The organism is Moorena sp. SIO4A5, from assembly GCF_010672005.1.
Taxonomy (GTDB): domain Bacteria; phylum Cyanobacteriota; class Cyanobacteriia; order Cyanobacteriales; family Coleofasciculaceae; genus Moorena.
Genome location: NZ_JAAHHZ010000044.1, coordinates 1 through 52,745, shown reverse-complemented (window position 1 = coordinate 52,745; position 52,745 = coordinate 1). Strand labels below are relative to the sequence as shown.

Annotated in this window: 47 protein-coding genes and 2 pseudogenes; 19 read left to right on the top strand and 30 right to left on the bottom strand. The window is 43.7% G+C overall.

Annotated features, from left to right (window positions below; translation table 11 throughout):
• Positions 1-295 precede the first annotated feature (295 nt).
• The 7 genes from hpsE to F6K57_RS15760 all read right to left on the bottom strand — a co-directional run bounded on the left by hpsE (position 296) and on the right by F6K57_RS15760 (position 8,863).
• Positions 296-1,240, bottom strand: a complete 945-nt coding sequence (gene hpsE, locus F6K57_RS15785; RefSeq protein WP_293069145.1) for a hormogonium polysaccharide biosynthesis glycosyltransferase HpsE — start codon at positions 1,238-1,240, stop codon at positions 296-298.
• Positions 1,241-1,583: 343 nt separating this feature from the next.
• On the bottom strand, positions 1,584-2,222 hold the full coding sequence (locus F6K57_RS42005; protein ID WP_364303058.1) for a calcium-binding protein: 639 nt from the start codon (positions 2,220-2,222) through the stop codon (positions 1,584-1,586).
• A gap of 147 nt (positions 2,223-2,369) precedes the next feature.
• Positions 2,370-4,895, bottom strand: a complete 2,526-nt coding sequence (locus tag F6K57_RS15780) for an esterase-like activity of phytase family protein (RefSeq protein ID WP_364303055.1) — start codon at positions 4,893-4,895, stop codon at positions 2,370-2,372.
• 1,238 nt (positions 4,896-6,133) lie between these two features.
• A complete protein-coding gene (locus tag F6K57_RS15775; RefSeq protein ID WP_293044904.1) occupies positions 6,134-6,259 on the bottom strand; it encodes a hypothetical protein in 126 nt (41 codons plus the stop codon).
• Between the two features lie 231 nt (positions 6,260-6,490).
• Positions 6,491-7,225 carry a calcium-binding protein gene (locus F6K57_RS15770; protein ID WP_293026455.1) on the bottom strand — a complete coding sequence of 245 codons (735 nt, stop codon included), beginning with the start codon at positions 7,223-7,225 and terminating at the stop codon, positions 6,491-6,493.
• Complete coding sequence (locus F6K57_RS15765; RefSeq protein WP_293044909.1) at positions 7,197-8,261, bottom strand: glycerophosphodiester phosphodiesterase family protein; 1,065 nt, start codon at positions 8,259-8,261, stop codon at positions 7,197-7,199. Before F6K57_RS15765 ends, F6K57_RS15770 begins: the two co-directional genes overlap by 29 nt.
• A 455-nt stretch (positions 8,262-8,716) precedes the next feature.
• Positions 8,717-8,863, bottom strand: coding sequence for a hypothetical protein (locus F6K57_RS15760; RefSeq protein ID WP_293044911.1), 147 nt, complete (start codon positions 8,861-8,863; stop codon positions 8,717-8,719).
• Between the two features lie 256 nt (positions 8,864-9,119).
• Between F6K57_RS15760 and F6K57_RS15755 the strand changes: the two genes are divergently transcribed.
• Together F6K57_RS15755 and F6K57_RS15750 are read left to right on the top strand one after the other, a co-directional pair.
• The gene (locus tag F6K57_RS15755; protein ID WP_044492023.1) at positions 9,120-9,542 is read left to right on the top strand and encodes a helix-turn-helix domain-containing protein; all 423 of its coding nucleotides are present in this window, start codon (positions 9,120-9,122) and stop codon (positions 9,540-9,542) included.
• A gap of 361 nt (positions 9,543-9,903) precedes the next feature.
• On the top strand, positions 9,904-10,266 hold the full coding sequence (locus tag F6K57_RS15750) for a hypothetical protein (protein ID WP_293069142.1): 363 nt from the start codon (positions 9,904-9,906) through the stop codon (positions 10,264-10,266).
• A gap of 24 nt (positions 10,267-10,290) precedes the next feature.
• Here F6K57_RS15750 and F6K57_RS15745 read toward each other — a convergent pair whose 3' ends face one another.
• From F6K57_RS15745 to F6K57_RS15730, 4 genes are all read right to left on the bottom strand, one after another.
• Positions 10,291-12,513 carry a CHAT domain-containing protein gene (locus tag F6K57_RS15745; protein WP_293069140.1) on the bottom strand — a complete coding sequence of 741 codons (2,223 nt, stop codon included), beginning with the start codon at positions 12,511-12,513 and terminating at the stop codon, positions 10,291-10,293.
• 261 nt (positions 12,514-12,774) lie between these two features.
• Positions 12,775-13,707, bottom strand: a complete 933-nt coding sequence (locus tag F6K57_RS15740) for a hypothetical protein (protein WP_293069138.1) — start codon at positions 13,705-13,707, stop codon at positions 12,775-12,777.
• Positions 13,708-14,291: 584 nt separating this feature from the next.
• Positions 14,292-14,444: a hypothetical protein gene (locus F6K57_RS15735; protein WP_293069136.1), complete on the bottom strand. Its 153-nt coding sequence runs from the start codon at positions 14,442-14,444 to the stop codon at positions 14,292-14,294.
• Positions 14,445-14,684: 240 nt separating this feature from the next.
• Positions 14,685-14,891, bottom strand: coding sequence for a hypothetical protein (locus F6K57_RS15730; protein WP_293069134.1), 207 nt, complete (start codon positions 14,889-14,891; stop codon positions 14,685-14,687).
• On the opposite strand from F6K57_RS15730, the gene F6K57_RS15725 reads away from it, so the two are divergent.
• Entirely contained in the window at positions 14,890-15,312 is a 423-nt protein-coding gene (locus F6K57_RS15725; RefSeq protein ID WP_293030190.1) for a helix-turn-helix domain-containing protein, read from the top strand. The genes F6K57_RS15730 and F6K57_RS15725 overlap by 2 nt on opposite strands.
• Positions 15,313-15,844: 532 nt before the next feature.
• Here F6K57_RS15725 and ftsY read toward each other — a convergent pair.
• The 5 genes from ftsY to F6K57_RS15700 all read right to left on the bottom strand — a co-directional run bounded on the left by ftsY (position 15,845) and on the right by F6K57_RS15700 (position 22,516).
• Positions 15,845-17,737, bottom strand: coding sequence for a signal recognition particle-docking protein FtsY (gene ftsY / locus F6K57_RS15720; RefSeq protein ID WP_293069132.1), 1,893 nt, complete (start codon positions 17,735-17,737; stop codon positions 15,845-15,847).
• A gap of 348 nt (positions 17,738-18,085) precedes the next feature.
• The gene (gene nusB / locus F6K57_RS15715; protein WP_293028650.1) at positions 18,086-18,715 is read right to left on the bottom strand and encodes a transcription antitermination factor NusB; all 630 of its coding nucleotides are present in this window, start codon (positions 18,713-18,715) and stop codon (positions 18,086-18,088) included.
• A gap of 40 nt (positions 18,716-18,755) precedes the next feature.
• Positions 18,756-19,484, bottom strand: a complete 729-nt coding sequence (locus tag F6K57_RS15710; RefSeq protein ID WP_293046021.1) for a DUF502 domain-containing protein — start codon at positions 19,482-19,484, stop codon at positions 18,756-18,758.
• A 1,261-nt stretch (positions 19,485-20,745) separates the two neighbouring features.
• On the bottom strand, positions 20,746-21,645 hold the full coding sequence (locus F6K57_RS15705) for a glycosyltransferase family 2 protein (RefSeq protein WP_293028671.1): 900 nt from the start codon (positions 21,643-21,645) through the stop codon (positions 20,746-20,748).
• Between the two features lie 52 nt (positions 21,646-21,697).
• Positions 21,698-22,516 carry an HpsJ family protein gene (locus F6K57_RS15700; protein ID WP_293069130.1) on the bottom strand — a complete coding sequence of 273 codons (819 nt, stop codon included), beginning with the start codon at positions 22,514-22,516 and terminating at the stop codon, positions 21,698-21,700.
• A 412-nt stretch (positions 22,517-22,928) separates the two neighbouring features.
• Here F6K57_RS15700 and pgl point away from each other — a divergent pair, with 412 nt between their 5' ends.
• The 5 genes from pgl to F6K57_RS15675 all read left to right on the top strand — a co-directional run bounded on the left by pgl (position 22,929) and on the right by F6K57_RS15675 (position 28,897).
• Positions 22,929-23,651, top strand: a complete 723-nt coding sequence (pgl, locus tag F6K57_RS15695) for a 6-phosphogluconolactonase (protein ID WP_293069128.1) — start codon at positions 22,929-22,931, stop codon at positions 23,649-23,651.
• Between the two features lie 1,085 nt (positions 23,652-24,736).
• A complete protein-coding gene (locus tag F6K57_RS15690; protein WP_293028663.1) occupies positions 24,737-25,624 on the top strand; it encodes an FHA domain-containing protein in 888 nt (295 codons plus the stop codon).
• Between the two features lie 821 nt (positions 25,625-26,445).
• Positions 26,446-26,907 (top strand): FHA domain-containing protein, encoded by a 462-nt coding sequence (locus F6K57_RS15685; protein ID WP_293048291.1) that lies wholly within the window; start codon positions 26,446-26,448, stop codon positions 26,905-26,907.
• 1,101 nt (positions 26,908-28,008) lie between these two features.
• Positions 28,009-28,560: a sterol desaturase gene (locus F6K57_RS15680; RefSeq protein WP_293069125.1), complete on the top strand. Its 552-nt coding sequence runs from the start codon at positions 28,009-28,011 to the stop codon at positions 28,558-28,560.
• A gap of 142 nt (positions 28,561-28,702) precedes the next feature.
• A complete protein-coding gene (locus F6K57_RS15675; RefSeq protein WP_293069123.1) occupies positions 28,703-28,897 on the top strand; it encodes a hypothetical protein in 195 nt (64 codons plus the stop codon).
• 55 nt (positions 28,898-28,952) lie between these two features.
• Here F6K57_RS15675 and F6K57_RS15670 read toward each other — a convergent pair.
• Positions 28,953-29,045, bottom strand: a pseudogene (locus F6K57_RS15670) (RNA-guided endonuclease TnpB family protein); the annotation flags it as partial.
• A 328-nt stretch (positions 29,046-29,373) separates the two neighbouring features.
• Between F6K57_RS15670 and F6K57_RS15665 the strand changes: the two are divergent.
• The 3 genes from F6K57_RS15665 (at position 29,374) to F6K57_RS15655 (ending at position 32,376) form a co-directional block, all read left to right on the top strand.
• On the top strand, positions 29,374-29,826 hold the full coding sequence (locus tag F6K57_RS15665; protein WP_293069121.1) for a Crp/Fnr family transcriptional regulator: 453 nt from the start codon (positions 29,374-29,376) through the stop codon (positions 29,824-29,826).
• Between the two features lie 284 nt (positions 29,827-30,110).
• Positions 30,111-31,805, top strand: coding sequence for a cyclic nucleotide-binding domain-containing protein (locus F6K57_RS15660; RefSeq protein ID WP_293069119.1), 1,695 nt, complete (start codon positions 30,111-30,113; stop codon positions 31,803-31,805).
• A 235-nt stretch (positions 31,806-32,040) separates the two neighbouring features.
• A complete protein-coding gene (locus tag F6K57_RS15655) occupies positions 32,041-32,376 on the top strand; it encodes a hypothetical protein (protein ID WP_071104310.1) in 336 nt (111 codons plus the stop codon).
• A 227-nt stretch (positions 32,377-32,603) separates the two neighbouring features.
• On the opposite strand, the gene rpsN is transcribed toward F6K57_RS15655, so the two are convergent.
• The 6 genes and pseudogenes from rpsN to F6K57_RS15630 all read right to left on the bottom strand — a co-directional run bounded on the left by rpsN (position 32,604) and on the right by F6K57_RS15630 (position 37,429).
• Positions 32,604-32,906: a 30S ribosomal protein S14 gene (gene rpsN, locus F6K57_RS15650; protein WP_008178551.1), complete on the bottom strand. Its 303-nt coding sequence runs from the start codon at positions 32,904-32,906 to the stop codon at positions 32,604-32,606.
• A 95-nt stretch (positions 32,907-33,001) separates the two neighbouring features.
• Positions 33,002-33,694 carry an endonuclease III gene (gene nth, locus F6K57_RS15645; RefSeq protein WP_075899393.1) on the bottom strand — a complete coding sequence of 231 codons (693 nt, stop codon included), beginning with the start codon at positions 33,692-33,694 and terminating at the stop codon, positions 33,002-33,004.
• Positions 33,678-33,737: pseudogene (locus F6K57_RS42000) on the bottom strand (hypothetical protein); the annotation flags it as partial. The gene nth and the pseudogene F6K57_RS42000, both read right to left, overlap by 17 nt.
• A gap of 416 nt (positions 33,738-34,153) precedes the next feature.
• Positions 34,154-35,245 (bottom strand): RIP metalloprotease RseP, encoded by a 1,092-nt coding sequence (rseP, locus tag F6K57_RS15640; RefSeq protein ID WP_293056038.1) that lies wholly within the window; start codon positions 35,243-35,245, stop codon positions 34,154-34,156.
• An 86-nt stretch (positions 35,246-35,331) separates the two neighbouring features.
• A complete protein-coding gene (gene serS, locus F6K57_RS15635) occupies positions 35,332-36,615 on the bottom strand; it encodes a serine--tRNA ligase (protein WP_293069116.1) in 1,284 nt (427 codons plus the stop codon).
• 244 nt (positions 36,616-36,859) lie between these two features.
• Positions 36,860-37,429: a DUF3611 family protein gene (locus F6K57_RS15630; protein WP_293069113.1), complete on the bottom strand. Its 570-nt coding sequence runs from the start codon at positions 37,427-37,429 to the stop codon at positions 36,860-36,862.
• An 878-nt stretch (positions 37,430-38,307) separates the two neighbouring features.
• On the opposite strand from F6K57_RS15630, the gene F6K57_RS15625 reads away from it, so the two are divergent.
• A complete protein-coding gene (locus F6K57_RS15625; RefSeq protein ID WP_293022147.1) occupies positions 38,308-38,709 on the top strand; it encodes a helix-turn-helix transcriptional regulator in 402 nt (133 codons plus the stop codon).
• Between the two features lie 237 nt (positions 38,710-38,946).
• Positions 38,947-39,495 carry a cofactor assembly of complex C subunit B gene (locus F6K57_RS15620; protein WP_293022150.1) on the top strand — a complete coding sequence of 183 codons (549 nt, stop codon included), beginning with the start codon at positions 38,947-38,949 and terminating at the stop codon, positions 39,493-39,495.
• A gap of 135 nt (positions 39,496-39,630) precedes the next feature.
• Here the strand turns inward: F6K57_RS15620 and F6K57_RS15615 are convergent, their stop codons facing one another.
• The 3 genes from F6K57_RS15615 to F6K57_RS15605 form a co-directional block, all read right to left on the bottom strand.
• A complete protein-coding gene (locus F6K57_RS15615; RefSeq protein ID WP_008178570.1) occupies positions 39,631-39,948 on the bottom strand; it encodes a DUF3155 domain-containing protein in 318 nt (105 codons plus the stop codon).
• A gap of 489 nt (positions 39,949-40,437) precedes the next feature.
• Positions 40,438-41,196 (bottom strand): transposase, encoded by a 759-nt coding sequence (locus F6K57_RS15610; protein ID WP_293056381.1) that lies wholly within the window; start codon positions 41,194-41,196, stop codon positions 40,438-40,440.
• 23 nt (positions 41,197-41,219) lie between these two features.
• Positions 41,220-41,711 (bottom strand): transposase, encoded by a 492-nt coding sequence (locus tag F6K57_RS15605; protein WP_293069108.1) that lies wholly within the window; start codon positions 41,709-41,711, stop codon positions 41,220-41,222.
• Positions 41,712-41,910: 199 nt separating this feature from the next.
• Here F6K57_RS15605 and F6K57_RS15600 point away from each other — a divergent pair, with 199 nt between their 5' ends.
• Entirely contained in the window at positions 41,911-43,332 is a 1,422-nt protein-coding gene (locus F6K57_RS15600; RefSeq protein WP_293069105.1) for a GAF domain-containing sensor histidine kinase, read from the top strand.
• Positions 43,333-43,424: 92 nt separating this feature from the next.
• Here the strand turns inward: F6K57_RS15600 and F6K57_RS15595 are convergent, their stop codons facing one another.
• A complete protein-coding gene (locus F6K57_RS15595; RefSeq protein WP_293022161.1) occupies positions 43,425-44,675 on the bottom strand; it encodes an S-layer homology domain-containing protein in 1,251 nt (416 codons plus the stop codon).
• A gap of 370 nt (positions 44,676-45,045) precedes the next feature.
• Complete coding sequence (locus F6K57_RS15590) at positions 45,046-45,474, bottom strand: TerB family tellurite resistance protein (protein WP_293022163.1); 429 nt, start codon at positions 45,472-45,474, stop codon at positions 45,046-45,048.
• A 59-nt stretch (positions 45,475-45,533) separates the two neighbouring features.
• Between F6K57_RS15590 and F6K57_RS15585 the strand changes: the two genes are divergently transcribed.
• Positions 45,534-45,767, top strand: coding sequence for a hypothetical protein (locus F6K57_RS15585; protein ID WP_293069100.1), 234 nt, complete (start codon positions 45,534-45,536; stop codon positions 45,765-45,767).
• 32 nt (positions 45,768-45,799) lie between these two features.
• On the top strand, positions 45,800-46,384 hold the full coding sequence (gene aat, locus F6K57_RS15580) for a leucyl/phenylalanyl-tRNA--protein transferase (protein ID WP_293069097.1): 585 nt from the start codon (positions 45,800-45,802) through the stop codon (positions 46,382-46,384).
• 12 nt (positions 46,385-46,396) lie between these two features.
• On the opposite strand, the gene F6K57_RS15575 is transcribed toward aat, so the two are convergent.
• Positions 46,397-46,972, bottom strand: a complete 576-nt coding sequence (locus F6K57_RS15575) for a hypothetical protein (RefSeq protein WP_293069094.1) — start codon at positions 46,970-46,972, stop codon at positions 46,397-46,399.
• Positions 46,973-47,102: 130 nt separating this feature from the next.
• Between F6K57_RS15575 and F6K57_RS15570 the strand changes: the two genes are divergently transcribed.
• Complete coding sequence (locus tag F6K57_RS15570; protein WP_293069091.1) at positions 47,103-50,090, top strand: efflux RND transporter permease subunit; 2,988 nt, start codon at positions 47,103-47,105, stop codon at positions 50,088-50,090.
• A 94-nt stretch (positions 50,091-50,184) separates the two neighbouring features.
• A complete protein-coding gene (hpnA, locus tag F6K57_RS15565) occupies positions 50,185-51,156 on the top strand; it encodes a hopanoid-associated sugar epimerase (protein ID WP_293069088.1) in 972 nt (323 codons plus the stop codon).
• Between the two features lie 46 nt (positions 51,157-51,202).
• Here the strand turns inward: hpnA and F6K57_RS15560 are convergent, their stop codons facing one another.
• Positions 51,203-51,352, bottom strand: a complete 150-nt coding sequence (locus F6K57_RS15560; RefSeq protein ID WP_293069085.1) for a hypothetical protein — start codon at positions 51,350-51,352, stop codon at positions 51,203-51,205.
• A gap of 138 nt (positions 51,353-51,490) precedes the next feature.
• On the opposite strand from F6K57_RS15560, the gene hpnH reads away from it, so the two are divergent.
• Entirely contained in the window at positions 51,491-52,510 is a 1,020-nt protein-coding gene (gene hpnH, locus F6K57_RS15555) for an adenosyl-hopene transferase HpnH (protein WP_293069082.1), read from the top strand.
• The last annotated feature ends 235 nt before the right edge of the window (positions 52,511-52,745 follow it).

The following is a 52,745-nucleotide window of genomic DNA, read 5'->3' as shown; positions in this document are numbered from 1 at the left end:
AGGGAGTAGGGAGTAGGGAGTAGGGAGTAGGGAGTAGGGAGTAGGGAGTAGGGAGTAGGGAGTAGGGAGTAGGGAGTAGGGAGTAGGGAGTAGGGAGTAGGGAGTAGGGAGTAGGGAGTAGGGAGTAAAAAAATGTTTGTAATTATACCCAATTATCGAAAACTACTTCTTCGCTCTCGCCACACTACCCACACTACCCCCTCTCCCCACACTCTGTTTCCTGTTTCCTGTTCCCTATTCCCTATTCCCTATTCCCTATTCATACATGCCAGCATTTTGCCTTATGATTCATTAATTACTGATTCCCAAAAATCCAATGATAAAATGGACTAAACAAGCTATTCACAAAAAGTTCCAGTTCGCAAGCTGCTACTAAATCTGTCTTGAGGTGTTGGCGATATCTAATCAGGTGAAGGATAGTCTTGCCCAAATCATTGATTAGGTAAACTAGAATCATGATAGGCTTTTGCCAATGTTGAAAGCGCAACATGCGAGTGGGATACCGACTTAACCCAACACCTCGAAATAATTTCAATAAATAGTCTTTTTCCAAACGCCATTTTGGGATTTGATGCTCAATACACATTTGAGGGTTATGCCAAATTTCCCAACCCGCTTTTTGAATATACGATAAGGTTTCTATATCTTCTCCTTTAGCAGATAGGGATGTCGCACATACCCCCTTGAGCCAAGGCTGTTCAGGAACATTATTTAACCAGGCTCGCTTACGAATCACTAACCCCGCACCGACAGGAAATAACCCTTGACGAGGCTGATAACAAAATGGCTCTTGACCTCGTTCTATGATAGCTATAAAACAAGCAATTCGCTGAAAGTTTTCCGGTGGTGTAACTTCATAGTTTCCATAAATTTGACTACCATAAGCACCAGCTTTTGGATGGGAATGACCAAAATTATAGGCAGCACTAACCCAATCAGGAGTAGGGATATTATCATCATCTAAAAAACCGACATAGTCACCTTTAGACTCTTGGATAGCACGGCGTCGAGCAAATGCTATCCCCTGTTTTGGTTCAAAGTAATATCGAATAGGATAAGCTCCTGGATAGGATTGATATTCCTCAACAATTTTGCTGGTATTATCAGTACTATTATTATCAATAATCAGAATTTCCCAAGCAAAATGGTCGGTTTTAATTTGATACAGTAATCGCTTTAAAACCTTAGGTAGACGAGTTTCGCCGTTATAGGTACAGATAGCAACTGTGAAATCAATCATGGGTAGTCAACCATTAGAGTCCCTTTTGAATTAAGAATGTAGAATTAAGAATTAAGAATTAAGAATTCTACATTCTGCCTTCTACATTCTGCCTTCTGACAGACAACCTACCCTACACCAAACGCCAAGGGCGAACAACATTTTTGAATTAAGAATGTAGAAGGCAGAATTAAGAATTAAGAATTCTACATTCTGCCTTCTGACAGACAACCTACCCTACACCAAACGCCAAGGGCGAACAACCGTCAACCGTTAACCTTCAACCGTTAACCTTCAACCGTTAACCTTCAACCTTACACCTTCAACCTTACACCTTCAACCTTACACCTTCAACGGCTCTGCCTTAACCAACAAAAATAAAAGTCGTAGCAGCATTATCGATCAGGGTTTCAGCCTGCACCTGATTCAGGATTGCCAAGGTTTCATCACCGAAGCTAATCACAGCGTTGTTGCCTTCCTGAGTAACAGATAACTGACCAAAGGTTAACCCGTCTACTAAACCGATCAAGTCTTCACCGACTTGGAAATCCCCAATCTTATCAGTTCCTTCACCAGCGGCCAAGATGAAGGTATCACTACCATCACTAGAGCCATTATCACCAAATAGGGTATCATTGCCAAGACCGCCTCGCAGTAGGTCATCCCCAGCATCACCCCAGATTTGGTCATCACCTTTCTGACCAAACAGGGAATCATTACCGGCTTTTCCACCAATGCGATCGCTTCCAGCACCCCCGTAAATTACATCATCCCCTCCAAGGGTATTGTTAGAGGAACGGCTGTTGAAGTCACCTCGTAATATATCATCTCCATTACCCCCAAAGATAGTATCATTACCTAAGCCACCAGCAACTAGATCATTTCCAGCTCCAGCAATGATTGTCTCATCAGCTTCGGTGCCAACTAGTTCGTCATCTGATGGAGTTCCCGGACCGGGGTTGACTGAAAAGACAGTAATGGTTTTACTGTCTTCTTGAGCCACTACCAGCAGGGGTTCACCATTGGGGCTGTCTTCTACAGGAATAAATGTTAGCCCCTCAGGCTCACGGTCTACTGGATCATCTGGATTGCCACCATTATCATTGGGCAGATATTGGACAAATTCAGGAGCCGTGGGATTAGTGACATCCTAGACAATCACGCCGCCTATTCGTTCGAGACCGATAAACGTGTAAGTGCGATCATTAATGACCCCGGTGACAATTCCTTCCGGTTCTGGTCCTTGATTGTCACTGCGGTCGTCAAAAGTATCAGGAGTGCCGCTAGAATTAAATAGTTCAGGAACTTGCTGAGCTGTAATTCGTTCAAAGTCATCACCACTATCAAACACTAGGTTGCCAAACTCATCCCAAATTGAGAAGGAGCGCCCACCGTAGGAGAATAGCTGGTCAAAATCACCATCATTATCCAAATCCCCATCAATGGTAGATATTCTCAAACGACCCAGTTGAGACTCTGGTTGTAGGGTTTCAGCATCGGGAAAGGCCTCTGGGTCGAGGGTCAAGTTTGCAATCCGTTCCTCTTCATCCCTGATATCCCCTTCATTGGCAGTGACGTAGTAGGTTTGACCGTTTGCCTCAAAGGATGCGATCGCATCTGGTTGGTATAGACCGAAAACGGGCCAATTTTGGATGTTGATGCCATCATCCTCATTACTGGCATCCAGGGCATTGTTCTCACCTAGGTCGATCAGACCTAAGACCACAGGAGTTGGATTGGGGTTCAGAGGAACCGAGCCATCCACCGGAATCTGCTGATCGAGTACTCCAAAGTCATTGTCATTGAGTACAGCCAGTTTGCCATCATCCAGTAGCGCTAGACCTTCTGGTTTATCACCAGCGAGATACCCAATCGAAGGTAGGTTTGTCACCTTAATTTTATTGACCGCCTGAATCCCAAGAGCATCTAGGTCATCTGCACTCAACTGCTCCAGAGTAGAGCCAGTGGGTAGTGTGGGGGCATCCGGAGCAAGCAAATTAGTGGCTGCTGTCAGGTCTATTTGGAAGATAAACTTCTTCGCTGTATCACCAACTGCGGAATCTCGCTCAATGACAAATAATTTTCCATCCTCAGCGTATACCGCATCACCAATCTTATCTACTCGTCCTCCACTACGTAAAGCAGGGTCTTCGAGCAAGTAAACATACTCGGCAACGGCATTACCTGTGGTAGTATCAATTCCGAGAATGCGAATCACATCAGAGCTATCAGAGGTAGCACGGTCTGGATTCTGTAAAGGAGTTTGAATAAAGGCGTAGAGGATATTATCGTCTGGATCCAGAGCTACGGCCTCAAAGCCACGGTTACGGCGGCGATTGGCGTACTCCTCAGGTAAGGACTCAGTGCCAAAGGTTCCCACTGCTGCACCAGCCAAGGCAGCTGTTCCTTGGGGAACAAAGCGGTCAATCAGAACACCATGGGCATCAAAGTGGTAGATAGCTGGACGGTACTCATCCACCATCCAGAAGGTGCCATCAGCAGCGATTACTACCCCTTCCAGGTCAGCACCAAACTCATCTAAGGGCAGCAAATTGCCAGATAAGTCTACTGGTTCTTCATCCACCCCGGCAATATTGGGTAGTCCTGTGATTGGTGTGGTGCTATCTTGACGGGTCAAGAAAATGGTTTCGGTAATGGTGATCTCGCCAGAGCTGGGATTTAACTCAAAGCGGATCACCCGAGCTTGGTAATCCGGTAAGGCAAAGGGTCGTTCCTTACTCCCATCTCCATCCACATCAGTGGGTTTGCCATGGGGTCCCCGGTCAGGAACCGTGACAAACTTCAAGTTGCCAGTTGCTGCATCCGTCCCTTCGTAGAATAAGCCAGACAGTCCGCCCAGTTTAATCTCTTGACCCCCTTCGGTAGTACCAAGTACAGGCAAGTCATTGAACTCAAATAGCTCTAGGGTGGGCTGACCTTGGCTGTGGTCTTTGACACCCAGAGGCACGATATCCACCACTGTAGCGGACTCCAGGTCTACCACCCCAAAGGCATTGTTTTCCTGGAGGTTGACAAAGGCTGTAGTACCATCGCTTGAGACAGCAATGAACTCTGGTTCCACATCCTGAGCAACAGTCTTGTCTGGGAAAATACGTACACCCTTTGCCCGGAATTCCGCTTCACGACCATTGAAGGCACTGAAGTCTGCTGTGGCGACATTGTCTTGGGTTAGAGTTGCTATCCCACCGGACACATCAATAATACTGATCGATCCTTCAGGATCAATGCCATCATCCGCTACTCCTTCATTAGCAACCAGTATTTTGGTGCCATCAGGGGTAAAGGTGAGCATATCGGGTAGGGGCCCCGCTTGCACTACCTTCAGGGCATTGGGGTCAGCCGGATTGTTCTTATAAGCAGCAATATCTATAATTGCTACCTTACCTGGATCAGTAGAGGTGCTAGCTTCTAACGCTAGCGCCAGTAAACCATTGCTATAGGCTACGCTATTTGCTCCGTCAATGTCAGGTATCAAAGAAGCAAGATCAATGGGTGGTATTACCTCAGTTGGATTGGTGGGATCACTGAGGTCTAGCACTTGCACCTCAGTTCCACCAGATACTACAAATAACTCTTGAGATATGGGGTCGTAGGCGGTAATTTCAGCCCCCATCTCACTAGAAAAGCTGCCAATTTTATTTAATATATCTGCCACAAATTTATCCTAGATAGTAGATGGCGAGTACCCAGTTCAGCTATTAGCTATCAACTTCTTTAAAGTTTTATAGCAATAATCATGTACTCATTCCCCTGTTCCGAAGAAACCGCTTCGCGAACAGCAAAATGCTAAAAGTTTCGTTTATACTAAATAATTAAGCGAATAACAATTAGCTTATTTTTTTGGTATGGGTTGCTCAATTAAATAGTTAGGTTAGTAGTGTTAGCGCTAACTTTTTATTTTGTTAACTGTCCTTAAGGTTAACCGTTGATATTCAACAGTTAAACGTCAGCATAATACGTTAATTTTATACCTACTTTTCCTACCTACTTAGTGAGGGTTTGCGCCTGAACTCTACAGCTAGTGTTAATAATTAACCTTTAACCTTGAGATAGTGTAGCGATGGCTGAATAACGCAAATACTGATAGCAGCAAGATAACAGCAAGATAACAGCAAGCAATCTGTGCTTTCTTGAACGTTATTGAATAAGCTATTTGCTCAATCTGATCTGCATTCGCTAACGGAACATCCCATTGATTCTGAACTAATTCAAAAAGAACAGCCAATGGAATTACCCACTCATACTAGGCTTATTACTAGCATGATCATAGTCATAACCTTGACTCCATTTGGGTATGAGCATTTAACTTGATAATCGAGCCACATCAAGATGGACTTTATTTATCTAGTTACCCATAACCTTTGTCTGGAGTTCAAAGGAGTCTACCTAAGCCGATATTCGATTTATTATCAAGTAGATTTTACCCTTTCCCTAATGTCATTACAATCACTAGTTCAGGAACATAGACTTAAGGTTTTATTGAATTTTATTGTCTTGGATTTGATACTCTCCGATTAGCAAACTAAATCCAAATCCTTTGTCTTTGATCTAAGCAACTGGGCTATAGATGCCCGCTGGCTAAGCACCGTCTTCGGAGATGACCAAAGTAATCTTGGTAGCTTTAACCTCCAAGTCGATCCTATCGGTCAGACTAATTGAGCCATAGGTTACTTGACTCAAGAGCTTTTTGGTTTTAAGTAAAACTATACTATAAAAGAGTCTACTCTAGTAACCTTTACATAATCTTACATAATTTGCTATTTTTGTGACGTCAGCTTTACTTAAAATTTACATTAATAGCTACAGGTTTGGGTTTGGATCCAAAATCGGGTGGGTGTAGGGTCTTACCCTCTTGGCCAAAGCTCTTCACACTCCCGACTCCAATTCCTAATACTAAGCTGTCACACATTTAAATTGTGATGTGAATCGGGAATCGGGAATCGGGAATCGGGAATCGGGAATCGGGAATCGGGAATCGGGAACAGGTAACTTCGGCTCAGGGAACAGGTAAACAATCATCTGTACCTCATTACTATGAGAACCGCTATAAGCAAAATTAGCTAAAAACTAACTAAAACTCATTAGTTATGATCCCAATTTACCTATTCCAGGTTACCTATTATTAAGTAGTTTGATAAAGAAACAGCGAATCTGGGAAGTGAGGGAGTTATGATGTCTCGATTATTACCCTTAATACAAATCTCCCCATCTCCCGACTCCCTATTCCCCTACTTCCTAATTTGAGAATTGCTATAAGATCACCAAATCCCTTTCAGCAAGGGTTGTTACTCCTAACACTACTGCTAGGGTTTCATCTCCAACATTGATTAGAGAATTATTACTATCGGAGGTGATAGACACATCACCAAAGCTTAAACCATTGCCTAAACCAATTAAGTCAGTGCCCAGCTCGAAGTCTGTAATCGTGTCAGTACCTTCCCCAATCTCTAGGACAAAGGTATCACTGCCACTACCATTAGAAAAGTTATCTCCAGTCAGAGTATCATTACCGAGACCACCACTTAATAGGTCATCCCCAGCATCACCCCAGAGTTGATCATCTCCGAAGCCACCATAGAGGGAGTCATTACCAGATTTCCCGCCAATGCGATCGCTTCCTGAACCACCATAGATAATATCATCACCACCAGCGTTACCACCTGGGGCCTTGCTATTGCTATCTCCCCGTAGGATATCATCGCCATTGCCACCAAATATGATATCATTACCCAATCCCCCAGCAATGGTATCATTTCCATCAAAGCCATTGATCAGATCAGCATCAATAGTTCCAATCAACTCGTCAGCCCCTTGAGTACCGTTAATCTCGGAGGTAGTTTCTACTATTGCTGTCGGAGATTGAATATTATCGAGGTCTAGCCCAAATGCTAGGAATTGGGTAATCTGGCTGTCATTGAAATTGTTATCGCTAGCAACAATTAGGGATTGTCTGCCATCAGGTAAGGTTGGACAAGCCTTGGTCATCGAAGAATGTAGGATGCTTGGTTTCACGATAGATACCGATTTTTTTACCAGTTTCCGCTTCTACCTGCTGGAGTAGTTCGATAACCTCTTTGAAAGTGGGAATTTCAAACTGACCATCAAACTCATCACTACGAAAGTCACGAGACTGAACAGCACGCAGTTGCTTGATTTCTGCTAAGGTGAAATCTTCAGCAAAGTAACCAGTAATTTCTTCACCATCCAGAAGTTTGGTGGACTTGCGGTCTTCACCAAATACTTCAGCTACGTTAGTGGTATCATCTAGCAACGGTTCGTGACGAGCAATCAAGACACCGTCTTTAGTGATTACTAGGTCAGGCTCAATGAAATCAGCCCCTTGTTCAATGGCAAGAGCGTAAGCTTCTAAGGTATGCTCTGGACGATCACCACTAGCACCCCGGTGTCCAATCACTAGGGGAGGATCACCATCAAGGGTATTGAACTTTAAATCTGGGTTTTGAGGCGATCGCACAAATTCCCCTGTGGTATTGCCGGGGATATTGGGAGTGGAAATAGGGGCTTCGAGCAGTTTACCAGTGCTATCGAAGTGAAGTATAAACGGACCGAATTCCTCACCAATCCAGATATCGCCTTTAGCATCAATCACAAAAGACTCGATATCAAAATTAGCCCCGGTCAGAAAGCGATCGCTACTGTCTTCGTTGACAATCTTGAAAGGAATCTTGCCATCAGGGTCAGACAGTTGAACAAAGCCTTCAATCTCAACACTACCATCTCCATCCTCTGCACCCTTGAAATCAGGGTTAACTTGATAGAGTCTGAGCAAATAATCAGCACTATTCTGTTGGGCTCCAAAACCGTTATCTGATAGGAACCAAAAAGAGCCACCCCCACTAGGAGCAAACTGAACACCACTAAAGCCTTGAACAGGTTGTCCATCAAACGGACCCGTGCGACCATTGGCAGAAATCGGTTCACCCCTGCCATTGTCTGCACCAGACTGGGGTCCTTCTGCAAAGGTATCAGCTGGTAAAGATGCAAATCCTTTTAATTTCATAAAATCCTGGAATCAACGAGACTAAAACTCTCGAATTTAGGGTTTTTATATCTAGAGAAGAAGCACAGAAACTAGCTAAATTGTGTCAGCATTTCAGCTTTCAGCTATCACCTAGTACGTAATTGTTGCCAACATTAAATCGCCTTGGCCTAGGTTTACGTGATGATTGAAACTGGCTGACCTCCCTTAGTAATGGTTTCATTTCCAGGTTAAATTTTGATTGTAATTATATAAACATAATTATAAGGTTTGGTTAAAGCTTGTTTTTGAAGTCGCTGTCAATTTTTAGTGTAATTTTATCTGAGTAGGGTATAAAGATTTTGTAAAGTTAACCTAGATGTAATTTTAACTTAATTTTTTTAGTTTTTTATTAACCTTGAGGCTAGAGATTTTTTATATAATCCCTGACTAAGTAAGGTGTCGGCCAAGAATTTTGTTATCAAGGATTTTAACAATTAGTTTTTAGCAAAGGGAGTAGGAAATAGGGAACAGCGGATCTGGAAATAATTATTTTTGATTTTTTTTAAGTAAGTATTCAGCCGTTGGCCACGCAACTTGGTATTAGCATTAAATTGTGAAAATGCAATAGTTTTTGATAACACTTTTATCTCACTCCTCTCACTAATCCCACTAATCCCAGTTGCCCCTACTGCTTGAGATTGTGAAAATGCAATAGTTTTTTAGCACTCCCACACCTCCCACACTACCCACACTTACAACACTACCCACATTTACCACACTTACCACACCTACCACAAGCCCTGAAATAGCGACAGTGCAATAGTTTTTCCAAATCTTTGCATTTTTGGGAAAATAGTGTTAATATAATAATATCGTTAAAGCAATGGTTTACTCCCCATGATGATTTCCACCGCACAAGCCGCTGAATTACTGGGTGTTTCTGCCACTCGCGTCCGTTACCTTCTGGGCAAAGGCAGAGTTAAAGGCGCTTATAAGGTGGGTAGAACTTGGGTGATTCCGTTGTTTGATGGTATGCCGGTGGTCACTCCTGGCACTCGCGGACCAAAACGGAACTGGTCAAAGCGTACAGAGTACACTAAGGCTGTGATTCATGTTAACCAGAAAGTCATTCGCCAAAATCTCAAGACCGGGGAGCGTAATCCTGTGATTACGGTGAAGCGAGGCTCTAAAAATGTTTACGGTCATACGGTAGAGGTCAATGGCCCTTGTCGGGTGATGTATCGCCCAGATGATCCCCTCAAGTGTGGAGCACGGGTGTGGATTGAGACGATTTCTGATTTTGAAGTAATATCGGCTTGATGGGATGGGATGTGAATGCGATCGCTTTTAGCGGAAGCTTCGCTTCATCGCATAGCGTGACCTACTGTCAATCCCTTAGCGTGACCTATGGTCAATCCCATCAAACCAGTCAATGTGGCTTAAGTCCCCTTTTGCCTTTTGCCTTTTGCCTTTTGCCTTTTGCCTTTTACCTTTTTCTTCAAACAAAGAATTAACTTAGCAGAAAAATTGAGTAGTGTAAAACACTGTTTTGTGCGAGTTTACCGCCATTTCATTAATTTTTGGAGATATTTCTGGCTTTCTTAGTAAAATATCCTGATTCCATTGAAGAGTAGCGAAGATTTGATCAGCCAACTATTACTCTGCGACTCTGCTCTTGGCCATGAAAAACAAAATTATCAAATCTCTTGTTATTTTTGTTATTGGAGTAAGCATTGTTTTCTTGCTCGGTATATTCACAAAAGCTTTTGCTCAGTCTCATCACATCTTAATGTGTCATTGGATCACTTCAAAATGTTATGCACCCCTACATTACAAGAGAAAATTCCAAAATAAGAATCAGACTCCAATTGTAGGTTACCTTCAATCAGGTATTAAGGTAAATTCTATAGAAGAATTCAGTAATAATAATGTCGATTTTGTCAAAATAAAACTGGATTATAATAATGAATTTTGGATTCTTAAAGAATTATTATACGACTGCAAAAATGAACCAGATGGAAAAATTTGTACAATCGTAAATTAGAATAAAAAAAAATCAAGTTTTTATCTACCAAAAGAAATGCTTAAATAGCTGACATCGCCTTTGAAAATCAGGGTTATTAACTACATTTTCAGGATTCTTACCTTTGTAAAAATCGTTTATATATATATCCTTACAATCCAAGTATTCTTTCGCTAAATAAGCCACACCGATCAAGACCGAAGCCAAAACAGTAATAACTATAACAGGTTTTGATAGAAGTTTCTTAAGTAAGGTAAGTATTATCAAACTATCTGCTTGTGAACTTGCCTGTATCCCCTCTTCGGTAACTAAAGGCTTACCTAAATGGCGATCATCCCTTGGTGCATTAGCAATGTGGATTTTAGAACCTTCCTGATCAGTATAGATTTTAGGATTCATGGCAGGAAGGGTTTCTCGAATCTTATTTTTGATGTACTTATGTAACTCATCCAGAGAAATCACTCTATCCCGATTCAAATCAGCTTTTCCCGTTTCAATGCCTTCTACCAAATACTGAGTGTAAATTGAGAGCTGTTTGTCCAATTGACTAAAGGAATAGTCAGTTGAAGAAGCGAGAATAGCACGCCCTTCCCCTCCTAATTGATTTTGAAGATCGACAGAGCCATCATCTTTAACTAGTAGACCCTTACGGAAAGCTGCACTAAAGCAACAGTCGAGGATAACCACTTGTCGCTTGGAGCGGCTACCTTTCATAATGTCATGGATAGCCTTAGCGGAAACTGCGGTTGTCCTAACTAGTTCTCCCTGTGGATTCTTACGAGTAATACGATTTGCTAAGTACAGTTGATTGCTGCTATCTTTAACACCGTGACCTGAAAAGAACAGTAACACCAAATCATCTTTTGTAGAACTGGTGAATAACTCTTCAATAGCCTCCGCCATTTCCTGTCGATCAGGATTGCTGAGAGCTTTGACATCAACAAAATTACCCAGTTGTGGGGAACCCAGTATTCGTTTGATTTCCTCTAAATCTTTGGTTGCGCCAGGTAGTGGCTCTAACCCCTCTCCATATTCACTGACTCCAATCAACAGCGCTCGTTTTACCCCTTGTGATTGGCGAGCATCCTTTACATGGAGCTGTTTATGGCTTGGCTTGTCTCGCACAACTGGCTGATTCAGAAGTTGCAATACTGACTCATTTCGAGATTGAACTACTGGAGCATCTTGCACTTGCATGAAAATCACAGGTGTGGCAAAATCTCGTTTCCCATACCCTGTTGAGTCATGGAGACTAATTTCTCGTCGTCCTTCCTGTACTGCTATATCCGCTGACTTGCCTTGAGCTAATTGTTTATAAAAGTGGCAGGCAAATCGGCTAGCTGTGCTATTAGACACTGGATACTGCATGGCCACGACTACAGGAATAATTTGCTGTACAACCTTGGAAGCTAGCCCTACAGATGGTTTCGATGTAGACTCCATTGCTCCCTGACATGCCTGCAACACAATAATTCCAGGTCGATGGCGATTCAATAGCTCACTAAAGTCATTGGCGCTAATCCAGCGTGCCTGATCGAATTCATCAACCAAGGCAATTTCGCCATTTTCATTATGAAAACGACCATGACCGATGAAATGAAAAATGTGAGGCTTTTCAATTAGAATATCATTAATAGCTTTGCGGCTAGCTGGATTCACTACTGGTAACAATTCCACCTGCTCTGGTTGTTCCTGGGCTAGTGTTTCTATCGCCGCCTGCACTTCTTCGTAGGCAACCGGATTTAAATCTGTGGGTGCAGAGACAACTAAGGCAATCCGCATTTTTTCATTTGCGCCTAACTGAATCGGTGATGCTGGAATCGGCTGTGAGGGCAGGCGCGAGAAGACCAAGCCAGGTGCAGTAGCCAACCACATTGTTCCTAACTTCTTCCTTTGAGGCAAACACATAAATTCCCAGGGGAACGCTGCCACTTCAGGGATATTTTGCTCGTCAATATCTAGCTCTACCCGTAGCAGTTGCTGTTTAGTGCCAACAACTTCGTTATAAAATCTTATAAAGTCATAACAAAGGACATCATCAAACAAGGTATCAAACAACGCTTCTCCCAGAAACCTCGACTGGTTAGCATCATTGATTCCATTTTTACGAACTTCTTCGATTAACTCCCTGACTTCTGGGGTGATCTTATCCTGATAGCGAAATACTCCAGGGATTATATTATCGGGCTTTCCAGGTTCTTCCTTTTCAACCCGCACTCTACGAGGATTTATCAGGTAGATGCGATAGGTGTATTTGGCTCTAGTCATAACTGTCCGATCAGATAAAGCTGATTAATTGCTAAGCATTCAGCGGTCAGTGGTCAGCCATCAGTAGTCAGCCGTCAGTGGTCAGCCGTCAGGTTATTTTATTCAAAAGTTGAGTAGAGTGGCACAGGCTTCTAGCCTGTGACCTAACCCATAAGCTGATAGTTGATAGCTGACCACTGATAACTGATAACTGATAACTGATAGCTGATAGCTGATAACTGAATGCTTACCATAGATTTACAATAAAAAGATGCACCCGATTTAAGTAGCTAAATCCTGTGTAAGATTAGCTTTCGGTAGCTTCAATATCCATTCCTTGACATCACTACGACTGAATTTAATTGCCGCCTGATTCTTATTTCGTATTAAGGTTTGGAATCTATCTGCCAGATCACTGAAAACATCACGGATATCAGCAGTTAACCAGTTCATATTTGGTTCAACCCAAACCATACCTCGCAAATTAATAGACTTTATTTCCTTGGGCACTTTAAAGACAATAGCAAATTGGACTGTCGGTATTTTTTGGATTTCCGGCTCTTCAATGCGCCAGTAACACCTTGAGTTACCTTCACCTTGGGAAATCATTTCAAAGTGACCAGCTTCGTAAGCATACTCAGGAATGACAATGAATGCCTTCAGTTCGTTCTTCTTTGCTACATTAGCTTTGAGCTCCCCAGGAAGAGTGGTAAGTTCGGCTACTTCAGTCCCATCAATCCCGATACTCCAATCAAGATTGCTATTGATAGCTAAATTCATGCCCACCCCAAAGTTCATTACAGGTCGCCATTGGCTTTTGGGGAAAATAGACTGAACGATCGGCTCTTTTTCTCCTTTGGGACTGAAGTCAAGCTCACAGCATAATCGCCAAAATCTAACCCCTGGTTTAGGACGTAAATCGACAGTAACAGTCATGTAATAGAAATCAAATGCATCACGCATTTGCTGCCGATAAATGTTGGTCAATCCCTCTTCAGTTTCTTCAAATAGGTCTTCGGTAAGTAATATCAACTTATCCCTAGGATTGCCAAAGCTAACTTTACTTTCCAGCAAGCTTTTAACAGCGGTTGCACCTATACCAAGCTTTGTACTTTCATGCAGGGGACTTTCCCATTTGTTTACTTGCTCAAACAGGTCAGCCAATAAAGTCTCAGCTTCTTGGGGATTGGGTAGCGGAATGTTTTCATCGATCATTGACTTCAGCTCTATTTAGATTGACAAAGTTACTACACTTGGCAGCGACGTATAGCACGAGCCACAATCACATAATTATTGATCAGGTTACTGGCAAGCTGCATCTACAGCTTCCATGGATAAGAGGGAAGTTAGAGAAGTTGACAACCCGCCTTTTCAATTAAATCCGTAATTTTCCCAGACTTATAAATTATAAAAATTAGTATTATATTACTATCTAGTATTATCAGCTATCAGGGTTGTAATTGAGGTAACAACAACTTGTCTAGCCAAGCCATAACAACTAGCTATATTTTTATGATTATGTACTTTGAGCATAGTTTATTTGATAATAGTATACCACAATCCTGAACAAGAGGAACCAAGATAAAGACAATTTTCGTCTAATCTTTTATTCTTTCATTAGATAAAATAACCCCTTTCCAAATAGGTCATGAACGCTAAGGCTGATTTCTGATCACATCAAAAAATCCTGGAGCCCTTTCCTACTATTCTCTTTTAGCTGTTTTCTGTTCCCTGTTAGAGCAATCCTCTGTTTACATCTCATTTGAAAACCCTAATTTCCCCGAAACAATCGATAAATTTTAAGAGTTATGAATTGACAAAAAAGCCAAAGTGTGCATAAAGCGGTTTTCTATTCGGTTAGGTACAAAGTCCTGGGTTTTTAGGGAGCAGGGAGCAGGGAGCAGGGAGCAGGGAGCAGTGAAGAGGCAAGAGTTAGTATTTCGACAATGCAATAGTTTTTGATAACCCTCTTAACTTAAGACCCCCACAATACCTATACACTCCATATATCCCACCAGATGATATAGCAGAAGTCAGAAGTCAGAAGTCAGAAGTCAGAAGTCAGAAGTCAAACTCTTGCGCTTACTTAGGTTTGAGACTTTTGTCATGTCCGCGCCTGCCCTGGCGACTGCTATAAATTGCGACAATGCAATAGTTTTTACCACCTTTTTATAGTATTAATATTATTTACCCTATAAACTCCATACATCCCACCAGATGAGAAATTGCGACAATGCAATAGTTGTTAACCACCCTTTTATAATTTTTAACTTACTACACCCACTAGCCCCATTTTTTCCTTTAAATTGCGATGATGCAATAGTTTTGCCATGCCCTTGCCTTTTCAAAACAAGTGTGTTAATATAATAATATCGTAAAAGCAATGGTTTACTCCCCATGATGATTTCCACTGCACAAGCCGCTGAATTACTCGGTGTTTCTGCCACTCGCGTCCGTTACCTTCTGGGCAAAGGCAGAGTTAAAGGCGCTTATAAGGTGGGCAGAACTTGGGTGATTCCGTTGTTTGATGGTATGCCGGTGGTCACCCCTGGCACTCGCGGACCAAAACGGAACTGGTCAAAGCGTACAAATTACACTAAGGCTGTGATCCACGTTAATCAGAAAGTCATTCGCCAAAATCTCAAGACCGGGGAGCGTAATCCTGTGATTACCGTCAAGCGAGGCTCTAAAAATGTTTATGGTCATACGGTAGAGGTCAATGGCCCCTGTCGGGTGATGTATCGTCCGGACAATCCACTAGATTGTGGAGCAAGGGTGTGGATTGAGACGATTTCTGATTTTGAAGTGATTTCAGCTTGATGGGGAATTTGCCTTGGCGTAGCTTGGCCTACCGCCAATTCCATTAAAATCGAATCAACTACAAGCTGCCTTATCATTGATGAGCGAAACTTTAGCGATCGCGTTTTTTAGATGACCGAGACAGTAGCGATCGCGTTTTTTAGATGAGCGAGACTTTAGCGATCGCGTTTTTTAGATGACCGAGATTTTAGCGATCGCGTTTTTTAGATGAGCGAGACAGTAGCGATCGCGTTTTTTAGATGACCGAGACTTTAGCGATCGCGTTTTTTAGATGACCGAGATTTTAGCGATCGCGTTTTTTAGATGACCGAGATTTTAGCGATCGCGTTTTTTAGCAATTGTATTTTTTTGGTTCCACAAGAAGTATGGACAACTTAGTCATTACATTACTAAACTGTTGTCCATTTATATTGGATATTATTCAGTGAGAAGCAAAACGAAGCAAAACCGTCAAACCCTATCCCTCTGCTCCCTGTTCCCTACTCCCTACTCCCTACTCCCTACTCCCTACTCCCTTGCTGTCATAACCAGCTTAGCCACTTAGCAAAGCTTCCACAAATTCATAACTAGAGAAAGGCCGCAAATCTTCAATCCCTTCCCCTGCACCAATAAACCGAATCGGTAAGCCTAGTTCCCGCACTACTGCTAAAGCGACACCACCTTTAGCACTTCCATCCAATTTTGTCAATACCACCCCACTCAGTTTTGCTGCCTCTGAGAAGACTTGTGCTTGACGTAAACCATTTTGACCCAAAGTAGCATCCAGCACTAGCAAGGATTCAACTTTGGCATCTGGGGCTTTTTTAGCGACAATTCGCCGAATTTTCGCCAATTCCTCCATTAGATTTTTCTTATTTTGTAATCGTCCTGCTGTATCCACCAACAGTAATTCGGTATTTCTAGATTGGGCAGCACTAATGCCATCAAACACAACAGCAGCTGGATCAGTATTCTTACCAGGATTAGCAATCACTTCAGTACCACTGCGCTCTCCCCAAATCTTAACTTGTTCGACTGCAGCAGCTCGAAAGGTATCTGCTGCTGCAATTAAACAACGGTAGCCTGACTTCTGACCTAAGTTAGCCAGTTTACCAATAGTAGTAGTTTTACCAGCACCATTGACTCCAGTCATCAGCCAGATATTCAAGGTATCGTTTTCTGGAGCAAAGATCCGGCTGTAATTGTTACTGTAAGGTTGCTCTAGCAAATCTCTGATGATTTGTTTGAGATATGCGATCGCTTTTTCTGCTGGTAGAGACTCCTCCCGCAACCTAGCTTGTAGAGTATCAATAATATAGTCAGTGGCCTCAACTCCTACATCTGCTTGTAACAGCAGTGCCTCAATCTCCATTACCGCGTCTTGATTCAACGGGCCTTGACCCACAATCGCCTTTATTTGGTTAATCAAGCCACGACGAGTTTTGCCCAATCCCTGACGCAGTTGCTTGAGCCAGCTAATTTCCTCGATCGAGATATCCTCAGGACTTCTTCCTTGAGATGCCAACACTTCTGCTGACCACAAGAACCCATCATCAAAGTCCAGACCAAGCACATTTTGATCTATCTCTGCTTCCCCTCCATCCTCGATCACAGTTGCCACTTCGGGTTCCGGTTCAGGGGTCTCAATAGCTGTTTCCTTAAGACGTTCCAGTCGTGCTAGTCGGTTAGTGCTTGCTCGACGGGCCCAACTCGGACCAGAAGCGGGCGTTTCTTCCTCTGTTGTCTCAGCTGATGGAGCTATATCAGTTGTCAAGGCATCTGACTCAGGGATTGGTTTATTCTCAACCAAGGTCATACCTATAGATGAGTCATGATTAGACTTAACTGAATCCACTGAATCCGATGGTGTTGATACTGCCTCCTCTACTATCTGATCAGAGAATTGCTCGGTTACTGGTTCCACCGTTTCAGAAGTATCTACCGAAGCTTCACTAACCGTAGACTCTTCTAATTCAGATTCTGCTTGTGATTGTGCTTGTGATTGTGCTTGTAATTGTGCTTTTGATTCTTCTTCAACAGTTATCTGAGCTATCTCAGCCGCAACTGTCGTGTCAGTTTCCTCAGACCCTTCCGATGTTTCAGCCGCTGGAGATTCAATCTCTTGTGATTCTTGAGGTTTTGCCGCCGTAGCCGTTGCTGCTGGCTGAGCCGTTGTATCATCTACTGGCTTACTTTCAGTAGTGTCTGTCTCTGGAGATTGATCTACTTGTTGCTTTTGAACATTTTTGTAGGCAGCTTTTGCCCAACTCAGGTAATCCTCAGCTGCTGCTGAGGATGACTCTTGGACAGATTTAGAATCAGCTTGGTCTATTGGTTGTTGCTCTGTTGCCTTTTGTTCCGATTCTACTTGAGATGTATCAGAGTCCTTTTTCTCAGCAGACCCTGCGCTAGCATCAGACTTTCGGTGGAACCAATTAAAGACCATTACCCTTACTTGACTATGGCGTCAATTAACTATATATATTCAATATTTGATTTAGGTTTTGAGTGCTTAGCCCTAGGCTAATCCCCAAGCGTTTGTCTTAATTTTATCGATATTTGAGTTAATATTATTAATTTTCTAATATAGTCTTGCCTATTAGCCGAATTTTATTCTATTCCCGATACTCCTCATCTCTACGGTAGTGCTACACAAGTAGTGATTTTAGCTCCCGTTACCTTGACCAGACCCTAGCCAAATCACTACATCTTTACCACTACCCTCTCTACTCCCTACTCCCTACTCCCTACTACCTACTCCCTACTCCCTACTCCCTACTCCCTACTCCCTCCGCTATTGTGTTAGAGCTTGAGTTTTAATCAACTCATTGGCACGACGCAAAACACCATTAATAAAACGGTGTCCCTCTTCATCACTGTAGCGTTTAGCCAGTTCCACTGCTTCATTAATTGCGACTCGGTCTGGGATACCTAAAAACGAAATTTCCGCCACAGCCATGCGCAGAATATCCCGGTCAATACGAGGTAAGCGCTTCAGTTGCCAATCTTTAAGGGCTTGGTTCAACATCTGATCAATCTCAAGCTGTCTACGACTGACAGCTTTGAGAATTTCTAGGGTATAGCTACGGACTTCAACCGTATTAGACAACTGGACAATTTCGGGAATCTCTACCGCACTTCCCAAGTGATTGATCGCTTTCTCAGTTAACTCAATTGCATCCGTTACCATTGCTCTAGCACTACGTACATCAGTAGCGCGAGTTTCACTTTCGAGAATGCGATCGCTACCCCGTTTCAATTCAGCCGCCGCCGTTTCTAAAGCCTCTTGAATTTCTCCAGTCAGGGTACGAATAGCCGCCAGCACCAGATTATTCAGTTGTTGTGTATCCAACCGCTCTGGTGAGTTGGGCATCTGAGAGATGCTCAAAAGAGCCAGTTCACGGGCAATTCTGCGAGGTTGCATTTTTTGTCCTTAGCTAATTTTGTCCTTTTACCCAAAAAGATTAGGTTTCTTCTGTTGGCAAAACCTGCTGTATCATCTCAGGCAATGGTTCTTCCAATGGTTGCTTTTCAGGAGGCTGCTGTAGGTTAATTGGGATTCCCGGGTTATCTGGGCTAACAATTCCACCTGAGAGCAATACTTTAAAGGCATCTTCGATGGACATCGAAAGATTAATGACGTCCTGTTCAGGAACCATAGCATACCAGCCACTGGTGGGATTAGGAGTAGTAGGTATGAAAACGCTCAACATCGGGCGATTCATGTGGGATTGGAGTTGTGCACTGACAACACCTGTGACGAAAGCGATCGCCCAGACTCCTTGGCGAGGATACTCTACCAAAATCACCCGACTAAACTTAGTTTTAGAATCCTGTAAAAGGGTTTCCAAAATCTGTTTAAGGGTTTTGTATACTGAGCCAGCTAAGGGAATCGCCTGCAATATTTTCTCACCCAAATCTAGCAACCACCGTCCAACAATGTTGCGTGCCATTAAGCCAATCAGCATAATAAATAGTAGTGGTACTGTCAGTCCCACTGCTAAATTTAGCAGATTTACTAAGATGGGGTGGAGATTATCAAAAGGGTTAATTTGTTTGGGAATTCTAGTTAAAAAATTTATCACCCAGTTGGCGATTGTAATCGTCAACCAGATTGTGGTAGCCAGGGGAATTACCACTAGAATCCCCGCAATTAGGTCATTTTTTAGATCCTGCTTCAAGCCCTCGAACACAGAGCACAGATTCTCCTTTTTATAACTGAATAAAATTTTTGACTAGCCACCTCAATTCCCTACTACTCTTCCAACTTTTTATGTAAGCATTCAGCCTAATGCCGTCAGCGTATTTTATTCATCAGCCGTCAGCGTATTTTATTCAAAAGCTGTTCGGTGTAGAGTGCGCTATGGGCATAAACTGTTCCGGTAGCGTTGCTACAGGCCTTTTGGCTGATACGCGACACGCTAATAGCTGATACGCGACACGCTGATAGCTGATAGCTTACCTTGTTATAGCCACTTTTTTTGGAGTGGGTGAAAAAATGCCAAGGTGGATATAGCCGTTATAGACTAGTATACCTCAGTTCGTTCTAATCAATTTACTCGCCTATGAGAATGAGACAGGATATAGAATTCAGTTTTCATCATAATAATTCAGCTATGTTAGTGGGACTATACAGAACGATTATTAGATTCTTTCGAGGATTTCAAGGGAAAAATTCCTTGACAATCAATTAATCTGACTCGAATATCCTGACTTTAGACTCCTCAATGGTCGGATAGTTGGTTATATTGCGCATAGGCGCACGCTACAGACACTAATTTTAAAGTAGGTGGAGTAGGAGTAAAGCGAGGTTGCTTTCACCCATGGTAAGCTATATCATAGGGAAAACCTAAGCTGCACCCATTAACTGTTCTCAATAGTTAACCCTAGGCATGGCGACCCATGGCTAACATTCTCCCTCCTGATCTTTTTTGGTTTTGGAGAATAAATACTTTAAAGGTAAGTTTTAACAGTGGAATTACACCTGTTTTCCCTTGCCGTTCTAGAGTTTGGAGCTGGCTTTAGCTACTCCAAATCTTGTTTCTAGATACTGCCACAAAACGGTAGCCCGTTTGCATCAATCTAGAAGACCACTTCCAAAGTCTGGCGCTAGTTAATGCTTGACAAGATGAAGAAGATGATGACATTAGGGCGTTATACCCATGACTAGATTTTAACCAGCACTAGCTATAGGGTTATTACTGGCATGAACTAACATCAGACCAGCTTTTTCCCTTTGACCAGACTAATCGGTATTATTGTTTACATATTACCAGAGATAGATTAACAAAGATAGAGAATCGGAATTGACACTCCTCGGTGATTAGACGCGGGGATTGCTGCTACCCAGTTTTACTATGAAATGTTAGATTTATCAGTTAGTTAGCAAATTCAGTTAGTTAGCCAATGGTATAGTAATCTCTTTGATTCTACCCTAATCTGACATCAAGACTACTAGGATGAGGATGAAGTGACCTGGGTAGCATCAGAGTCTTTTGAGCCTTGGGAAGTTGAGGGCATGACACGGCTACAGGGAGGGTGCATGGGATGCTTGAGTTCCCAAAGTTTGACCAATATCAGATACTCATAAAATGCTTGTAAGGTACACCAGGTAAACCCGGCTTGACCATCCAGGAAGCCTCCCAGTAGGAAATACATGTATATAAAACGCCATACAGGTCGCCAGGGCAAGCGTAAGGACAAGTTTTTGAGGGCACGGCGTCTTTCTACTTCCGAACGCCCAAAAAATAGGTCTGCCCACTCAACAGTTCCTTGCTCCAACTGGCGCAAGGTTTCGATAGCTTCGTCGGTAGAGTAGCGATTGTGTTTATCAATCCAACGGGTAAATCCCTTACTGTTGGTGTAGTGAGGATATGTTTCTTTGATGAAACCAGTCGGTCCATCACATACTTCCCGTTCCGTATGACCATAATCATCAAACCAAACCTTTTCCTTACGAAACAGCCGTAGTTGGTAACGGGGATACTGAGTAGAGTAGCGAATCCACCGATTCATGAACATGACCCGCTCTGCAACGTAATAAGCCACATGCTCCTGTCGTTGTATTGCTCCCTGGCATTCGGCAAATAACTCAGGGGTCATGCGTTCATCAGCTTCTAGGATATAGACCCATTCGTACTTGGTGGGGACTTCCTTGAGCATCCAGGTGCGCTGACGTCCGTGACTTTCAAAGGCGTGCTGCACAACTCGCACCGGATACTGACTAGCAATTTCTACAGTGCGATCGCTACTGATTGAATCTACGATAATCACATCGTCCGAGAGATTGGCTGACTCGATACAAGCAGCAATATCTAGTTCTTCGTTGTAGGTCAGGATATAGATCGAGAACATGTCAAGGGGATCATCATCAAAAATCTGGTCAGGGTTAAAAGTCTCTACCCTACTAAGCTTGGCCACGACGGGTTACTGGTGTACTTCCCAACCCTCGCAATCCGGTCCAGCCAATGGCAATATAGCCAATTGCTAGGAGTAAGCTACTCAGACCAGTTTTAATGCCCAGTTTTAAAGCTTCAGTGGTGGCTCGTTTCTCTAGTTGAAGTTTCTGACTACGGATTTGGTTAATATTCTGCTCTACTTCTTGATTGAGCACATCAGGGTTTTCCTTAATTGCCTGCAATTGTTGTCTAACTCTGTTAGCTTGAGCTTTGGCTTGCTCAAGCTGTTGTGCTGGAATCCTACCACTTTTAATGGCTGCGTCTAAATCGGCGAGTTTCTTTTCTACCTGGGCTATACCCTGAGGACTTTTGAGAAGTTCAGTGACTTGCTGAGTGCGGTTTTCCAGTTGAACTTCGGCGGTCTTGGCTCTTTGGTTAATTTGTTCTAGAGCCTGGGAACTTTGCAAACGAAGGTTATTGAGATGTAGGGGTACCATTAGCAGAAAGACCAACCCTAGAAAACTAGACAGACACAGCACCCAAAATCTGATATCTTGAACCGAAGATTTTGGCTCTGTGGTAGCGGTAGCAGCACTTTGAGCAATCCAATATCCAGCAAATAAAAACCCAATACCGACCATAGGGATAATGCCTCGGTCAACAACTTGGGTAGCAAAGTTCAACTGCCACTCTGGCTTTAACAGGCTAGCTCCCTGTGGGGGAATTGCCAAAATTATGTAATCCAAAAGAGAGGAAACGATCATTATCAGCCCGACAACCTTAAGAGTCAGAGCAGTAAACGAGGAATAAACAGAATTAGTATTCATGGGCTATGAAGCGCGATTAGTAGATTAACTTAATCATCAACTTGGGGACTTGACTGAGTAATCCCTCCTCAACTTACTGGCTTACTAGTTTTTGTAGTACTCAATAAGTGATCAATATAAGAGCACGAAGGCCAACCCTGGCGCTTTGCCCATATTAACCTATGGCAATCGAGAATCCTAACTCCAACATCCTTTGCTGGTGTTAAGTTTTAGACGGGAAGTCCCGCGCTCTACCTTTTAGGTGAGCGTCACGAGCCTTAGCCATTAACCATTAACCATTAACCATTAACCATTAACCACTAATCAAGGTGTTAGGATAATTTCTGGTATTCTTCCTGAATCAGGTAAAGCGATCGCACTAGCTGATTAAAGGTAGTCTTGTGGATGTAGTGTTCCTCGGCAGACAGGTTTTATGAACAAAGTGGTTGAAGTTGTACCGGATAAAGAAGCTTTGATTAGGCGAGCTGTTGATGTTGTCCTCACTAAAATCCAAGGAGCAATCCAGGCTAACGGTCGGTGTACGATTGCCCTTGCTGGCGGTAGCACCCCCAAGCCTTTATATGAAGCGATCGCTACCTTTGACCTTGCCTGGAATAACATTCATGTGTTTTGGGGTGATGAACGCTATGTTAGTCCCGAGCACCCCGATAGTAATCAAAGGATGGCTCGTCTTGCCTGGTTAGACAAAGTCGATATACCAGAGGCTAACATTCACCCCATGCCCACCGACGGCTCTAGCCCCGCTGCTGATGCGGAAAAACATCAAGCTCAACTGTATGAGTTTTTTGGCATACCAGTAGGAGAGTTTCCTGGCTTTGATGTAATTTTGTTAGGCATTGGTGATGATGGTCATACTGCTTCCCTATTCCCCCATACAGAGGCTCTGCAAGTAAAAGACCGACTCGTTACAGTTGGCAACAAAGATGGTCAACCACGAATCACCTTTACGTCGAGCTTGATTAACCATGCCAACTGCGTTATGTTTCTGGTTGCTGGTGCTGGCAAAAGAGCAGCCCTAGCTCAAATATTTGCCCCCGAAGCTGATCCACAAACCTATCCAGCTCGGTTGATCCAGCCCCAAGGAGAACTTTGGTGGCTTCTAGATCAATCAGCAGGTGAAGATTTGAAACATTGACAAGCGCGGAAGTGTCAAGTGTGAACGATGAAGTGGGAAACAGTTCTATCCAGTTACTGAGAAACTATTATAGTTTTAGCTTCCGGCAAAATTCATCCCACACTCATGGCGTAGCATTGAGATGTGGGATGAATTTTGCACAGGGTATGCATGGAATTGCTATAATATATTTACTGATAAACAAAGCCGTTCCCGTAGCGTAGCCTACGGCCTTAAATGCTGGTTTGTCAGCACAACAGTCTTAAGAAAAAAGACCAATAAAACAGAGCGGCAGCGATGCAGCGCGGTCTTGGGTAGCCAGTGCTGTCTAGGGGGTTCCCCCCATGAGCAATTGGCGTGGTTTCCCCCGGAGACGAAACCTTAGATAGTGGAGCCTTTATAGTTAGCAGGTTATGCAGAAAAGGGTTAAATGTTTTTTAATAAGGCGACCCTATCTTACGGTAACTTCAAACCACTCGCGCTTTGCATCAATAGAGGGCAGTCCGTTCAAAAAGCCCAGCGCCTCCAAAGCAATAGCTGGATTGGCGCTTGTTTCCCACACTGACTCTTTGAGTTCAGTGTGGGAGCTGTCACGGGAGTATGTTATATTTTTAGGGATTTTGATACTTAATTAGGGTGACTTGCCTGGAAGCCTTTTGTGTGGAAGCCTTTTGCCTTATATGCTCCCACTGTAGCTTCAACCCGCACCAATTCCAGGTCTTCTACAATAGGCGAGCAGTAGTTGAATGGGGCACAGGAATTACGTCTAATTTTCACGGGATCATAGTCCAAGTCTAGTGTAGTCTAATCAGCGAGAAGGTTGCTCGATTAGATACCAGCAAAAAGAACCGAACAGTAACTTCAATCAAGTCTATTACAAGCGGAGCAGGAAGTGTTCCTGACAATAAAACGCGCCATGAGTAAATCCAGTTATTGATAATTCTATAAATCATAGTACCTCGTTCGCGCAGAGTCTCCAAAGGAGAAAGAAGCTCTGGTAGCCTTAAGAGGTGCATTAAGCCTACACTTGCCCGATCGGGAAGTGTATGATCGTCACATTATCTGAAACTAGATAATAGCTGTTAAAAATAATAAATTAAAGTTCTATGATTGTTTGCCCTAACTGCAATCACCAAAATCCGGAAGGGGCTACCCAATGTGAAGCCTGCTACACTCCCTTACCTTCCACTACCAGCTGTCCTAACTGTGGTGCAACAGTTCAGACTGATGCCAGCTTCTGTGGTCAGTGTGGATTTCACTTGAATGTGGGTGCCAATATGGAGAAAGGGGAGAAATCAGGGTCAAACTCTACCCCAGAGATACCCGACTTGGTATCCCCAGACCCACTTGTTGAACCTATACCGATGGCTATGAATACTCAAGTCCCCGATCCAGCATCCAATCCTATCAGTTCTGATGATGCTGAATCTACCACCGCTATGCCAGCTACGGTCGTTAATCGAGCCCTCAACTCAGAAGCATTTCAACCGCAGAATCCTGACTTAGAAACCCTGCCATTGCCCCTGCCTACCGTTGGCAATTTAGGGTTTTCTCAGGAAGAATCTAGCCAAAACTCACCCTCACCATCAATACCAGAAACTGACTTAGAGAACCCACCACCGCCCCCTGTACCCGATAGAGGTAGTGCCCAAACTCAGTTGCAGGTAATCTCAGCTCAACTGTTGCATATGCAAACCAATACAACAATTGAGTTACCGCAGCATATATCAGTGATTCATATGGGTAAGCCCAATGATAAAATTCCACCGGATATTGATGTCTCTGGTTTTCCTGACTCAGACATTGTCTCTCGCATTCACGCGGATATCAGAGTTGAGGGGGATACCTACTATATTGAAGATGTAGGCAGCTCCAATGGCACTTATGTCAACCACACCTCTCTAGCACCAGGCAATCGGCATCGGCTAAGAACAGGCGATCGCATTAGCTTGGGGAAAGGTGATAAAGTGACATTTTTGTTCCAAAGTTCTTGAGTTGCCGGTGCTAGGTGCGTGTGACAGCTGGTTGTGCAAAATTGATCTGGGACAAAGCCCCGACCTAAAGCGCTAGCTAGGTCGGGGCAGTTTACTAAAGGATGTTTCAAGAGAGGGCTTATAGCCAATTGCAGACCTTCCTTTTAAGTGATAGCCTGAGATTAATAATTCACAATGGTGGCACTCTCCTAGATTGCCCCTTCTACTAAGGTCGTCTATAGTCATAGTGTTTACCAAAAAGTTTGGGTAATCGCGCCCCGTACTTCTAGGACGGCTTTTCCGTCGGATGTGATAGAATAAAAGCATAAGCAATAAACTTTTTCTCAGATAGGTATTATCTAATCATAAGTAGACAACGTAAAAAATATGTATGAGATACGTATTGCGTAATTTGGTCTAACGACTACAACGTCTATGAAAAACTTAGATAAAAAAGTATAAAGGTGCGTTTTCCGTCGGCGAATTAAATTCGCTACGGGTCGCACCCTGTCTATTCCTATAAAAAAGGTACGGTGGGGCACACCGAAACCTAGATCTATGATCTAAACGCTTGGGGAGAAAAGTCCTCTACTTTTTCTGACTCCGGTTTGAAAGAGCCACGACGAGTCGTAGAGCCAAGAATCCCCGTTCTTTTAGGACGGGGAGTGTCAAAGTAGATTCTATATTAATATAGGTGTGCCTTAATTGGGGTGCATGTAAGTCCTTGTAAATCTAAGCAGATATGACTAACTCTGGCAGCCGTTTTGGCTGTATAAGCAAGGAAATCCCACGTCATGTCGGTGGGGGATAGTTAACAGTATCAGGCCGTGAGGACAAAATCCTTGAAAGATGTGACACCGGCGATTACCCTAACCCTACTGCATCCTCTCCAGTCTGTGCCTGTTCAAAGTTGGCCCTTTGAAACAGAATCAGTGATTCGGATTGGCCGGTCAACCGATAATCATGTTATTCTCTATAGCGCTGTAGTTTCCCGTCACCATGTAGAACTACGGCGAAATCCTAATGGTTGGGAAATTATCAGTTTAGGTGCCAATGGCACCTACATGGATGGCAAGCGGATTACCCAAATGCCGGTTATCCATGGGATGATTATTCGTCTAGCTAGTTCCGGTCCGAAAATTCAGATTCATATTAATAGAGAAATGCCTTCAGCAAGGCTGAAGACAATTTTGGATAAGCGTGCCTCTGAAGGAAAGCGGAACATAAATTCATCGAATAATACGTTGATAAATGCCGAAAGCACCCAATCCGATCAAACTGAGTCAACTGAAATGGAAGATTGAACTTTTATGGTAATTGGTAATTGGTAATTCGTCATTAAAATAGGACTTACCCAAAACTGGGGGCTAAACGCGCTTATTTAGTAGGAACCGACGCCGTGGCTTCCTACTGGGGTAGCCAGATTAATTTGATGCATTAGAATTATCCTCCTCTTCTTACCATTTAACCTTTTTCGTCTTATATCAAGTCAGGTTTCGTCTTATATCAAGTCAGGTTTAATACCCATAATTAGAGGGAGGGTGATACCCACCCCTAACCCCTCCCAGGAGGGGAATATGGGGAGATGGGGAGATTTTTATTAAGGGTAATTATCCCTACATGATATTACTCTATATTAGACAATTTTAAGCTGGCCACGCCACTACAAGTAAGGTTAAGTTGTTCAGCATTTAGATTGGGATACCTAAATTCCTCAAAGGGAACAGCGGATCTGGGAATAACCAATTTAAATGCACATCAGCTTACTGCGTCAGTCCTGTAAAAAAAACTGTGATAGTTGCGGGATATAATGTACATCGGTTTTAAATTCGGTCAGGTACAAATCTCTGGGTTTTAGGGAGCAGGGAGCAGGGAACAGGGAATAGGGAACAGGGAAAAAATTTTGTGTACCTCATAGTTGTGAAAAACGCTGTAATTTGGAAAACTATAAGTCACTATAGACTTGATTTCGCTTGAAATTATTGCTAGTTTTAAAATATTTAAATTGAGTATGTTTTTAAATAAAAAACCTGCTTGATATTGGTGTCAATTATAGCTCATCTATAGACAGATTGATATGCTGTCCAGTTGACTACTGATCATTGAAGCTTGTTGGTTAATTGTTAAGGGACAATTAACTATTAACTATTAACCGCAAAGGGATATCAATTAATTCAGTAATTCAAATTATATAGCGCGTCGTGCCGGAGTGGTACAACTTAGATGAAGTATAAAAATTAGAAGTCAGGAGTCATAAGTGATAAGTTGAAAACATTGGCTTAATTTCAAATCTTAGATAAGAAAGCGATTATTGTACAAGAATGATTGAGAATTGCTATAGTAGCATACCTTCAAGAAATAATAAATTTAAGTTTAACCTATTCTTTGACAAACCTTAACTTTTGTTGACTAAGATCAGCGCAGACGAAGAGGAGTTAGATGTGTTCATCATTAAGATTTTATTGGTTGCTTTAGTGCAGCTACTACTTGGGGATTTCCTTTCTACTTTTGTGTACCATGTCCCTGAGCACATTTTTGGTAAATTCCATGCCATAGTACACCATAGTAAGAATCGTAGCTTCATTCACTATGCTGTATTAACTAAGAACCCCCTGGTAATCCTTGATGGTTTCGCAGGTGCCTTTCCTTATTTGATGTTTGTGCCTTGGTTCTGGCAAATTTCTCCTCTAGGAACTATCTTGGGACTAGTCTTGGGTGAGCTTCATGTGATCTGGAGGCATGTTTCTGTGATGGAGTGGAAAACTCCGGAGACCCTAGAGCGCTTTTGCAACTTCTTGTGCATTACTACTCCAGAAAAGCATTGGCTTCATCATCAGGATGCCACAGTTGCTTATGGGGATATCTTCACATTTTACGACCAACCAGCCCAAGCCTGGTATAGGTTTTTGATGTCAGTTAAGAAGAAATATAAACTAAGTAGGGATAAATCAAGTTAGGATGCTGGCTGTTGACTGTTTACTAAGTAAATGTTAAAGTCAACCCTGGACGGTAAACAGTCAACGGTAAACCAAAACTATTTTGCCTACCCATTATCAAGAGCGTTTAATAGAGCTTTAGAAGCTACAGAACTTATAAACAATGCCTCTAACCCAAAAGGCCTTTCACGGAATATCCCAAGACGGACAAAAACAGCGACAGCGGCTGCGTTGGTATTCAAAGGGGGAAATCATTCCTTTGGTTGCACCTGGGATCTGGCAAGTCTGTCAAGGTATTGTTCAACTGATTGACACTCCCCGCCCTGGAAGGACGGGGATTCTTGCTTCCACGGGGTGACTTGTTATCCCTTGCCGGAGCCAGGAAAAATAGAGGTCTCCTTGGAGACGAAACCTTAGAATAGTGGAGCCTTACTACAAAACCTTTCCCCTATGCTGCATAACCGACCGACTATAAAGGCTCCACTATTCTTACGGTAACTTTAAATCCACAAGCGTATTTAGTCTTCCGACTTGGGTTTCGGTGTGCCCCACCGTACCTTTTCAAAATCTATTTAACTAGATACTTTTTTATCTAAATCTTTCATAAACATTTAAGTCGTTAGACCCAATTACGAAATATGTACGCTCTACATATTTTTTACGTTGCCTACTTATGTTTAGACAGTATCTAGCTACTACAGTCTATTGATTATACTTTTAGTGTAGCACACAAGGTGCCAACTTTCAATCCCATTGTCTCTTAGAATTGCCGTCGAACGAAGGACGGGGCTTTAGACCCATTTTTTTGGTAAAATTAACCTTGATGGAGAGGAAGTGCTACTAGGTTGGGCATTGCCCGATACCTCCTTCCGGATTGGGTTGGCTGCTCTAGACACCTATCAGGCTCAAGCTTTATCCGAAGTGCATCTTAAATGGTTTTCGATGATTGAATTGGAAGCGTCCCCTCATCTATCTCATACCCTATTCAATCAGCTAGGTCACAGGATACAACAGACAGAAGCACTTTTAGCGATCGCTGGACTGCGCCGAGTGGAAGACCGCTTGCAGCAGTTATTATTCTTGTTGAAACAGGAAATGGGGGAGCCAGTTCCCTCGGGAACTCGCTTGAGTGTGCCCATGACCCATCAGAATCTAGCTAATGCCATCGGCACCTCTCGGGTCACAGTGACTAAAACTCTAGGAGAACTCCATAACCGTGGTGTGATTACATTTGACAGAGACCGTCACATCATTGTCAAACATGGTATAATATGTAATAATTTCTGAAGCTAACTTGAAGCTAGTACTGAGTGCTGATTAGTGTGCTGATTACTGATTTTGTCAGTGTGGCAAGGGGTTTTTAGGCTTTGTTGTCAGGTTTGTTGCTTGTGCCTGACTCAAAAGTACTTGTGTTGCTCAAAGCGCTTCATGCTCGGTCGTGCAATGAATTTCACTGGTCTGGGAGTTGCAAGCGGGAAAAGTGGTAAATAGCAACTCTGAGATCGGAATAGTAAAATAATACTAAAATTAAGTGGTATAAATATAGATTCATAGCTGAAAAGCAGTTATTTATGCCTCTTGATAAATTAGTTTTAGAATTCTTAAGAAACCCCCTCTTCCAACTGGGAGGAGAGTCTGTATCTATTCTCACCATACTTCAATTAATATTTTTATTTTTAACGGCTAAATTTATAATTCAAGATTTCAAAAAAATCCTGAATTATAAACTCCTTAATAAGCTAGTTAATGATCCAAAAAAAAGAGAGTTTATTTCTAAATTAATTAGTTATATTATTTTACTTATACTGGTATATATTATTGATGAACAAGGTGGTTTAGAACTCATTGAATTCACCATTTTTAAAGTAGGTAGTACTGAATTATCTATTAAATCACTAATCAAATTAGTACTATCTTTAATGATAGTAATTTTTCTTGCTAGTAGCCTAAAAAACTTTCTCAAACAACAGCTACTTCCCCAAATGGGGATTGACGAAGCTAATCGAGCAGTCATCGCTACAATCATCAGCTACGCATTTGGGATATTAGGCATTGTAATTGTTCTGAATAATAACTTTGAATTGGGGTCATTAGCCGTTATTGCTGGTGGCTTAGGGGTTGGAATTGGTTTTGGACTACAGGATATAACTAAAAACTTTATCAGTGGTGTGACATTACTATTAGAACGAACAATAAGAGTTGGTGATTTCATTGAATTTGATGGGTTATCCGGATATGTTAAAGAAGTCTCCATGCGGTCTACAATCATCCGCACAAGGGAGGGGGGAGATGTAGTAGTTCCTAACTCTCATCTGGTGGAAAACCGAATGCTTAACTGGACTTTTGACAGCTATAAAGCCCGTATACACATACCTGTAGGAGTCGCTTACGATAGTGATCCAGTATTAGTGACAGAAGTCCTGTTAAAATCTGCTTATTTAGAACCATCCGTCTTATCTGAGCCGACACCAAGAGTTCTTTTTAAAGGGTTTGGTGATAGTGCTTTAAACTTTGAACTTCGGGTATGGGTCAATCGAATTGATCAAGAACCTTTTATAAGAAGTTCTTTGAATTTTATTATTGAATATAATTTACGTCAGCAGGGACTCTCAATTCCTTTCCCTCAAAGGGATTTCTGGCTGCGCAACCCTGAAGCCCTGATGGGGAGAGAGATTCACCGCCAAAATCTTGAAACTATTGAAGAAACTATTGAACAATCAACTCAGCAGCCATTCAAAGTTAAAACACCTAGACCTTTAGCTTTACGTGACTTACTACGACAGGTCGATTATTTTAAAAATTTTACTGAATTAGAACTAAGACAATTAATTGAAATTGGATACCGAAAGCGCTTACGTGCCTCAGAGATTTTATTTCATGAAGGGGACCCTGGAGATGCGTTTTATATTATCCTAGCTGGTTCTGTCGAAGTCTTTGTAGAGAGGATTAACAAAACTCTTAATAGTCTTCAGGCAGGTCAATTTTTTGGGGAACTTTCGTTAATGTTAGGCGTACCAAGAACAGCATCAGTTAGAGCGTTAGAAGAGTCACTATTATTTGTAATTAGCAATAAAGGTTTTAAACAACTATTGCAGGACTATCCAGATCTATCTGAGATCATTGTCCAGGAATTAGGCAAGCATCAGGAAGAATTAGCTGAGCGACAAAAACAGATGCGGAAAATGGGGTTGTTGGATGCAGCAGAAGATGACAGAAATCTTGTAGCTTGGGTTCGCAAGCGACTCAAGAGGCTTTTTAGTCTTTAATAAGCTGTTCAGCATTTAGATTGGGATACCTAAATTGCTCAAAGGGAACTTCGGATCAGCGGATCTGGGAACAGGGAAAAACCAATTTAAATGCGCATCAGCTTAGCAGGATCAGTTTGTTGAGTGTTGAGTGTTGAGTATTGAGTGTTGAGTGTTGAGTGTTGAGTGTTGACAGTATGATGGAATCAAATGTCAACAGAAAACTATTTAGCTTAGCCGTCACCAAACCTTATTTATGGCTAAACCGAAACCAATTCCAGCGATTACTCTGCCACCAGCTGCAAATCCTGAGCAGGAAGGTGAATGGTTACGAGAAACTCTTGCGCAATGGCTAGATCAAGAGTTTCTCCCAGAAGCAATTAATCAAACGATTGCACAACGAGCAGCCCAGATTTTCGTCCGTCAACGGATGGAAGGAGAAAATGATTTGGGTTCACTTGTGATTGCTATTGTTACAGAAATGCAGTCGTTTGACTTTCGAGAAAGTTTTTACGGCGAATTTGCGATCGCTAACGCTGTCAGTGACCTACTCTTACAAAGTCTTGGCATTGACCGCTGTTGTGGGCAGTAGATGTTTCAGGTTGAACGCGAACGCGTGGCCTATTGGCCAAGGTTTTAAGGTTGAAAGTTCCCAGAGCGTCATGCAAGGGCCCGTTGAAGCTCAAGGCAGAGTGGCTATGCTCCTCTTCAGTAGGAAAACCCTAAGGGTAGACTCGGGTATGTCAGACAACCTAAAACCTTCAACCAGTTAACCTGCAACCAGTTAACCTGCAACCAGTTAACCTGCAAACAATTAACCTACCAGCTTGATTTAACCACACCTGGCAATAGACCTTGGTGTGCCCATTCCCGCAAGACATGGCGAGATAGTCCAAAGTCTCGGTAGTAACCTCGAGGACGCCCTGTAACCCAACAACGGTTCCGCACACGGCAGGGGGCGCTGTTGCGGGGGAGCTGTTGTATTTTCCGGTGGATCTCTAACCTTTCTCGTTGAGTCGCAGCATTTTTAAACTCTTCCTTGAGCGCCTCCCGCTTAGCTGCGTACTTTTCTACCATTTTTTTGCGCTTTTTTTCGCGCTCAATCATTGATTTTTTAGCCATTAATTCTTGAAATTCTATCTAAAAACAAGACACTGTCTTTTTATCTTATCCGATGAACTTAATCAGAGGCTGGTACAGTAGCGTTAGTTTTCCAGCTATCTGTTGTAGTAGTCGTTTGTAGTAGTCGTTGCCTCAGCCAGATCGGCACTGGTACATAAGTCCGCCAAAACACAAGCATCACAATCAGGTTTTCGGGCTTTACAAATTGCCCTACCATGATAAATCAGCCGAATCGACCAGTTTTCCCAATCCTCCTGGGGCAAAAGCCCCATTAAATCTCGCTCAATCCTGATCGGATCGGTGTGTTCTGTCAATCCTAAACGCTGACTCAGGCGCTTGACGTGAGTGTCTACCGTGACTCCCTGGTTAATACCATAGGCATGGGCAAGTACTACATTGGCGGTTTTACGAGCAACTCCAGGCAACTTGAGGAGTTTGTCCATTTGTTTCGGTACCTGACCACCGTATTCCTTAACAATCATGCGGCAGGCACCTTGAATATTTTTCGCCTTATTACGATAAAAGCCAGTAGAGCGCACTAAAGTTTCCAAGACTTCTATATCAGCACTAGCGATCGCAACAGCATCAGGAAACTGGCGAAACAACCCTGGTGTTACCTGATTCACACGTTCATCGGTGCATTGAGCTGAAAGAATGGTTGCCACCATTAACTGTACTGGCGTTTCGTAATTCAGTGTGCAGGTGGCGTCCGGATAGAGTCGCTTAAGGCGAATTAGAATCTCTAGGGATCTTTGCTGCTTGGCAGACCATTTACGGGTAATACTCATGGGTTGGAAGGTTGGAAGGTTGGAAGGTTGGAAGGTTGGAAGGTTGGAAGGTTGGAAGGTTGAAAGGTTGGAAGGTTGGAAGGTTGAACGTTGGCTAGATAAGCGCCAGTTAAAGGTTAGAAGGTTGGAAGGTTGAACGCGCACGCGTGGCCGCAAGGCCAATGTTGAGAAGATCGAGGGTAAATCTCTTCTGAAGCTATACCAGTAAAACCCACAGGATCAACTAACCTAGGTCAATAAATCTTTGAACCTCTAACCTGCAACCTCTAACCTGTAACCTGTAACCTACAACCTGTAACCTCTAACCTGTAACCTCTAACCTGCAACCTCTAACCTGTAACCTGTAACCTGCAACCTGTAACCTCTAACCTGTAACCTCTAACCTCTAACCTGTAACCTGCAACCTACAACCTGTAACCTCTAACCTGCAACCTGTAACCTATAACAACCAAACACGGGTTACTGGAATAAGTTTTGTACCCAACCCAGGTTAGCTGTATCCCGAATAATCAAGAAAACACCTAAACCCAGAAGCAGCACTAGTCCAGTTTGCATAATATTCTGCTGTACTTCCATGGGCAAGGGCTTACCTCGAAGTCCTTCAATCAGTAAGAAAGCCAACTGACCACCATCAAGGGCTGGTAGGGGCAAGATATTAATAATCGCTAGATTGATACTAATCAGAGCTGCAAACTGTAAAAGATTGACAGCGTTGGAACGAGCAATATCGGCTCCAATCGCCACAATTGCCACTGGACCAGACACTTGTTCCGCCGTTTCGCCAAAATTACTCAGTAGCTGACCAAAGCCTTCCAGGGTTAAGACTGTAATGCGTTGATATTCTTCGGCACCACGACTGAATACCTCCAGCAAACTACCAGCACGTTGACGCACTTCTTCTCCATTGGGAGACAGTTGTACACCAATTTTTCCTTTCCCATCTATCCCTGGTTCCGGAATCACCTTTAACAGTAGCGTTTGTTTTTGACGCTGAATCCGCATTTCCAGGGGCTGGTTGGGATGATTTTGAATCGCTTTCATCAGGAAAGTAATCCCTTCCCGGTTTGCTTCCAACTCCTGACCATCTACGGCGAGAATGATGTCTCTTGGTTTGATGCCTGCTTCTGTAGCCACTAAACTGCTTTCTGGGGCAAGTTTAGGCACTACCACACCCGGTTGGTAGTTGAATTGCGAGATGCCAACCATTCCTACCTGAGCCACAAGCAGGAAGTAAGCAAAGACCAAGTTAGCAATGACACCAGCACTAATCACAATTGCCCGGTCTAGAATCGGTCGGTTGCGGAGCAAATTGGGATCATTGGGAGGAATATCGCTATCGGGGTCATCATCAGGAAAACCCACAAACCCCCCTAGGGGAATCGCTCGCACTGCATACTCAGTTTCTGGACCCTGATATTTCCATAGAATTGGACCAAAGCCAAGAGAAAAGCGATTGGCATAGATTCCTTGCAGACGAGCTGCCATAAAATGACCCAACTCGTGAACAAGAATCAAGACTGCCAAAACTGCAATCGCCGCCAAAATTGACATAGAAGTGAATAATTTAATGTAATGTTAACTTCATTTTTCTATTGTATAGGCATTGCAATTAGGCTCTAGGCTCTAGGCTCATGGTATTACAACACGTCTCGCCCCATATAAGGCTGTAAAGCCTCTGGGATCTTAACCGTTCCATCCGGTTGCTGATAATTTTCCAGAATGGCTGACATAGTACGCCCCACTGCCAATCCTGAGCCATTGAGAGTATGAACAAAGTTAGTGCCTTTTTTGCCGGACTCTTTGAAGCGAATCCTACCCCGCCGTGCCTGGAAATCAAAGCAATTGGAACAACTGGAAATCTCCCGATATGTCCTTTGCGAAGGCAGCCAAACTTCTAGGTCATAGGTTGTAGCAGCTGAGAAACCTATATCCCCTGTACACAGTTCTACAGTCCGGTAGGGTAATTTCAAGGTTTCCAAGATCGCCTCAGCATTCTTAAGCAGTTTCTGATGCTCTTCGGAGGAAGTACTCGGATCAACAATTTTCACTAGCTCAACTTTATTAAACTGGTGTAGTCGAATTAGACCCCGGGTATCCCGCCCATAGCTACCCGCTTCCCGGCGAAAACACGGGGTGAAGGCACAGAGATTAATGGGAAGTTGGGATGCTTCGAGGATTTCATCTCGGTAGAGATTCACCAATGGCACTTCTGCTGTGGGTGCTAACCACAAATCATCATCAGAGCACTTGAAGCTGTCCTCAGCAAACTTAGGCAACTGACCGGTAGCGGTTAGGGATTCACTGTTGATCAGTACCGGTGGCATCACTTCGGTATAGCCAGCAGCAATTTGCTGGTCAAGCATGAAGTTAATCAGTGCTCGTTCCAAAGCAGCACCAGCCCCGATCAATGTCACAAATCGACTCTGAGCGATTTTCACCCCTCGCTCAAAGTTAAGAATGCCGAGTTTTTCGCCAATTTCCCAATGGGGGAGAATTTGGAAATCCTTGGGAATGTACTCATCACCCCAGCGATGGACTTCTACATTTTCTGCTTCACTCTTGCCAATCGGTGTGGATTCCCAGGGCAAGTTGGGCAGGGATAGCAAGAGGGTGTTCAGCTGGTCTTTTAGGTCTTTTTCTTCGGGTTCCAGTTCGCTCAACTTAGTTTTGATTTGGTTACCCTCTTCCTTGAGCGACTGAATTTCTGGGCTTTGTGGAGGACTACCCGATTTGATTTTTTGACCAATCAGCTTACCAATTTCATTACTACGAGCCTGCAACTGGGTGCGGGATGTTTCTAGCTCCCGCTGACGCTGATTCAGTTCCAGAATAGGTTGTAGGTCATATTGATTGACACTACGTCGGTCTAGTAGTTCTTGAACCTTTTGTGGATTTTCCCGAATTTGCTTTAGGTCAAGCACGAGTTTTCTCTACTAAAATGGCGCGATCGCATGATCGGTACTCATCTGAGCAACATGGATCTAACTTCACCAATGTGCCACAGTTTTCTTGCCAACGGCAATTAACTTCTGCTGGGAGTCGGGAGTCGGGAGTCGGGAGTCGGGAGTAGGGGAGTAGGGAGTAGGGAGTAGGGAGTAGGGAGTAGGGAGTCGGCTGGTGAGCTGGTGAGCTGGTGAGCTGGTGAGCTGGTGTGAGGTATGTTGGCTAGCGACTGACTCGATTAAATAGCCACAGTGAAATCGCTATGCCAACAAAATTAGCAAAAATAGTGTTGATGTTTGCCTGCACAACAAACAGGTCTATCGGTGGAACATCATTACAAGCCAACCCAACTGAATTTTGTTGCTCAGCTAGAGCTAGGGCTACAAGGCTGCCTATGACTGCAAATGAGCCAATGATGGTCAATAACATTCCTACTAAACTCACAATCAAGCCCAGCCTAATCGTTTGAAGGGTTTGAGCTTTGCTTGGTATGTCTGACCCATTGGCAGCTAGCAGCCGACTAGCGATGCCAGTGTAACGGTAGGCAAAATAAATGCCTATACCTAAAGCCACTAGTCCACAAGCGAAGAAAAAAAGACCGAAGCCGATTCCTCGACCCCCTTGATTGTCAACTTGAGGGCTGGCAAGGACAAACCTTTCAAACAGTAAAATCCCCATAGAAAATACCCCTAGGATTAACTGAGTCCAGAAGGAAATCCAACCGAATCTGCGCAGGGTTAGGGCAATTTTTTGACGAGCTGGTGGGATGGAAGTGTCAGATATTTCTCGCATGGGGGCTGTGTCCCTTGAGTAATCACTTTTGAACCGCCTACCACGCGCTCCGCAACGCGAAAAGACGTAGGGCTAATCTTGGGGTGGAAGCTAAACACCCTTGTTGTCGGTCGGGGGGGTCAGCAACCAACTTTATTGTGACAAGGATTGATCACACTCGCAATTCATCCCCAGCTAAATCGCAGATAAAGCCCTGAGGTAATGTGGGAACCGTTAATTTGCTAAAAAACCTGCCTGAATGGGTCCTATGTGAGATGAGCCACATTAATGGTTCACTTTTGTGTTACACTAACTCCCACTTACACCAACCGCCACTTACACCAACCCCCACAAAAATTATTAAGCTTTAACGGATTTAAATTGTGAATGGCGGTTTATGGGGGGATGGGGAGATGGGGAGATGGGGAGATGGTAGACTGGCTTGTGCACAAGTGGCAAGATCTGAAATTTAAATGGATATTAGCTTAGATATTCATCCCTCCATGCCCCCATCCTTCCATCCGAGATCATCCTCTCTAGCTCGCATCAATGAAATTGGTGTTACTCGTCTGTCTTGTCTTCCTTCCCGATGTTACCCTTGATAGTCGGTAGTTTTGGATAACGGTTTCGAGCAATTATTAAAGTTGATCTTTACTTTTTAGGTGTGTTAAGTCCAAAATTCATTAAACTTTCATCAAATTAGGGAGGTATTTAAACCCTACGCCAGAGATTTTTAAGTTATAAATTGTGATAGCGATGTACCTACCCAGGTTAGTCGTTTCAAGAAAACTCACTGCAAAACGCGCGTGAATTTCCCAGGGTGCCTCCAACCATGACTATTTGCCAGAAAACCCTCTAATCCCATCTAGAATAACTGGGAATTCCAACTACATATGCAGATGAAATTCGAAGATATCTATAGCTTTTTCCAAGATCCTCCGCCCAACTATCTCAATAAAGAATTAGCGGTATGCTATGTGCTATCGGTGTTGTTGCAAGGAGAGTCTTATGGAACACAACTGATCCAACAACTGGAACAAGAATACCCCACCTATCGACTCTCAGATACTGTCCTCTACAGTGCACTGAAGTTTCTTGAAGAAAAACAGGCAATTTCAGCGTACTGGCAAAAAGTAGAAGGAAGAGGACGCCCACGCAGGATGTATCAAATCTGCCCAGAGTGGCAGGAGAAAGCTATAGAACTTGCCAGTTTTTGGCATAACTATATGGCTGAGGAAACAGTGGGGAAATTTCAGCCAAGGACTCCCTGCCACCAGTCTGTTGTTGAGTCAGTTAGGTAGGGAAGTAGCAATTTATTCCAGGGTGCTGTCTTTGAAAACCCTGGTGGCATCCCAGAAGTCAGGTTATGCATTGTTTTGCCCAGATGTGAATTCAGGGCGTGCTACCTGCTAGCCATCTACCCACACCAGCATCTTACAGCCTCTAGCTAGTGGGTACCGACGAGCTAAACTGACCATTAGTGTCTCATACATTGTAAAGTAGTAGCAAAGGATGTGTATTTTTATAGTTAATATTCAGTGAATACAACTATTCTTGCTTCTACACTTTTGCTAACCCTTTTATTGGCAGTAGGTTTGTTTTTCTTTATTCGAGCCTCTGTGAAAGACCGAATACAACAAGTGAAGCTAGCTTCCCCAGAAACAGAAGAATCGCTTCTAAACCAGTTGAAGCAATATTTTGATCAAAGAGCCTACCAGGTGGCGGCGGTGGATGCTGCCACCAATCAAGTCACGTTCCAGGGGATAGTCCGACCGAGTTGGTTTCTGGCTATCTTTTTAACCGTCCTAGCTGCCTGTGGTATAGTCTGCTTATCTCTAGTGCTCTCTATTTTGTTTCCGACTTTGACTAAGGTGTTTTTGGGGCTAGTGGCACTAGCTCCCGCAGCGGGCCTTTTTTATTGGAAAAAAGCTGAGCGACTCGAACAGGTATCTCTGAAATTAGAATCAGCGTCTACCCAAGCCCCTGGGGATCAAGCTGCTGCGGAGCAATGTTTGGTTATAGTCACTGGCCATCGCGATGAACTAATACAACTTCAACAGTCCCTCAAACTAAAACCCTTGTTGTAAGCAAGCAGGGTTTGACATCTTCCCCCACTATAAGCAGAATAGGTAAATAAACCCAAGATACTTAGCCCTCCTCAAGCCTTAGAGTTTGAGGAGGGCTAAGTAAAAGCACTTTCAATAAATATTACCAGTAAGGTTTCAGCGGCTACGAGCGGCAACCCCTACCTTTTTTAAGGGAGAGTTGATTAATCGCAAACTGGGAAACAGAAAATGATTTTCTTCCACATATTGGGCACCGAAGAGCCCTTTTTCTGCCCAGAAATAACGGTCTGTGGTATGCTCGTTACGTTTGACCAGTAGTAGGGCAGGTGGAACTATCCCTTGTGATCGAATGTATGCCCGTGCTGCTGTAACCGGTTTATACTCGCCACTTTCTAGATTGTACTGAGGTACATGCTCAAGTATCTTGCGCCCTTCTTGGCGGCGGCGACTCTTACGCTTACGTCTTCTTGCCAACCTTTTTACCTCCTCTTTTTGCTGGCAATTGTAAAGATAGTTACAAAAGCCGTCGAAATTATATCGACTCTTTCTAAAAAGATCAAGCTCTTGTCATAGAACTAAACAACCCGGCTGAAACCTTTGACAGCAATACTTTAGGGGATTTTCCGTTTCCTCATTACCTCCGGAAAATTAATACAAAAATTTAATAGTTTTAATAAAACTTAAATATAATTAGAAAAAATAGCCTTAAACTCATCTCACAATTACACTGATCAGGTGATGGGGTGATGGGGTGATCAGATGATCGGGCAATGGATGTAACGGATATTTGTAAGAGGTCTAATCACTAATGACTGATGACTGATGACTGATGACTGATGACTGATGAGTGATCACTAAAGCTCACTAAGGCATAATAGTCAATTGTGTGACATCCTCCTACACTAACCTTCGGTATAGTGTAGGCTTCCCATCCTCACAAACGGGTATTCCTGCCCCAGATGATTAAACACCTTTGCGCCACTTATCTAGGATTTCTCCCCCGACAGATCGACTTGACAAGCGGTTTCCGTTCCCCGAATTGTCCACGGGTACTAATTCCAATCCTCGCCATCTAATCATCTGAGCGGCGGCATGATCTCTGTGAGTTGTGTAGCCGCATTCAGGACAAAAATGTTCTGAGACCCTCAAGTCTTTCTTGACCGTTGCCTGACACTCAGGGCAAGTCTGACTGGTTCCACGGGGGTCTACTCGTTTAAAGTAGCATCCCCGTTTCCAGGCTACCCACTTGAGAAGATCTAAGAATTGACCGAATGAAGCATCAATACAGTCAAACCTCAACATCCCTCGATTGAGTCCTACTGTGTTGAGGTCTTCTGCAAAGATTGTCTGAGCTTGGTCACAGAGTAAATGGGCTGTTTTCAGATGAAAGTCTTTGCGAGTATTCGCTATTTTTTGATGTAGTCTGGCCACCTTCAGTTGTGCCTTTTCCCAGTTATTAGAACGCTTTTGCTTTCTAGCTGCTCTGCGTTGCAGCAATTCCAGCTTGCCTTGCAGTGACTTGAAAAACTTAGGCCGTTCAACTGTGAAACCGTCTGAAGTTGTCAGGAATTTCTCTAACCCAAGGTCGATTCCGATTGCCCTGCCTACAGCAGGGTGATCAGGAATATCGACATCCAGTGCCATCGATATAACAACATACCATTGTGTCTGTCTAGCTTTAGCCAAGACTCTAACCTGTTTGACCTGGAATCCTTCGGGGATTTCCCGATGGAGCCGAATCGGAACTAAGCCAATCTTGAGGTGCGACCCGTGGCGAATTTAATTCGCCAACGGAAAGCGCACCTCGTTGGAAGTTTGATATGTGCATTACTGACTGGATTAGATTTGAATTGAGGAAACACAAATGATTTGTATTGCCCGCGTTTCTTGAATCTAGGAAACCCAAACCCTCTAGACTGCATTGCTTCCCATGAGTCATGTAACCGCCTAACGGTTGTTTGCAAAACTTGGGAATGCACCAAAGCTAGAAATGGGTTGGTTTTCTTGGCCTTGGGTAGATTGTTTTGTTGACGGTGATAACTAGGAAACGGTGTATCGGCAGGAATGATGTATTCTAAGTCAATGGAACACCTATCCACAGGACATTTACGACTAGCAATCCAGTCTTTCAACTCCCTCAATGAGTAGTTATAGACTCGTCTACAAGTCTCAAGCCAGTCTTTGAGGATCTGTTGTTGATCCTGACTGGGATAAATCCTGTATGTGTAGTTCATCATCAACATAGCCCCTATTCTACCACACTGAGGTGACAATGGTAAATGCTTATAGGGTGGGCATCGAACCCACCCGCTCAGCCTGGGGGAGTCCATGTATCCCCCAGACCCCCTCGCTAGTTAAGGGGTTCGACATTATAGAAGGAAAGCTGATAGTGGCTTAACTTCCAGTAGCATTAACCCAGAGACTCATCTATAGCTCATGTTCACTCGCGTCAGTTCAGAATTTGTCTCCCTGTGTCGAAACCAAGTGGCTTTATTAACCCAAGGACTGGGAGCAGCTAGTGGTGCTGTATATTTAACGGAAGAATTCGTTGAGGGCAATCAGGCAAAGCTAATTCCTGTGGTAGTTTATCCGGAAACAAGTACCGTGTGGGATATGAGTGATCCTGACTGGGTTTTGCCACAGAAAATAGGTGAGATTGATCAGATTCCTCGATTATCCAGCAGCTTACCTCGGCTACTCCCTCAGGGAAATAACCAAGAGCAAGATGTGGGTTCAACCTCTTTTGACTGGACAGAAAATTCCCTACAGCAGCAGCACCAAATCGTTTTACCTCTAATCCATGAAGGGATAGTGATGGGGTTATTGGTGAGTGCTCGTGATGATAGACCTTGGAATCACACAGAACAGGCAAGTGTGGAACGCATTGCTAGAACCTTAGCGATCGCATATGTCATAGAACAGCGTCAAGGTTGGTTTGAGCAGCAGTTGACTCAGCACAGACGTCTACAGGCAAAACAACGGGATATGCTTGACGATCTGCTGCATCAATTTCGTAATCCCCTGATGGCGTTACGAACCTTTGGTAAGCTACTGCTCAAGCGACTGGTACCAGGAGATAAAAACTATCCAGTGGCTTCGAGCATTATACGAGAAAGCGATCGCTTACAGGAGTTGCTGCAACAGTTTAATGCTTGCCTGGACATGAACCAAACCGATACAGCATCCCTAACGTTACCTGTAGCTACGGCTGAGGCTTCCTCATCCCCAGAATCAGATGATCTTGGGGAGATTTACCCAACTAGTCACTCCGAACCACACTCCACCCCAGGGGAATTTCCCCTACTCACGGACAAAACTCTTCCTTTGGAACTGTTTGCGGTCAAGGATGTCTTAGAACCCTTGCTTATATCTGCTGACGCTATTACTCAAGAGGCTAATTTGGAGTTGCATTGCTCTATTGCCCCCGACTTACCTTTGGTGAAAGGGAATCCTAAGGCTTTACGGGAAGTGTTGAGTAATTTGATTGACAATGCTTTGAAGTACACCCCAGCTGGGGGAAAAATTGATATCCAAGTTGGTGTTGGACAATGGCTTGATCATGGTGATGCTATAGCGATCGCAATTAGTGATACTGGTCCAGGTATTGCTCCAGAAGACTTAGACCATCTGTTTGAGCGGCATTATCGGGGAGTTCAAGCTAATGGTCCTATCCCTGGCACTGGTTTAGGATTAGCGATCGCAAAAGAACTCATGGCATACATGCAGGGTGATATTGAAGTTTTGAGTCCTGCCAAACTACTATCGACTGAGGAAAATGGGGAATTATCCATTAGTCATGGTCAAGATAACTCAAGCATGGGAACAACCTTTATCGTTTGGTTGACTTACGCTCAGTAGCCCTCAGTACATAGTTGTTGTTGACCGTTGAGAGGTTGGCTCTGATTGGTTAATCTATCATCCTCTCAACAGTTAACTGTCCACATATCTAGTTACTGACTGGTAATCACCAGGTCAGAGTCGATGGTAAGCTGTAAGTCGGTTTCTGGTTCAACCATAAATAGGTCAACGCTGCTGCTACCGAATAAACGTTTGCCGATATTTAAAGCGATGCCAGAACTAACTCCGATCAAGATTTCTTCTGTAGCGATCGCACGGTCACCGGTAACGGCAGAGATAGCAGCGGCGGCAGCGGTACCAACTGCTGCATCTTTTAGGATACTCCCTGGATTGCTACCCTTGCGAATAGTTTCAGTGGTGGTAATTTCCTCAGAGGTGGCATTAAAGGATAGGGTTTCACCATTGATCAACAGCTGCTGAGCTACAAACTGAGCTCCCTCTTTTGTAGCACGGAGTTCGCCAACCACTTCACTACCAGCAGGAATCAGCAACTTGCCCTCATCAGCAGTGGTAATGTTTAGATCCACTGTCAGGGTTAGGGGAATAGTTTCCTCTTGGGCGAGCAGAATTTTATCTTTTTTGTACTTAACCGGAATAGAAGTACCTGCAGGAATTGTGAAGGCTACAGGTGCTGGATTGGGATCGATAATGTATTGGGAGCTAATCACTGGGGCTTGTTCTGTTGCCACCAGCGCTTGGTACATAAAAGCTGCAACTTCTGCACGAGTTGCATTCCGAGTCGGATTGAGAAAGGCAACGTTAGGATAATTAACCACCAAACGATTTTCTGTAGCAGCAGCGATGGGAGCACGGGCAAAGTTAGAAATTTGGCTGCCGTCCCGGTAGAAACTGACCAGTTCTGAGGTAGAACCGCTGGAAGAGAAATTCAGTCCATTAGAAAGGGCTACTAAAACTTGTTCGCGGGGAATATTTTGTTCAGGTCTAAAGATATTACCAGGGTAACCACTCAGAAATCCGGTTTGGTAGGCTTCCTGAATGGCAGGATTTGCCCAGTAGTTGGAAGCAACATCCACGAAACTGTTGCCACCGCGAATGGCGGGTTTATTGAAATCTTGATTTGCTTTACGTAGCATTGCCGCAAACTGAGCGCGGGTCACTGGTGCATTTGGTCTGAAGGAGCCATCAGGAAATCCGGCAATAATACCGCGCTGGGATAATTCTCCAATAAAGTCACTTGCCCAGTAGTTGGATGAAACATCGATAAAGTTAGTGCTTTGGGCAAAAGACGGAGCAGGTGCGACTAGGGGAGCCATGGTGGTGGCGGTGAGTCCAAGGGCTAAAACAGCAGCAGTTCCTGATTGAAAATGATTTAGGTTAAGCATGGAAGGCATTCTATTAAATTAATGTGTTCTTAAGTAAATAGAACCAATCAGATGCTAGATGTTCCTAGGTTCAATAAAATTGTTTTTTTTGCTCAAAATAAGCATAAAAAACCAGATTATGCCTGTTTAATAGCAATAAGTTCGGCACAATCTGAGTAATTTGACGCTAGTAACATTGGATGAGTTGCCAACCACTTGCCAGATCAAAAATTGTCACATCAGCCCAAGGGTGTCGGGTGACCGGTTGACCGGGTGTGGCCTGTAGTAGACCGGTCCCAAGCGATACCCTACAGCTAGAGTTGCTGGGTAAGTCCTGAACTTTTCAGGACTGATTACTCAACACTGACCCACTGACGTACTGATGCAGTAATCATTCACTAAACTGCTTATCAATCCACCGGCGGTAAATTTTTTGAATTGCTTTGAGTACTTTTTGACTACTCGACTGCTTAGATGGACTGCTGGGGTCGAGTAACTGCAAGCGATTCAGAAGTTTGGCTTCTTCTGTGTCTACCAGCCCATCGCTATAAATTAAGGCACTGAGGGCTTCAATCAAGCGCTGATAGTCTTCTGGACTAGGGCGATCGCCTAAATACTGTTCCACCCAACTGTAGCATTCATCTGCTGACACAGCTTTGAGTTCATACAGTAACGGTTTAATCTCTGGGTCGTCAGCAACTCCATATTCCTTGGCGACTTTATACAGATATTCCCGTTCCTCTGCCTGAACTTTACCGTCTATCCAGGCGGCACCGATTAAAATTTTGAGCAACTGTTTGACACTAGAATTTGTAACCATGACTTTATCTCTCCAGTAGGGGGGAACCGAACCAATACAGCACTTGTTGCCAATCAACCTTGAATCATCAACAGCTTGCCACGATTAGGGGAAAAGGGAAAGTGGAAAGGGAAGAGGGGGAAGAGTGGGAAGATTGGGGAGACGGAGGAGAACTTTGTCAAAAAACTGGGTTTGTGAAAACTAACTTAGTTAGACCCCTTAATCTAGGTAAGAAACCTGATTTCTTTAAAGCCAATTTTTTTTGTACAGAAGTGTTAACCGCTAGTATGTTACGTTTAATTTTACTTAACTAAGTTAGTTCTTCCTTACACACTTATTTCTGTTAATGGAAATCGATATTGATTACTTAATTCAAGGGTATGCTCAAGGCTATTTCCTGATGGCAGATGATACTGGTAATTTAGGCTGGTACTCAAGCCGCGAACGTGCTATAATTCCTCTGGATGAGCGGTTTCGCTATCCTAAATCTCTGCGTCGTGTCTTAAATCAGGAACGATTTAGTGTCAGCATTAACCGAGACTTTTTAGGAGTAATGACTGGTTGTGCTGACCGCGAAACTACTTGGATTTCTCCAGAACTAAAGGAGATTTATTGGCAATTTTATAAGGCTGGATGGGCCTACAGTTTTGAAACTTGGCAGGGAAATCAGCTGGCAGGAGGAATTTTGGGGATTGTAATTGGTGGAGCGTTCATTGGTGAATCGATGTTTTATCGGATTCCGGAGGGCTCAAAGGTGGCTATGGTTAAGCTGGTAGAACGGTTGCGCGATCGCAACTTTTTGCTGTTTGATGCTCAGATGATGAATTCTCACCTAGAACGGTTTGGTGCCTGTACGGTCAATGAGCAAGAGTATAATCTGCTGTTACAGAAGGCAATAGCACAAACCTGTTCCTTTGATGAACCTATCTAACTGAGCTAGGGCTTACTTGGTCCACACAGCCAAACCTCCTCCCCGACCTCTAGCAGCAATGCAACGGTTTTCCACTAGAAAGTAGGTGAAGAATGCTTGTTCTTTTAAGGGTTGCTCATAGAACCTAGTTTCCCGGTCTTGTCCACCTTTAATGTAGCCTTGATAAAGTGTTATACGAGATAAGGATATCCTGATTTGAGTAAAGTCGAAAGCTAAGATATTGGTCTTAGGATAAAACTTCGTAGGACCGGTAAGAACTATCTGAATCGGTCCAAATTGAACAGCATTTTGAACCGTTCCTTGGTCTTGAGAAGACTCTGATGGGGAGTAGGATAGGTTAATCTTGATCCACTTTGGCAGAAATCGTCCGCTACCCAAGATCACCCCTGCTCGTTGGCGCGATCGCTTTGTCCCTGTAATAAACCCTAGTCGCCAATTTCCGATCAGTTGTGAATAGCCATGGCTGAGTTTGGTTCGTTTAGCTGTTGTCTCTGCCTGAAGTAGTGCCTCGACTACAGCTTCAGAGGTCGGTGGTGTAACCGATGGGCTTGTTAAAAACTCAATCGCTTGGTCTAGAGCTTTATCCATTGCTAGCAAATGCGTTAGTGAAGTGTGGCGCTACCTGATCAATCCCATGTCTTGATAATCTAATCCGATCTTATAGCCGATCGCTCAAAGTATATCCTAAGGAAGCAGTGACTTAACATAATTGTCTTAAATGGTCAAGTTGAGTTTCCTCAAGGTCTTACGAGAGCGGTTCAATATTTCCCGGTTAGCCATTAAGTATTCCCGAGTAACCATAGGTTTTTGGATCGCAATGGTTGTGGCTGGGCTTTTGGCGTTCAGTTCCCTTAAGTATGCCCTATTCCCTGATATTACCTTTCCGGTGGTGGTGGTCAATGCTCAAGTGCCATTGGAGACTGCCGTGGAAACGGAGCAGAAACTGACTCAACCGATTGAGGAAAGGCTTTTGCCTTTGGCAGGACTCGATCAGATGGTTTCTTCAACCTACCCTGGTCGAACGGTGGTTACCCTCTATTTCGATGTCGGAACCGATCTCAACTCTTCTTCAATGGAGGTTGAAAAGACACTGTGGCAAATTGCTATTCCTGAAGGTGCAACCTTTGAGGTCATTCCCTTCAATTTGAACGAATCCTCTGCAGTTAGCTACACCATCAAGAGTGATACTAAAGACCTGAAGCAATTAGCTGATATTGCTAAGACTAGTATTTTACCAGAGATTGCTCAACTTCCAGGAGTTCTGAAAGTCAATTTGTTGGGAGGGGGGGAAACTACGTTTACGGCTCTCAATTCTGGCTCGGACTTGACCAAACAAGCACCAGAAATTATTAAGGAGGAACAGCAGCGAGATAATCCCGAATCTCCCATACCCATTACCCCGACTCGGATTCGCTTCAATGGACAGGAAGCTTTGGCTTTTCAGGTGATCAAAGGGGGTGATGCTAATACCTTAGATGTGGTTAGTCGGGTAGAGGAAGCGGTGCAAAGACTACAAGGTAGTTTGCCAGAGGTGCAGTTAGTCTTAGCAGTGACTCAAGCTAACTATATCCGGGAAGCGACTCAATCTACTATTGATGGTTTATTACTGGCAATTGTTCTGGCAGTGTTGGTAATTTTTACTTTCTTGCGCAACTGGCGTGCGACCCTAATTACTGCCTTGGCAATTCCAATTTCCCTGCTGGGAACGGCTATTGTGATGGCTATCTATGGGTTCAATCTCGAAACCATTACTCTACTAGCTTTGGCTCTGGTAATTGGGATTATCATTGATGATGCCATTGTAGAAGTCGAGAACATTTCTCGGCACCTGGAGGCTGGGGAGTCTCCTCGACAAGCTGCTCTTTCTGCTACTAATGAAATTGGTCTGACGGTTTCTGCTTCTACTTTGACCATTGTCGCGGTATTTCTACCGGTTGGTTTAATGGGTGGTAACTTAGGACAGTTCTTTAAACCCTTTGGTCTGACGGTTTCGGCAGCAGTTCTTACCTCTTTGTTGGTTGCTCGGACCTTGTGCCCAGTTCTTGCGGTTTATTGGCTTAAACCTAGGCAGGGGAAAAGGGAAAAGGAAACAGGGCACAGGGAACAGGGAACAGGTAGAAGGGAGCAGGGAACAGGGAACAGGGCAAGATTATCGAGAGTAGTTTTCGACTCTTGGTTGAGGTTTAATCCCAACTACCGTGATTTGCTGCGCTGGTCCCTGGGGCATCGGAAATTTGTAGTGGGATTAGCGGTATTGAGCTTTGTGGCTGGGATTTCCCTGATTCCCCTAATTCCTCAGGGGTTTATTCCTACCCTAGACCGAGGGGAATTTATGATTACCTATACGGCACCGTTGCCTCAGATGCCTAGTGCCTCTCAATTTGGTGATTTAATTGATAAGATTCTGAATTTGGGAGGGTTTGATTCTAACAGTGAAGAGTCAAAGTCATTGTCATTAAGTAATTCAAATACTAATTCAGATACTAATTCAGACCTTAGGGAGCAGCTAAAACCACAACTCTCAAAACCAAAACTATCAAAGTCAGGGTTTAATGGTCTATTTCCGATTAAAAGTGGGATGCAATTGGTACTGAAGCAATCTGAGCAGGTAGCTAAGCAGTTAGAAGAGGCGGTGCTGGCTTTCCCTGAAGTGGAATCGGTCTATACAGTTGTGGGGGTACAGGGTGATCCCAACAAAGGAAACCTTCAGGTCAAACTTAAACGTAATCGCCAATATACTACTGCTCAGGTTCAGGAAAAAATGCGGGCTGCTTTGCCAAAGATCTCTGGTGTAACTACTAGTGTTGAAGATATTCAGTTTATCGAACTACCTACTCAAAAACCGGTTCAAGTTGCTTTATTGGGTGATGATTTAGAGGTGTTAGGCAATACTGCTGCAGATCTCAAAAATCGGATTGAGACATTACCAGGATTAGTGGATGTAGAGGCAACTGGTCAAAATAATCGAGGGAATAGGATTACTGAGATTGAGCATGTTAATGGTCAGCGAGGGGTTTATGTTCGTGCTAGCCTTAACCAGGGTCAAAGGTTGGGAGATGCTACTGAGGAGGTGGTAAAGGTTGCCAAATTGATTTTACCGGATGGTGTGAGGTTACAACTGTGGGGGGATTCGGCTCTGAGTAGTCATGTGCTGGGGAGTTTTGCTGGCACCTTGACCTTGTCTGTTACCTGTATGTTACTAGTGCTGATTTTGCCTTTTGGTCGATTGTTAGAACCGATGGTGGTGGGCTTGTCGTTGCCCTTATCTATTGTGGGAGCAATGCTAGCACTTCTGATCACCCAGAGTGATTTTGGCATGATTTCCCTGATTGGTCTAATTTTTTTGCTGGGACTACTTGACAAAAATGCGCTTTTGCTGATGGATTATGTTAACCAACTTCGTCGAGCTGGTTTAAGTCGCACTGAGGCAATTCTGGAAACGGGAGTGGTGCGTTTGCGACCGATTATAATGACTACTGCTTCGACAATTTTGGGGATGTTGCCATTGGCATTGGGATTTGGCGCAGGAGCAGAATTGCGACAACCGATGGCTGTGGCAATTATTGGTGGATTGCTTACGTCTACGTTATTGAGTTTGATTGTTGTACCAGTATTGTATACCCTGCTGGAAGATTGCTGGCTAGGATTATTTTCTGGTATAGCGCTACGCGCAAGTCAGAAGTCAGAAGTCAGAAGTCAGAAGTAAGCTATGACTAAGTTTCGGAGTTTAGGAATGTCAAACACCTTAATTGGTAGTGCTATAAGCAATAAGAAATTGGGAAACAGAGGAGCGTGCGTCAATGGCAATCAAAGCTTTCGTCACTGGAGGAACAGGATTTATCGGTGCTCATGTTGTGCGATCGCTACTTGAAGCAGGATACTCCGTGCGAGCTCTGGTGCGCCCTACTAGCCAACTCGATAACCTCCAGGGTCTAGATATAGAAGTCGTTATCGGTGACTTGAACGATCCAGGCTTGTGCCAACTGATGCAGGGATGTCAGGTATTATTTCATGTCGCTGCCCATTATTCCCTGTGGCAAGCGGATCGAGATTTACTCTATCGTAACAATGTCGAGGGAAGCCGTAATGTGCTACAAAGTGCTGGTAAAGCTGGGATTGAACGCACTGTTTACACCAGTTCAGTAGCGGCTATTGGTGTGGGTAAACCTGGGGAAATTGTGGATGAAACCCATCAGAGTCCTGTCGAGAAATTGGTGGGTGACTATAAAAAATCTAAGTTTTTTGCTGAAGCTGAAGCGATCAAGGCAGCTAAATCTGGTCTTGATGTGGTGATTGTTAATCCTAGCGCTCCCATTGGTCCGATGGATATTAAGCCAACTCCTACGGGAGAAATTATTGTGCGCTTCCTACAGCAGAAAATGCCATTTTATTTGGATACTGGATTAAATTTTATTGATGTGCGGGATGTGGCTCAGGGTCACCTGTTGGCGTTGGACCGGGGGAAAAAAGGCGATCGCTATATTTTAGGTAACCAAAATCTATCCTTCAAATCCTTATTGGAGCAACTTGCAGAAATTACTGGATTGAGTGCGCCTCAAAAAACTGTTCCGGTCTGGCTACCGCTGAGTATGGCTTGGATTGATGAGTGCGTGTTGACTGCTTTCGGGAAAACCCCTTCTATACCGCTAAATGGGGTGCGGATGGCACAACACCCGATGTATTACGATTGCTCGAAAGCAGTTAGAGAGTTAGGGTTACCCCAATCTTCGATTAGGAAAGCCCTCAAGGATGCTGTTGATTGGTTTAGCTAAGGGAACAGGGAACAGGGAACAGGGAACAGGGAGCAGCGGATCCCCCCTAACCCCCCTTAGTAAGGGGGGAAGGGAACAGCGGATCACCGGAACAGGGAACAGAAAGACTTTTGGCAGCTTTAAAAAAGTTAATACACTTCCGTTTATTTATCTCTAGGTACTTACCGCTGGCTCCAGGAAATAGGGAAACTGACAACTGTCGCGAAGTCTAGGATTTTAAGCAATTCACCAACAGTATTATAAATTTATTGGCGAGGCTGATCATAGTTAAAGCTTTGGGGTAATCATGATTACCCTCAATGATTAGCGTTAATTATATGGTGTGAGGACAATTATGGCAATTCAATTACAACAAGCTCTTGATGTCGGAAAGTATATTGTGACCCAGCGTCTTTTGGGTCGTAAACGCTTTCCCCTGGTGCTGATGTTGGAACCTCTGTTCCGCTGTAATCTAGCTTGTTCCGGTTGTGGCAAAATCCAGCATCCTACGGAAATACTCAAGAGCCAGCTGACTCCTGAAGAGTGCTTTGCTGCGGTGAAAGAGTGTGGTGTTCCTGTGGTTTCTATTCCGGGGGGAGAACCTTTGCTTCATCCACAAATTGACGAAATTGTCAAGGGGTTGGTGGCATGGCGAAAGTATGTCTATCTCTGTACCAATGGGTTGTTGTTAGAGAAGTGTCTGGATAAGTTCCAACCTTCCCCTTACCTGACTTTCAGCGTTCACTTGGATGGCTTACGGGAACGGCATGATCAGTGTGTGGACCGTCAAGGGGTATTTGATAAGGTGGTGCAGGCAATTCGGGCGGCTAAAGCTAGGGGATTTCGTGTGACTACTAACACGACGGTGTTTGAGGGAACTGATCCTAAGGAAATCCAGGAGTTCTTTGATTTCCTGGCCATGTTGGGTATTGACGGCATGATGGTTTCTCCTGGATATAGTTATGAATGGGCACCAGATCAGGAGCATTTCCTGAAGCGGGAACAGACTAAGGCGATGTTCCGGGAAATTTTAGCGCCTTTGAAGGCTGGGAAGAAAACCTGGAATTTTAACCATAATCCTTTATTTTTGGATTTCCTGATCGGGGAGAAAGATTACGAGTGTACCCCTTGGGGAAGTCCTAGTTACAGTGTTTTGGGGTGGCAAAAGCCTTGCTATTTGTTAAATGAAGGGCATTATGCCACTTTTAAGGAATTGCTGGAGGAAACGAATTGGGATCAGTATGGTCGCGCTAGTGGTAATCCTAAGTGTGCCGATTGTATGGTCCATTGTGGGTATGAGCCGACGGCGGCTGTGGATGCGTTTCAGCCCCAGAATATGGTTCGTGCTATGGGTAGTGTGTTAGGAGGAGTGTGAACCTGACCAATTTCCGAGACCATAAAGCTGGCGCTAGTTCCTAGGTCTAAGTGGTGATGGATTGGAAAGCCTGGCAGGATCGGCAAGGTCAACTTGAGCAACCTAAATGCGATCGCATTAATCTGAGCTTTCTGATTCTTGATTAAAATGACCTTGACATCAAGCTCAAGGTCATTATTTCAAATGAATTGTGATAATTTTTGTTCCCTGTTCCCTGCTCCCTGTTCCCTGCTCC

Excerpts from the sequence above, each read along its gene's own strand:
- F6K57_RS15600 (WP_293069105.1), top strand. The coding sequence starts at position 41,911 with ATGTTCACTCGCGTCAGTTCAGAATTTGTCTCCCTGTGTCGAAACCAA.
- F6K57_RS15625 (WP_293022147.1), top strand. The coding sequence starts at position 38,308 with ATGAAATTCGAAGATATCTATAGCTTTTTCCAAGATCCTCCGCCCAAC.
- pgl (WP_293069128.1), top strand. The coding sequence starts at position 22,929 with ATGAACAAAGTGGTTGAAGTTGTACCGGATAAAGAAGCTTTGATTAGG.
- F6K57_RS15725 (WP_293030190.1), top strand. The coding sequence starts at position 14,890 with ATGATGATTTCCACTGCACAAGCCGCTGAATTACTCGGTGTTTCTGCC.
- F6K57_RS15690 (WP_293028663.1), top strand. The coding sequence starts at position 24,737 with ATGATTGTTTGCCCTAACTGCAATCACCAAAATCCGGAAGGGGCTACC.
- F6K57_RS15765 (WP_293044909.1), bottom strand. The coding sequence starts at position 8,261 with ATGAAATTAAAAGGATTTGCATCTTTACCAGCTGATACCTTTGCAGAA.
- rseP (WP_293056038.1), bottom strand. The coding sequence starts at position 35,245 with ATGTCAATTTTGGCGGCGATTGCAGTTTTGGCAGTCTTGATTCTTGTT.
- F6K57_RS15730 (WP_293069134.1), bottom strand. The coding sequence starts at position 14,891 with ATGGGGAGTAAACCATTGCTTTTACGATATTATTATATTAACACACTT.
- aat (WP_293069097.1), top strand. The coding sequence starts at position 45,800 with ATGGAAATCGATATTGATTACTTAATTCAAGGGTATGCTCAAGGCTAT.
- F6K57_RS15655 (WP_071104310.1), top strand. The coding sequence starts at position 32,041 with ATGGCTAAACCGAAACCAATTCCAGCGATTACTCTGCCACCAGCTGCA.
- F6K57_RS15590 (WP_293022163.1), bottom strand. The coding sequence starts at position 45,474 with ATGGTTACAAATTCTAGTGTCAAACAGTTGCTCAAAATTTTAATCGGT.
- F6K57_RS15745 (WP_293069140.1), bottom strand. The coding sequence starts at position 12,513 with ATGACTAGAGCCAAATACACCTATCGCATCTACCTGATAAATCCTCGT.
- F6K57_RS15660 (WP_293069119.1), top strand. The coding sequence starts at position 30,111 with ATGCCTCTTGATAAATTAGTTTTAGAATTCTTAAGAAACCCCCTCTTC.
- F6K57_RS15575 (WP_293069094.1), bottom strand. The coding sequence starts at position 46,972 with ATGGATAAAGCTCTAGACCAAGCGATTGAGTTTTTAACAAGCCCATCG.
- rpsN (WP_008178551.1), bottom strand. The coding sequence starts at position 32,906 with ATGGCTAAAAAATCAATGATTGAGCGCGAAAAAAAGCGCAAAAAAATG.
- ftsY (WP_293069132.1), bottom strand. The coding sequence starts at position 17,737 with ATGGTCTTTAATTGGTTCCACCGAAAGTCTGATGCTAGCGCAGGGTCT.
- hpnA (WP_293069088.1), top strand. The coding sequence starts at position 50,185 with ATGGCAATCAAAGCTTTCGTCACTGGAGGAACAGGATTTATCGGTGCT.
- F6K57_RS15630 (WP_293069113.1), bottom strand. The coding sequence starts at position 37,429 with ATGCGAGAAATATCTGACACTTCCATCCCACCAGCTCGTCAAAAAATT.
- F6K57_RS15605 (WP_293069108.1), bottom strand. The coding sequence starts at position 41,711 with ATGATGAACTACACATACAGGATTTATCCCAGTCAGGATCAACAACAG.
- F6K57_RS15755 (WP_044492023.1), top strand. The coding sequence starts at position 9,120 with ATGATGATTTCCACCGCACAAGCCGCTGAATTACTGGGTGTTTCTGCC.
- F6K57_RS15595 (WP_293022161.1), bottom strand. The coding sequence starts at position 44,675 with ATGCTTAACCTAAATCATTTTCAATCAGGAACTGCTGCTGTTTTAGCC.
- F6K57_RS15775 (WP_293044904.1), bottom strand. The coding sequence starts at position 6,259 with ATGATTGTTTACCTGTTCCCTGAGCCGAAGTTACCTGTTCCCGATTCC.
- nth (WP_075899393.1), bottom strand. The coding sequence starts at position 33,694 with ATGAGTATTACCCGTAAATGGTCTGCCAAGCAGCAAAGATCCCTAGAG.
- hpnH (WP_293069082.1), top strand. The coding sequence starts at position 51,491 with ATGGCAATTCAATTACAACAAGCTCTTGATGTCGGAAAGTATATTGTG.
- F6K57_RS15770 (WP_293026455.1), bottom strand. The coding sequence starts at position 7,225 with ATGACCAAGGCTTGTCCAACCTTACCTGATGGCAGACAATCCCTAATT.
- hpsE (WP_293069145.1), bottom strand. The coding sequence starts at position 1,240 with ATGATTGATTTCACAGTTGCTATCTGTACCTATAACGGCGAAACTCGT.
- F6K57_RS15740 (WP_293069138.1), bottom strand. The coding sequence starts at position 13,707 with ATGATCGATGAAAACATTCCGCTACCCAATCCCCAAGAAGCTGAGACT.
- nusB (WP_293028650.1), bottom strand. The coding sequence starts at position 18,715 with ATGCAACCTCGCAGAATTGCCCGTGAACTGGCTCTTTTGAGCATCTCT.
- F6K57_RS15675 (WP_293069123.1), top strand. The coding sequence starts at position 28,703 with ATGCCTCTAACCCAAAAGGCCTTTCACGGAATATCCCAAGACGGACAA.
- F6K57_RS15700 (WP_293069130.1), bottom strand. The coding sequence starts at position 22,516 with ATGAATACTAATTCTGTTTATTCCTCGTTTACTGCTCTGACTCTTAAG.
- F6K57_RS15750 (WP_293069142.1), top strand. The coding sequence starts at position 9,904 with ATGAAAAACAAAATTATCAAATCTCTTGTTATTTTTGTTATTGGAGTA.
- F6K57_RS15570 (WP_293069091.1), top strand. The coding sequence starts at position 47,103 with ATGGTCAAGTTGAGTTTCCTCAAGGTCTTACGAGAGCGGTTCAATATT.
- F6K57_RS15705 (WP_293028671.1), bottom strand. The coding sequence starts at position 21,645 with ATGTTCTCGATCTATATCCTGACCTACAACGAAGAACTAGATATTGCT.